Here is a 57,671-nt window from a genome sequence, read left to right as displayed (position 1 = left end):
CTCAGAAGCACGCGAAATATCAACCCCTATAAAAACACTTTGCCGAGAACAAACAACATGAGAACATCCAAAGATTGAACCGACCCTATCGGGAATAATGGTAGCTCAACATAGGTAAGCCAATGACCGAAGACAGCAAATATCTCAAGTTTGCGACGCAACGGATAGAAAGTCGCCAAATCGATGAACTTATTGGCTTGGCGCGAGGTCTAGTTGCCGACGGTGTAATAAATCAAAGAGAGGTCGAATTTCTCGAAAAATGGCTAGCCGCCAACAGCGCTTTAAGCGATCAACCAATCATCCGCCAATTATACAAGAGGGTCCGTGAAGTCCTTGTCGATGGCTTGCTCGATGAAAACGAAAAAATCGAAATACTCGAGACATTGAATAATCTATCAAATGGCGATTTTGAACTTGGCGAAACTTTAAAGGCAACCACACTACCTTTATGCATTCCCGCACCAGCGCTGCAATTTCAAGGCCATACCTATTGCTTCACCGGCACGTTCAATTTTGGCCAACGCAAAGACTGTGAAAATGCGATTCTGATTCGCGGCGGCGGTGTATGCAGAAATATTACACGTTCAACAAACGTCTTGGTCATTGGAACATACGCGACAGATTCATGGAGGCATTCATCTTTCGGAAACAAAATACTCGCTGCCTGTGAATACCGGGACAGGGGAATTCCAATCTCTATAGTGTCGGAGGACCACTGGGTTAGCCACCTCTAAAATAGAGAGTTTACGGCCCATTAGTTGATAACCGAAGAAACGATCTCCATCCACTCCTCCTCGGTCAGAATTCTGACTTTGTGCTTTTGCGCATCCTTCAATTTAGAACCTGCACCTGGTCCTGCCACTACAAAGTCAGTCTTGGCTGAAACCGAACCGGAGACTTTTGCGCCTAGCCTGTCCGCAGTAGCCTTCGCTTCACTACGCGTCATTTTTTCCAAATTGCCAGTAAAGACAAGGGTTTTCCCGGCAAAAATACCGCTTTCTTCCTGTGCTTGGGCGACAATAACTACCACCTCCGACAGGAGATCATTCAAGGCCTCACGATTATGGTCTTCACTTATGAAGTCGATTAAGGAATCAGTCGCGACTGGCCCCACATCTTTTGTTTTAGCCAACTCGATATAGAAACTGTTCGGCGCATCATTGTATGCACACTTTACAGCACTAAGGACGGAGCTGATGTCCCCAAATGCTTCGAGCATCGAGTTCTTTTGCCGCTTATTCAAATTTAGGGACGAGAACCAAGAGGTAACAGAGAGCGAGGAGCCTACCGGGGCATCAGGCCCAACCGACGCCATAAGCTTTTCAAGCGCCACCTCCCCAATTCCATCGACAGAAGCGACAAGGTTCCAAGCTTTGCCAGCTCGACCGGCTGCAGCATTTTTGACTGCATTGATCAAGCTAGCGGGATCTTTGTACTGTTTGGCCAACGTACGTGCGGTGACTTCGCCAATGTTACGTATCCCTAGAGCGAAAAGAAACCTATAAAAATCGATGTTCCGCCTCTGCTCAATTGCATAAAATAGCTTCTCAACGCCTTCAAATGAGCGTGAGTCGGCATCGGTGACTTTTTTTCTGGCTTTGCCGGTTCTTTCCTCTCTTTCTCTTTGCAGCCGCTCGCGATACTCCGCCAAAACCGCCTTTACCTCTTCGGGGCGGAGGTGAAGACGAAATATATCAGCAGGAGATTTCAACAATCCGGCATTAAAAAACAGCTCGACGTAGGTTTCACCGAACCCCTCGATGTCAAAGGCATCTCTTGAAACAAAATGACGTAACCTCTCAATTTGCTGGGCAGAACAAATCAGCCCACCAGTGCAACGTCGAACAGCCTCTCCATCTTCTCGCACCGCATGGCTGCCGCAAACCGGGCAGGTTTTCGGAAATTCGTAAGGCTTGGAATCATCCGCCCGCTTTTCCAGAACGACATCAACAATCTGCGGGATCACATCGCCTGCCCGCTGCACAATCACAGTGTCGCCGATACGGATATCGCGTCCCTCGCGGATCGGTTCACCGGAATTGCCGATCCCCTTGATATAGTCTTCATTGTGCAGCGTCGCGTTGGTCACGACAACGCCGCCAACTGTGATCGGCTCGAGCCGCGCAACCGGGGTCAGCGCGCCGGTGCGGCCCACCTGGATATCAATCCCGTGCAATATGGTGACCGCCTGTTCGGCGGGAAATTTATGTGCCGTTGCCCAGCGCGGACTGCGCGAGCGGAAGCCTAAGCGTTCCTGCAGGTCCAGCCTGTCGACCTTGTAGACGACGCCATCGATATCGTAATCGAGCTCCGCACGCTCAAGCCCGATTTGCCGATAATGCTCAATCAGTTGGTCGGCTGAATTGAATCGCTTCATGAGCGGGTTAACGGGAAAGCCCCACGTCTCCAGCCGCTTAACGGCCTCAAATTGCGTCTTTGCAATCGGCTCAGATGTTTCGCCCCAGGCATAGGCAAAGAAGCGCAGTTTGCGGCTGGCCGTCACCTTTGCATCGAGCTGCCGCAGCGAGCCCGCCGCCGTATTGCGCGGGTTCACATAGGTCTGCTTGCCCTCAGCTTCCATCTGCGCATTGAGCGCCAGAAAATCGCTCTTGGACATATAGACTTCGCCGCGCACTTCGACCACTTCCGGCGCATCGTCCGGCAGCACCTGCGGCACCTCGCCGATTGTGCGGATATTGGCCGTGACATTTTCACCAACGGCGCCATCGCCGCGGGTCGCCGCACTCACCATCTTGCCGCCTTCGTAACGGATCGACATGGAAAGCCCGTCGATTTTCGGCTCGGCGGTAAAGGCAATCGACTGATCCGGAAGCTGCCCGAGAAAGCGGTAAACGCTCGCCACAAAGTCCGTCACATCCTCATCGGAAAACACGTTGTCCAGCGACAGCATGGGACGCGCATGGGTGATTTGCGTAAAGCCTGCCGCCGGTGCCGAACCCACCTTTTTTGACGGGCTATCGTCACGCACGAGGTCGGGAAAAGCGGCCTCTATCTCTTCGTTGCGGCGCTTTAATGCATCATAGTCCGCATCGGAGATCTGCGGTGCATCCTTGCCGTGATAGAGCGCATCGTGGCGGGCAAGCTCCTTTGCGAGAAACTCGAGTTCGCCAGCGGCGCCTTCAGGCGTCATTTCTGAAACGGGCGTATTGCTAACAGGCATGGCTTAATCCGATGAGATGAGACCAGATTTTTAGACCGCAATCGCAGCCCCGGCAATGCGAGAATGCGATTTTCAACCGCCAAGCAGGCTGGCAGCCGCCGCCCTGGCCTCTTCGGTCACTTTCGCACCGGCCAGCATCCGGGCAATCTCCTCGCGGCGGTCACCATCATTCATGGTGGTCACCTGCGTGGCAATTTTGCCGTCGTCGTCGGCGCTCGGGCCCTTGGAAATCAGGAAATGGGTGGAAGCACGGGCAGCCACCTGCGGCGCATGGGTGACGGAGAGAACCTGCACAGTCTCCGAAAGGCGCTTCAAGCGCTGACCGATCGCATCGGCCACAGCCCCACCCACCCCTGTATCGATCTCGTCGAACACCAGTGTCGGTGCCGAACCGCGATCCGCCAACGCCACTTTCAGGGCCAACAGGAAGCGCGAAAGCTCACCACCGGATGCCACTTTCATGATGGAACCCGGCCGCGTTCCGGGGTTGGTCTGAACGTGAAATTCCACCGCATCCAGCCCGCTTGCCGCAGCCCCGGCCTCGTCGCTTTCAATATGGACGAAGAAGCGCGCCCGCTCGAGCTTCAGCGCCGGCAATTCCGCCATCACGGCATCCGAAAGTGCTTCCGCCGCGTTGTGCCGCTTTTCAGACAGCGCGCGCGCGGCGTCAAAATAGGTCTTCCTGGCAGCCTCGGCCTGCTTTTCCAGAAGGCCGAGTTTCTCCTCCCCGGCATCAAGGTCGGCAAGATCCGATATCATGCGCTCGGCCAGCGCCGGCAGGCCCGAAACGGGGACATTGTATTTGCGAGACGCCGCCCGCAAAGCAAAGAGCCGCTCTTCCGTCTGCTCCAGTTCGCGGGGGTCGAACTCGGTACGCCGAAGGGCAGCCTCAACCTCCATCTGGGCGTCGGAAAGCTGGTTCAAGGCACCATCAATCAGCTCGACAACCGTCTCCAGAAGACCCGGTGCCTCGGCACTCTTGCGCTCCAGCCGGCGCATCAGCGAGGCAAGCTCCGGAACCGGCGAATTCTGGCCGTTCAGATAATCGGAGGCTTCGGAAATATCACCCGCAATCCGCTCGGCCTTCTGCATCGTCACGCGCCGCTCCGCGAGTTCCTCTTCCTCGCCGTCCCTGGGAGAGAGAATTTCAAGTTCTTCCACGGACGAGCGCAGGAAATCAGCCTCGCGTGCTGCCGCTTCAACCTTTTCGCGATGCGCCTTGAGCTTTCGTTCGGCATCCTTCCAGCCGCGCCAGTCGGCGGAGACAGCCTCTGCCTCGCCCGTCAAGCCGGCAAATGCATCGAGCAGCATTCTGTGTGCATGCTGATCGACAAGCGCGCGATCATCATGCTGCCCATGAATTTCCACAAGCAGATTGCCGAGCGCGCGCATCATCTGCACGCTCACCGGCTGGTCATTCACATAAGCCTTGGTGCGCCCATCGGCAGATTGCACGCGGCGCAGAATGAGGTCGCCATCGTCGTCAATGCCGTTTTCCCGCAGCTGTTCACGCGCGGGATGGTTCATCGGCAAATCGAAAACCGCCGTCACCTGCCCCTTGTCCTGCCCATGCCGCACAAGACCGCCATCGCCGCGTCCGCCGAGCGCCAGCGACAAGCTGTCCAGCAGAATGGATTTGCCGGCACCGGTTTCACCGGTGAGCACCGCAAGGCCTGGACTGAATTCAAGGTCAAGCCGCTCGATCAGAACGATATCGCGGATCGACAACTGGGCGAGCATGAGTGTTCTACCAAGATGACGAGTTCAACAAACTGCCGCGCGAACCACCAACGCCTCCAAGCCCGGCCCGCACGCAGATGATTCCTGCTTTAACATGCCCGAAGACGGCTTACACCCGGAACTTGGAGATTCCGGGTGTATTTTCAACGGTCAAATAGTGTTCGATTTCAAAATCAGGGCGTTTTTTCGCCAAGAACCAACTGCTTGGCCACGCGTGATATCCACGAACCGCGATTTTCACGCGGCTCCAGACCGCCGCTCTGCAGAAGCTTATAAGAATCAGCATACCACTGGCTGTCGGGATAGTTGGCACCGAGAACCGCCGCAGCCGTCTGCGCCTCCGAGTTGAGGCCGAGAGCATAGTAAGATTCAACCAGCCGGGCCAAAGCCTCTTCGATCTGGTTTGTCTGCTGATAATGCTCAACCACATTGCGGTAACGGGCAATGGCAGCCAGATATTCCTTGCGCTCCTGATAATAGCGCCCGACCTGCATTTCCTTTCCGGCCAGCTGGTCACGCGCAGCACGCATCTTCTCGCGTGCATCCGGCACATACTCGGAATCGGGGTAATCCTTGATAAGCTCGGACATCGCCCGGATCGTCTCGCCTGAATAGGCCTGATCCTGCGTCACATCGGGGATTTTCTTGTAATAGGAAAGTCCCTGCAGATAGAGCGCATAGTCAGCGTCTTCAGCCTGCGGATAAAGCGACATATACCGCTTCGAAGCACTGATGGCATCGTCATAACGTCCCATCCGGTAACGAACGAACGCGCTCATCACCAGGCCCTTGCGCGAATATTCGGAAAACGGGTGGTATTTGTCGATCGCCTGAAACTTGGCGTCCGCCTCCCCGAGCTTTCCTGCATTCAAATTGGCAAGACCCTGATTATAAAGCGTGTCCGGCGGATCCGTATCCAACCCGAGCTTGGTGATATCGAGATCAGGATCAGAGTTACACGCCGCCAGCGTCAGCCCCATAAGGCCCAGTACAATCGCGACGCAGATAGACCGAACTCCGTTACCCATGACAAACATCCGCGCTGATTCCATAAACTTTTCCAGTTCTTCAGGCCCTTTGCGGCACCTGATCGGTTGGCGTTTCTATCTCTAAACCATGTCAGAGAGCAACGCCATGGAGCCGTAATGGCGCAAATTTATGGCACATAAAGAAGAATTGAGGCGGAAAAACCTCCCCGGGTTGCCGCTCAGGCCATCCAGGGAGCAAATTCGGGCGCGTTGACCGCAATGAATTCACGCGGGGCAACCTTCGGGCTGGCAGCCGGCGCTTCCACGACTTCATAGGCAGAACGGTTGTTCAAAAGCGCTTTCAGAGCCATCGCATTCATCCGATGCCCACCGCGATAGGAGCGGAAGCAACCGATAAACTGTGAGCCGGCAAGCGCCAGATCGCCAACGGCGTCGAGTGCCTTGTGGCGAACAAATTCGTCACCGGGATAACGCAGCCCTTCCACATTGATGACCTTGTGATCGACGGAAATGACCACGGAATTTTCCAGTGACGAACCGAGCGCCAGACCGGCAGCCCAGAGCCGCTCCACATCCGCCATGAAACCGAATGTACGGGCCCGCGACAGTTCACGCTTGAAAACCGAAGGGGTGAGATTGCCTTCCCAGTGCTGATGTCCAATGAGCGGGGTCTTGTAATCGACATCCACCTCAAAGCGGGTTCCATCATAGGGTAGGAATTCCGCCCAGGAATCACCTTCGGAAACACGCACGCGCTGTTTCACACGGATGTAACGGCGCTTGACGCCGAGCGAACGGATGCCAACAGCTTCGATTTCATCAATATAGACTGCCGAACTGCCGTCCAGAACCGGCACTTCCTCACCTGTTACCTCAACGAGAACATTGTCGATAGCAAGCGCATAAAGCGCAGCCATCAAATGCTCGATCATCGCAATGGAGGTGTCGGGAGAAAAGCCGAGCATCGTGCAGTGATCCGTACCACCGACTTCGGAAACAGCAGCCTTCATCTCCGTATGAGAACCGTCTTCATAAACGCGGCGAAAAACCACGCCACTGCCCGCTTCCGCCGGATAAAGGGTTACACTCACATCGCTGCCGCTATGCACACCAACACCATGCAAGGTGAAAGGTCTGGCAATCGTGTTCTGAAACCCAAGAAAATCAACAGTCATAAATCCGCCTGCAATCTCATTTAAAACGCTTTGACCCGCAACAAGCAGGCCGCACGCTGTAAACATTTCGTCAGCGTCCCCGCCAACATGTGAACCCGGCGAGCCGGGTTCTTGGAAATCATCAGCATCCGATATGATATCCGTGGCCTGTCCGCCCGATGCTGAATCGATTGATTGCAAGATATAAGCCCCGCCCCCACAATCCAAATCACTGTTTCTTACGCTTTGTAACGGAATCGCTCATCTTTATTACAAGTCACTTTATTCTTTAAAAACAAAAAGATGCCCCGGATTTCTCCGGGGCATCCTCACACGTTTTGTAACGTTGAAATTTAGCTTGTCTGGCGGCGCAGGAAGGCCGGGATTTCAAGCTCGTCTTCAACCTGTGCGGAGCGTACCGAAACCGGCTGACGGCCATGGTCGTCAAGCTGGCCGCGGCGCGGCGCATAAAGGCTTGCTTCCGGCGACAGTGCACGGCGCTGGGTGGACGGCGACTGCGGTGCGGAGCCGGTCATGTCGGAAGCGGCAGCCTCTTCTTCGTCCTTGCGGCCAAGCGAGGTGGTCAGACGCTTCAGAAGGCCCATGGGGCCACGCTCGTCATTGGCGCCATGAAGATCAGCCGCCCGGCTTTCGATTTCCGCACGAACAACCGGCGGGAAATCTTCCACACGCGGCATGCGAACGGGCTCCGGATCAAGGCTGATGGAAGCATCCATGTCTTCGCGAACCTTTGCCTGCGCCTGCGGTGCGGGTGCTTCTGCGCGCGGGGCAGCCATAGGTGCCGCCGGAGCGGCTGCAGGGCGTACCATCTTGGGTTCGGGAGCAGAAAAGATCTTGCTCTGCGGACGGAATGTCTCCGTCACGGCGTCCTCTGCAGGAGCAGCCGGTCGAGAGAGCGAGATTTCCAATTCCTTTTCCAACTCTGCCTCAGCCGTACGGATGGTTTCAGCGACCGGATCGGCAGCCTTGGCAACCGGTGCAGCAGCAGGCGCTGCGGGTGCAGCCATCTTCGGCGCGGCAACAGGTGCGGCCATCGAAGGTGCAACAGCCGGTGAAGCAGCAGGTGCTGCCGGCGCGGATGTGGAAGGCGCGCTGGTTGAGATGGAAACAGGGCGGGTCGTTACCGGTCTGCTGGGTGCTGGACTGGCAAACTCTCCATTGAGTTCCTTGTCGATGCCCGTTGCAACAACGGAGACGCGGATGATGCCTTCGAGTTCTTCGTCGAAGGTCGCGCCGAGAATGATGTTGGCATCCGGATCGACTTCTTCGCGAATACGGGTTGCCGCTTCGTCGACTTCGAACAGCGTCAGGTCGCGGCCACCGGTGATGGAGATCAACAGGCCCTGTGCGCCCTTCATGGAGGTCTCGTCGAGCAGCGGGTTGGCAATTGCAGCTTCAGCAGCAGCCATTGCACGGCCCTCGCCGGAAGCCTCGCCCGTCCCCATCATGGCACGACCCATCTCGCGCATCACGGAGCGAACGTCGGCGAAGTCGAGGTTGATCAGACCTTCCTTGACCATCAGGTCGGTGATGCAGGCAACACCGGAATAAAGAACCTGGTCAGCCATGGCAAAGGCGTCGGCGAAGGTGGTCTTGTCATTGGCGATGCGGAAGAGGTTCTGGTTGGGGATGACGATCAGCGTGTCCACGGATTTCTGCAGTTCTTCAATACCCTGCTCTGCAAGGCGCATGCGGCGCTGACCTTCGAAGTGGAACGGCTTGGTAACGACACCGACGGTCAGTATACCCTTGTTGCGAGCAGCCTGAGCAACGACGGGAGCTGCACCCGTGCCGGTGCCACCGCCCATGCCAGCCGTCACGAAGCACATATGCGTTCCGTTCAGATGATCAATAATCTCGTCAAGGCACTCTTCAGCGGCTGCACGGCCAACTTCCGGCTGCGAACCGGCGCCGAGACCTTCGGTGACCTGCACGCCCATCTGGATGATGCGCTCGGCCTTGGTCATGGTCAGCGCCTGGGCGTCTGTGTTGGCAACAACGAAATCCACACCCTGCAAGCCGGCTGTGATCATGTTGTTGACAGCGTTGCCGCCACCGCCACCGACACCGAAAACGGTGATGCGCGGCTTCAGCTCAGTAATATCCGGCTTCTGCAAGTTGATCGTCATTTTACTCGTTCCTTCCTGGTTCAGGCCGCTTCGCCACCCGGCCAATTCTGTTGTCTCTTATGAGCGCCCCAATCGTTCGTTGGCGACGCTCAAAAACTCTCTTTCAGCCATTGGCCAACACGGGCCATCCGGCTTGAATTTCCTGCAAATGCCGTCAACAGCCCGCCCTGTGAGGCATGTGTTTCCAATTCCGCCACCTGCGGATAGATCAACAATCCCACCGCTGCGGCAAATGCCGGGCTCTTGGCAGCCGCCGAAAGTCCCGACACACCCAAAGGCCGCCCTACCCGAACATTGCGGGCAAGAATGCGGCGGGCCGTTTCCTGCATGCCGGTCAACTGGCTTGCCCCACCCGTCAGCACCACTCGTTTTCCAACAACCGGCGAGAAGCCGGAGCGCTGAATGCGGTCGCGGATCATTTCCAGCGTCTCTTCGGCGCGTGCACGAACGATGCGGTTCAAAAGCGCACGCGGCACCTGTGCCGGCTGCGAATGCTCGTCCGCACCCATACCGGGCACAGAAACCATCTCACGGTCATCATCAGATACCGGCATGGCAGACCCATGCAGCGCTTTCAGCCGTTCGGCATCCTCGATGCGGGTCGAAAGTCCACGTGCCAGGTCAGTCGTGATGTGGTGTCCGCCAAGTGCGATCGAATCGGTGTGAACCAGCTTGCCTTCGGCAAAGACCGAAATAGAGGTCGTTCCACCGCCCATATCGATCGCAGCGCACCCAAGCTCTGCTTCGTCATCCACCAGAACAGCAAGACCGGACGCATAAGGCGTTGCCACCATGCCCTCGACTGAAAGATGGGCGCGGTTGATGGCAAGCTCCAGGTTCTTCAGCGCCGGGCGCTCTGCCGTGACCACATGCATGTCCACGCCCAAGATCTCGCCGAACATGGAAATCGGGTCCTGAACGCCCTTTTCGCCGTCCAGTGTGAAGCTCGTCGGCAGCGAATGCAGGATCGCGCGATCCTGCATCATGGAGCGCTCAGACGCTGCAATCAGAACCTTGTTGATATCGGCTTCAGCCACTTCCTGGCCGCCAAGATCGATCGTAGCCGTGTAAATGTCGCTGCCGATCCGCCCGCAGGAAACATTCACGATCATGCTGTCAATTGTCAGCCCGGCCATGCGCTCAGCCGTATCGACGGCCAGGCGCACCACGCTTTCGGCAGCATCCAGATCCGTGATCACGCCGCCTTTGACGCCGCGTGACCTGTGATGGCCGATACCGATGATCTCGATATTGTGCGTGCGGCCGGGGAGAATTTCGCTTTCGGCGCGCGGCGTCAAACGTCCGATCATGCACACGACCTTGGTCGAGCCGATATCGAGAATCGAAACAACCTGAGAACGTTTTGAAGAGAGAGGCTTCAGCCGCGGCAGACCGAAATGGGAGGAGCCGAAAATACTCATATGTTCCGCTCCGCATTCTTCAGCATTTTGGCCCGCTCAGCCACGGCCTTCGTGCGCCGCTCGGCAGCGTCCGGGGTCAACTCAATGGTGGTGCGATCTTCCAGGCGTAAATCAACTGCGGCAATGTCACGCTCGAGAAGCTGCTGATCGTCTTCCAGGGTCGAAAGCACATGCATGGCACGCGCCAGATTGTCTTCCGGCAGCTTGATCAGCACGCCATTGTCCAGCTTCAGGTCCCAACGACGGCTGGAAACCCGAATAAAGGCCTTCACCCGCGACTTGATCTCAGGCCAGTTGGAAATCTGCCGCTCGAATTCCGCGGCATCCGTTTCCGCATCCTGACCAACGAAGAGCGGCAAAACCGAAAACTTGCTGTCATGCAGCGGCGCAATCACGCTGCCATTTTCCTCGATCAGCGAAAGATCGCTGCCATGCTGCCAGATGGCGAATGCCGTGCGCTCATCGAGCTTCACCTCGATTGTATCGGGATAAACCTTGCGCACTTCCGCGTCGCGAACCCAGGGAAGACCGAGAAGGCGGCTACGCGCTTCACTTACACTCAAACCGAGCGTGGAAGATGAACCACTCAGGCCAAGCTGCTGCAGAATGTCAATTTCAGACGTCTGGAGATTCCCCGAAACCTTGACATTGTTCAAACCAAAGCCCGCAGCAGACGTCACCGCCTCTGCCGTGTTCGCAGTATGACCGCCAAGCACCATGCCATAGACGCCAGTCGCGGCAAAAAAAGAGACAAGTGCAACGGTGCCGCAATAGCGAGGAAGCGTGACACGTCCACTGGCAAGCGCCGCCAACGCACGGACGGCCCGACGCATCGGCCAGGGCAGCACAACGCGCCCGGCGGAGCCGGCAAAGCCGCCCTCTCCCGCACCGTTGTTACGATTGCCCTTCAACGCAAACACGAGGCATCCTCCACCATCCAGGTCACAAACTCACCAAACGTATGGCCTGCATGAGCAGCCATTTCAGGCACCAAGGAGGTTGGAGTCATTCCGGGCTGAGTGTTCACCTCGAGCCAGACAATCTCACCGTTTTCGGAAAAACGGTCGTCGTAGCGAAAGTCCGACCGACTCACGCCACGGCACCCAATCGCTTGATGCGCCTTAAGGGCCAATTGTTGTATTTTATGGTAAATATTTGGTGAAATTTCCGCTGGCAAAACGTGTTTTGAACCGCCTTCGACGTATTTTGAATCATAGTCGTAAAATACGTGACCTTGCGGGATGACCTCAGTCACACCAAGCGCGACATCGCCCATCACGGCGCAGGTCAGCTCGCGCCCGTGAATGAAGCGCTCAACCATCACCCGATCGCCGTAAACCCACTCGGACGAACCAACGATCTGCGGCGGCGCCGGCTGATCCTCCTTCACCAGAACAACGCCAAAGCTCGACCCCTCGTCCACCGGCTTGATCACATAAGGCGGCTTCATCGGATGATCGTTGCCTATGGCAAAACGGTTCATCACCTTTGCTTCAGCGACGGGAACACCCGCCGCTTTGGCAACGGCTTTCGCCTGCTGCTTGTCCATCGCAAGAGCAGAGGCCAGAACGCCGGAATGCGTGTAGGGAATCTGCAGATATTCGAGAATGCCCTGAATCTTTCCATCTTCGCCAAACGGACCATGCAAGGCGTTGAAGGCCACGTCCGGCTTCAAATCAGCCAGAACCTGCGCCACGTCACGGCCGACATCCACACGGGTCACCTGATAGCCCTCGGCTTCCAGCGCATCCGCGCATGGCTTGCCCGAGGCAAGGCTGACCGGGCGTTCGGAGGAGAACCCACCCATAAGAACAGCGACGTGTTTTGCTTTCATTGACAACTCCAAACTCTCGAAAATTCTGACACGTCGAGCTTGCCCGGAACTGATACCAGCGACCGCTCAAGCCCTCCTGTTCATGGCTTTCAGCTGCGGCTTCCGGTAGAGGCGCGTGCTTCGTACGCACACACTGAAATTGGACCGGGAATAGTTAATGAAGCGTTTACTTTTATTAACCTTTCACCCAAAATTTTATCGAATACAAAACAGACACACCGGCAGAAATCGGATTTAACGCTTTAAAATCAACGTTCTGACGCAATATTTTCGCATGGCTTGTCACTAGCAGAATTAACCATGACTGCAGAAACGGCAAAGAAACCCTGAGCCACAGCCGCCGAACAAAAAAGGCCGCCCAAACGAACGGCCTCTCAAGTCGTATGATTGCTTTGATCAGAATTCCTGCCAATCGTCTGAAGCCGCCGCCGCACTGCTGCCAAATGCGTTTGCAACCTTCGCCATCATCTTCTTTGCCGGCGACGCACGCGACACATCGGCGGAAGGCGAAGCAACCCTGACCCGCCCGGCAGAATGTGTGGCACCGGTTTTGAACCGCGAGAGAAGCTGGTTCAAGGCGGCGACCTCATCGGCCAGAGCATTGCTCGCAGCCGTTGATTGCTCAACAAGCGCCGCATTCTGTTGCGTACCCTGATCCATGCTGTTGACCGCCGCATTGACCTCACTCAAGCCAGTCGACTGCTCACGCGAAGCCTTGACGATGGCTTCCACATTGGCGCTGACCTCCTGAACCTGCTCGACGATCTCCCTGAGGGCATCACCGGTCTGGTCGACGAGCGCAACGCCGCCTTTGACCTGTTCACCGGAATGGGAAATCAGATCCTTGATTTCCTTGGCCGCATTGGCTGAGCGCTGCGCCAGTTCACGAACTTCTTGCGCCACAACCGCAAAGCCCTTACCCGCCTCTCCGGCGCGCGCGGCCTCGACACCGGCATTTAGCGCCAACAGGTTGGTCTGGAAGGCGATGTCGTCGATAACGCCGATAATATTTGAAATCTGCCTGGAGGATTCTTCAATCGCACCCATGGCCGACACGGCCTGATGGACAATCTCGCCAGAACGTTCGGCGTTCTTGCGGGTGCGCTCAACCAGGGTGCCTGCTTCTTCGGCACGGCGGGCTGAATCCTTGACCGTCGCTGTGATCTCTTCCACAGCCGCTGCCGTTTCTTCCACAGAAGCAGCCTGCTGCTCTGTCCGCTTGGACAGGTCATTGGCCCCGTTGCGAATTTCAGACGCACCGGATTCAATGGCGGCAGCATTTTCGGAAACCGAACTCAGAGCTTCACGAAGCTGCTGGATTGACAGGTTGAAGTCGCCTCGAAGCTGTTCAAGGTTTTCAGGAAAACGCTCCTTGATCTCCTGGATCAGGTTTCCGTCAGCAAGCTCCCGCAGGCCGGTCGCCAACTGCTCCACTGCCCACACGCGCTCGGTGACATCTGTGGCGAACTTGATGACCTTTGCCACCTTGCCCTTTTCATCCAGGATAGGATTGTAGGAGGCATTGAGGACGACTTTTCGGCCGCCTTTGCCGACACGCTCAAATTCGTCTGCCCGGAAGGCGCCGGAACGAAGGTCGGTCCAAAAATCTTCGTAGTCGCGGGTCTTCGCGTAAGCGGGATCGACAAACAAGCTATGATGCTTGCCGACAATCTCGTCCCGTGTATAGCCAGTTGATTTGAGGAAGTTATCATTGGCGTCGACAATCGTGCCGTCCGGCGTGAATTCGATAATCGCCTGTACACGTGAGATGGCTTCCATCTTGTGCTGATAGTCGAGGTTCAGCAGCCGTTCTTCAGCATTGGCCCATTCGACCGCAAAGCCGGTGACCTTGCCACCTTCGAAAATCGGGTTCACGATCAGGTCGAATTTGTACTTTCCAACCTGAATGGTCGCCTTGTGTTGCGTGGTAAGCTTTGCCAGCATTCCGCGCTGATAGCTTGGATTCTTGTGAAAGATATCAATATTGCTACCGATCAGCGTCTTCACATTGAAGCTCGGGAGCTCCTTCTTGAGGTCAGCCTCCGCATCTTCAAGAAGTTCACGCACTGAAGCGTTCATGTAGAGAATGTTCAATTTCGCATCAGCAATCATGACGCGAGCACTGAGCCCATCGACCGCTGACGCCTTGGCGCTTAGCGTGCTGTTCTTAATTCCAAACATGTTCCAATCACCCAATCTATTCCCTCAACCGAAGGGAAACCCGAGGTGACTATCTTGCAGTCAACGCTAATGAAACATTAATAGACTGTGCCAGATCTAGTAATGCAAATGACGAGTCTCTTATATTCGACACATATTGAATAGAAAAACACCTGTGCAAATTCAAGGCGTTATAAAATAGCGCTATTCTTCTATTCATAGCTCTTTGAACAACAGAAAACCTCAAAAAGTGTAGGTCTACAAACAAAATGGGAAAACTGTATTTCAGCGCCCGAGAAATGGGTTGATCTCCAGCCCTGGCATGAACTTGCCAATGCGCTTGATTTCCCACTCAAGCCGAACGCCTGAGTGGTCGAGCACACGCGAACGAACCATTTCACCGAGATACTCGAGATCGTGCGCGGTTGCCTGCCCTGTATTGATCATGAAATTGCAATGGAGTGGCGACATCTGCGCACCACCGTTCATCAGCCCCCGGCCGCCTGCTTCATCAATCAGCTTCCATGCCGAATGACCCTCGGGATTCTTGAAGGTCGAACCACCGGTCTTTTCCCGAATCGGTTGCACAGTCTCTCGATGCTGGCGAACGGCATCCATTTCCGCACGGATGTCCGCCTTGTCCTGAGCGAAACCTTCAAAGACGCCATGGGTAAAGATCAATCCCTCCGGGGCTTCGGAATGACGGTATCCGTATCCCATATCCGAATTGCGGAGGACGTGTTTCTCGCCCTTGCGGTCGACCGCATGGACCTCAATAAGGCGATCCTTCGTTTCGGTTCCATTAGCACCCGCATTCATGCGCATAGCACCGCCGATGGAGCCTGGAATACCGTAGAAAAACGCAAAACCGCCGATCCCATGGTCCAGCGCCATGGCCGCAACATTCTTGTCTGGGCAGACCGCACCGGCACGAATCCGGTTTTCGCCAATGAGTTCGACATCGCCAAAACCCTTGGCGGAAGGACGGATGACCACACCCGGAATACCGCCATCCCGCACAAGCAGGTTGGAACCAACACCAACGACGGTAATTGGCACCTCTGCCGGCACAAGGGCCAGAAACGTTACAAGATCATCAACGTCATGCGGCTGAAACATCAGCTCTGCAAGTCCACCTGCGCGAAACCAAGTTACCCGGTCCATCGGCGCATTGGGGGTCAACCGCCCCCGAATGTTTTCTACACCTTCACCAAGAGAGGCAAGCAGACCTTCACCATCAACCGTTTTCATTAAGCCTTATCCGAAATCTTCGCGAGCTCATCCGGCAAAGCGGCGGCCCAACTGGTAATATTACCGGCACCCAGCATGAGAATAAAGTCACCTGGGGCTGCAATTTTCACAATATTGGCAGCAATCTCATCCGGCCCCGACACCACGCGTGCATCACGGTGACCGCCTGACTTGATACGGGAAACCAGCGTTTCCGCGTTCGCATCCTCAATGGGGTCTTCACCGGCTGCATAGACCGGTGAAATCATGATCGTGTCTGCGTCGTTGAAGCAGGCGGCAAAATCACTCATGAGGCTGTGGAGACGTGTATAGCGATGCGGCTGATGAACCGCGATCACCTTGCCCGAGCAGGATTCGCGCGCCGCTTTCAAAACCGCTTTGATTTCGACCGGATGATGGCCGTAATCGTCGTAAACCGACACGCCGTTCCATTCACCGACAAAGGTAAATCGACGCTTCACGCCACCGAACGACGCCAGGCCCTTGCGGATATCATCCGTCGAGATGCCAAGGCGCTGCGCCACAGCGATAGCAGCCGTGGCGTTCGAAACGTTATGCAGACCAGGCATCGGCAGTCGCAAGTCCTTCATCGCAATGCGCTGACCGGTTCGGCGGCGGCGTATTTCAACATCAAACACCGAAACAGCCCCCTCGTGACGCACGTTCGAAAATCGAACGTCTGCCTGCGGGTTCTGGCCATAGGTGATCACCTTTCGGTCTTCGATCCTGCTGACAAGCGCCTGCACTTCAGGATGATCAAGGCACATCACGCCAAAACCATAGAAAGGCACATTATGCACGAACTGTCGGAATGCATCGCGCACAGCGTCAAAATTGCCGTAATGATCGAGATGTTCGGGGTCGATATTCGTGACGATGGCAATATCGGCGGGAAGTTTCAGGAAGGTGCCGTCGGATTCATCGGCTTCCACCACCATCCACTCGCCCTCGCCCATGCGCGCGTTGGTGCCATAGGCATTGATAATACCGCCATTGATAACAGTTGGATCAAGTCCCCCAGCTTCCAGCAAAGTACCAACCATCGAGGTGGTCGTTGTCTTGCCATGTGTGCCGCCAATCGCAATGGCGTTGCGGAAACGCATGAGTTCGGCGAGCATCTCGGCCCGACGCACGATCGGCAGGAATTTCTCACGCGCGGCAATCAGTTCGGGATTGTTCTTCTTGATGGCCGTGGAGACGACAACAACTTCAGCATCGCCCAGATTATCCGCGTTATGGCCAACAAAAACCTCAATGCCCTTTTCGCGCAGACGCTGCACATTGGCGCTGTCGGCCTGGTCGGAGCCCTGCACCTTGTAACCAAGATTGTGCAGCACTTCGGCAATGCCGCTCATGCCAATGCCGCCAATACCGATGAAGTGAACAAGACCGATGGTCTGCGGCATTTTCATGTGCGCGCACCTTTGTATGTTTGTATGGATTGACCGGAGGCAATAACCTCAACAAGGTCTGCAAGCAAGCTGGCGGCATCGGGTTTTCCCGCTGTTTTGGCCGCCGCCGCCATGGCCGCAAGCCGCTCGGGCTCATGCAGAGCAGCCCGCAGGATCTCCGCAAGCCGCTCGTTGGAAAGCGCCTTCTGCTCCACCACTTCGCCACCACCCTTGGCAACCAGCATGGCCGCATTGGCAGCCTGATCATGATCAAGCGCAAAAGGATAAGGTACGAAAAGCGCCGGTCGGCCAATCACCGAAATTTCAGAGACCGTGGACGCACCTGAGCGGCAAATGACCAGATGCGCTGCCGCGATGCGTTCGGCCATATCGGCGAAGAAAGGTGATATCTCGGCTTTCAGCCCAAGCCGCCCATAGGCCGCTTCAACATCCTCGCGATCTTCCGGTCGTGCCTGCTGGGTGACATTCAGCCGCTTGGCATCGGCATCGTCCAACAGGCAAATGGCTGATGGTATGGCAGATGCAAAGAACTGCGCGCCCTGGCTTCCACCGAAAACGACGAGATTGAAAGGTCCTTCGGCAGGAGCCGCCGCGTACGGTTGCTCCGCCGCCTTTATGACCGCCGGACGAACCGGGTTTCCGGTCGTCACGGTCTTGGCAGCAAATTCGCCTTCCCGCTCGGGCAAAAATCCACCAGCGATAGCGTCAACCCGGCCTGCGAGCATCCGGTTTGCCCGCCCCATCACAGCATTCTGCTCATGAATGGCAGTCGGGATCCCAAGATTGCTTGCGGCCATCAGCGGCGGCACAGTTGGATAACCGCCGAAACCGATCACCCCGACCGGCTTGATCCTCTTCATCAGCCGCCGGGCCGACAAAATACCACGCCCCAGCGTCCACAAGGCGCGGGCAATTTTGACCGGACTTTTCGAGCCGATGGTGGCGGAAGCAACAATATGCATTGCATCGGCGGGAAACTTGCCGGCATAGCGCTCCGCCCGTTCATCCGTCACCAGATGAACCTCGTAACCACGCGCCTTCAATGTGTGGCACAAAGCTTCTGCGGGAAAGAGATGGCCGCCGGTTCCACCCGCAGCCAACATGACAATACCTTTGCCGTTCATGACGTTACTCCGCCGGAATTCCGGCACTGAATCGGAACAGCGTTCTGTCCCGTGCGCGCTTTTCCGGTCTGTGGCGGGTGAGCGCGAGAATAAAGCCTGCCGTCACGCACATGGCAATCATCGACGATCCGCCATAGGAAATGAAGGGCAGCGTCATGCCCTTTGCCGGCAGAAGTTCGAGATTGACCCCCACATTGATGAAGGATTGCGCGCCGACCTGCAGCACCAGACCAGCGACGGCCAGACGGATGAAATCGTCACGTTCACGCCGCGCATGCATGAGACCGCGCACGACGATGAAGGCGAAGATCGCTACCAATAGCATGCAGAAGAGAATGCCGAATTCTTCCGCCGCAACCGAAAAGATAAAGTCGGTATGGCTGTCGGGAATGATGCGCTTGATCGTGCCTTCTCCGGGACCCTGACCGAACCAGCCGCCGTGGAAGATCGCTTCACGCGCCGTATCCACCTGGAAGGTGTCCCCCTCGCCGGTCAGGAACCGGTCGATACGCCCGGCCACGTGTGGCAGCGTCATGTAGGCACCGGCAAGACCGGCAACGGCAAGGCCACCCAGCACGACGATCCAGAACCATGGCATGCCGGCCATGAAGAACATGCCCGCCCACACCGCAGAGGTCAAAATGGTCTGCCCCAGGTCCGGCTGCGCCACCAGAAGGGCTGCAACAATGGCGTAAAGCAGAATGGAGAAGAAATTGCCCGGGATTTCCGGATGGCGGGCACGCTCGGCAAAAAGCCACGCACTGACCACGATGAAGGCCGGCTTCATGAACTCCGATGGCTGTATCGAAAGGCCAGCAATCGACACCCAGCGGCGCGACCCTTTGACTTCCACTCCGAAGAAAAGCGCAAACACCATCATCGCCAGTGAGGCAATGAGGATAATCAGCGAAGCGCGCCGCACCATCCGCGGCTCCATGAATGAAATGCCGATCAGAACGACCAGAGCAAGCGGAATGAACTCGGCATGCTTCTTCACAAAATGAAACGTATCAAGCCCGAGCCGTTCAGCGACAGGCGGAGAGGCTGCAAAGGAGAGCATGAAGCCAATGCCCATAAGCAGCACGAAAGCCACGAGAAAATATCGGTCTATGGTCCAGAACCAGTCTGCAACCCTGCCCCGTTCCGCGCGGCTTACCATATCATTTTTCTCCGTTCGGTGTATCAACCAGCATGGTCACGCCTTCCAGCATGGACACACGCTTCACGAATGCATCGCCCCTGACCTCAAAGTTTCTATACTGGTCGAAGCTTGCGCAAGACGGAGATAAGAGAACCACAACATGCTTAATTTCGTCTAAATTTGCATCCGCCGCCGCATGCTCGATGGCCACATCCATTGTGCCAGAAATTTCAAAGGGAACATCATTGCCAAGCGTGGCAGCAAATTGCGGTGCCGCCTCGCCGATCAGATAGGCTTTGGCAATTTTCTTGAAAAGCGGGCGCAAAGCCGTGATGCCGCCCTCCTTGGGCAGGCCACCCGCAATCCAGTAGATACGGTCATAGCTCGACAGCGCCGGCGCGGCAGCCTCCGCGTTCGTCGCCTTGGAATCATTCACAAAGGTCACATCACCACGCCGCGCCACCGGCTGCATGCGGTGCTTGAGGCCCGGAAAGCTCTTCAAACCTGCCCGGATATCTTCGACGTCGATGCCAACCGACAGGCAGGCCGCAATGGCTGCGCAGGCATTTTGTGCATTGTGGCTACCGCGCAGTGTCTCAATACCGGCCAAATCAGCAAGCTCCGAAACACTGCCGTTGTCGGCCTTCAATATCCGGCTGCCATCGGCATAAATGCCGTTTTCAAGCCGCTTGCGGCGGGAAATTGGAACAACGGTCCCGCCACCACGCGAAATGCGCTCGGCAATCTCGACGCAATAACTGTCATCAGCGCCGATGATAGCCGTGTCGGCACCACCAACCAGGCGCGCTTTCACATCGGCGTAATGCTGCATCGTTCCATGCCGGTCGAGGTGATCCGGCGTCAGGTTGAGCAAAATACCGGCGGACGGGTTGATCGATGGGGCAAGATCGATCTGATAAGAGGAGCATTCCACAACATAGAAGCGCTCTGCCTGCGGCGGATCGAGCGTCAGGACAGCCGTGCCGATATTGCCACCGAGCTGCGTGTCGCGACCTGCATTCTTCAGGATATGGGCAATCAGCGCCGTGGTCGTTGATTTGCCGTTCGTGCCGGTGATCGCGATAAAGGGGCAGTCAGGTGCCAGCGCACGGCGCTCCCGAACGAAAAGCTCCACGTCCCCGATGATTTCAACGCCGGCTTCTTGCGCCAGATCAACCGTCCAATGCGGCTTTGGATGCGTTAGCGGAACGCCGGGGGAAAGAACGAAACAATCCTGTGCCTGCCAATCGATGTCGCGCAAGTCAGCGGTATCGATACCCTCTGTCTTGGCCTTTTCAACACTTGCAGGATTATCATCCCAGGCAGTCACGATCGCACCACCAGCCACCAGCGCTTTGGCTGTCGCAAGACCGGACCCGCCGAGACCGAAAAGCGCGACGCGCTTTCCCTGAAGCGTCGAAATCGGGATCATGGTCTCACCGCAGTTTCAGCGTTGAAAGGCCAAGCAGTGCAAGGCCGACGGCAATAATCCAGAAGCGGATCACCACCTGGCTCTCGGTCCAACCCAATTTCTCGAAATGGTGGTGGATCGGCGCCATCAGGAACACACGCTTGCCGGTCAGCTTGAAATAACCAACCTGGATGATGACGGAGAGTGTCTCCATCACGAAGAGACCGCCGATAATGGCCATCACGATTTCATGCTTTGTCGCAACAGCAACCGTGCCGATCAGACCACCCAGCGCAAGCGAGCCCGTATCACCCATGAAAATGGCAGCCGGCGGTGCGTTAAACCAAAGGAAGCCAAGCCCCGCCCCGATAACCGCACCCAGCACAACAGCCAGTTCACCTGTTCCAGGCACGAAGTTGATCTGCAGATAATTGGCAAAAACCGCATTGCCGACGACATAGGAGATAAAGCCGAAGGAACCTGCGGCAATCATCACCGGCACGATGGCCAATCCATCGAGCCCGTCCGTCAAATTCACTGAATTTCCCGCACCGACAATCACGAATGCGCCGAACAGCGCGAAGAAGATGCCGAGGTCGACAAGAAAATCCTTGAAAAAGGGAAAGGCAATAGATGTTCCCGGCGCGCCTGTTGAGACGGCATGCCGCATCATGAAAAACACGGCAATCGCAGCAATCAGGAATTCAATCCCAAGGCGCGCCTTGCTGGAAAACCCCTTGTCGGATTGCTTGGTTACTTTCAGATAATCATCGTAAAAGCCGATTGCGCCGAAGCCGAGGGTGACCAACAGCGTCGCGACCACATAGACGTTGGAAAGATCGGCCCAGAGAAGGGCCGAGCCCACCATGCCGGCCAAGATCATCAACCCGCCCATTGTGGGCGTTCCCGCCTTCTTGAAATGGGTCTGCGGTCCATCGGCGCGGATTGGCTGGCCCTTGCCCTGTCGCACCCGCAGCGAGGAAATGATTGCCGGACCGAAGAGAAAAACAAACAGCGCAGATGTGAAGAGCGCAGCACCCGTTCGAAACGTGATATAGCGGAAGAGATTGAAAAACTGGAATTGGTCGGACAATTCCACAAGCCATATCAACATAAATTCAATCCCCAATCCGTTTCACTGCCTCAGGCAGCGGTGTCCGCCGGTGCGTATTTTTCAAGCAAGGCCGCGGTGATTTTGCCGAATCCGGTTCCAAGCGATGATTTGACAACCAGCACATCACCATCGCGCACATTGCTGATCGCGAACTCGGCCATTTCCTGCGCGCCCGCTCTGTATGTTACATTGGCGTCGTTGCCAAGAGCCTCGGCAAGCGCCCGCATGTCAGGCCCTGCAAGCCAGACATCGGCAATTCCGGCGTCTTTCAAAGGCCCGGCAAGGTCTGCATGCACAGCCTGCGCATGGTCACCCATTTCCAGCATGTCGCCAAGAACGGCAATCCTGCGACCTTTTCCGGCAACTGGCGATGCTGCCAATAGCGAAATGGCAGCGCGCATGGACGCCGGATTGGCATTGTAACTTTCATCGATGAGCGTAAACGACCCCTCACCTGCACCCAGCGACAAATGGTGGCGCTCGCCACGTCCCTTGCCTGCGCTGAAGCCTTCAAGCGCAGTCATGGCCGCTTTCACATCGCCACCGGCTGCCTGCACAGCAGCTATGACGGCAAGCGCATTGTCTGCAATATGCCGCCCCGGTGCACCGATGGTAAATTCGCGCATATGGCCACCGATCACAGCCCATACCGTGCAATGGTCGGGCGCAGCATCATATTCAGCCAGGCGAACATCTGCGCGCGCATCGGCTCCAAAGGTGACCACATGAGAAACCCGGTTTTCCTGCGCCGCCTTCTCCAGAATTCCATACTGAGCAATATCCCGATTGAGGATTGCCGTGCCATCCACCTCAATGCCTTCGAGGATTTCGGCTTTCGCCGCGGCGATCTCGTCCAGGCCGGAAAAATGGCCAAGATGCGCCCCTGCGACTGTGGTGATCACAGCCACATCCGGACGCACCATGGAAACGAGCGAACGGATTTCACCGGGATGATTCATGCCGATTTCGAAGATGCCGAAATCGGTATCTGCGGGCATGCGCGACAGGGTCAGCGGCACGCCCCAATGATTGTTGAACGAGGCCACGGACGCATGCACCTTGCCGGATGGTTCGAGCGCCCGGCGCATCATCTCCTTGGTGGTCGTCTTGCCAACAGACCCGGTAATGCCGATCACCTTGCCGCGAACGCGCGCCCGCGCAGCACGGCCAAGACGCTCCATAGCGGTGAGCACGTCGTCAACGACAATCAGCGGGACTGTCAGCCGGCCAAGCGCTGGCAACCTTGCCTCGCTCACGACCAGAACAGATGCGCCATTGGCTGCGGCAACGGATGCATAATCATGCCCGTCGACGCGATCACCCTTGATAGCGAAAAAAGCCTCGCCCTTGGTAATCGACCGGCTGTCGATGGAAATGCCGGTAATACCGGCAGGCGAACCACCAACTGGACGCCCCTCGACGGCTGCCAAAAATGCATCTGTCTCCCACAGATAATTCAACTCAATGCTCCCCTGCTGTTGCCAGCGCCTTCTCGATTTCCGCTTGATCGGAGAACGGCAAGACCTTGTCTCCAATCGTCTGCCCTTCCTCGTGGCCCTTGCCGGCAACAATCAGCGTGTCACCGGTTTCCAGCATCTCACAGGCCTGGCGGATGGCCTCTGCGCGGTCTCCGATTTCGAGCGCACCCGGCGCTGCAGCCATGATTTCCGCGCGGATCGTCGCCGGCACTTCCGAACGCGGATTATCGTCCGTGACAATCACGATATCGGCAAGCCGCGAGGCAATTTCACCCATGATCGGCCGTTTACCCTTGTCACGGTCGCCACCACAGCCGAAAACGACAATCACCCGTCCCGTCGTAAAGGGGCGCACGGACGTCAAAACGTTTTCCAGCGCTTCGGGCTTGTGGGCATAATCCACATAGGCGAGCGCACCATCCTGTGTGTGTCCAACCAATTGAAGTCGCCCGGATGCACCGGTGAGCTTTTCCAGGGCTGCCATCACCATGGGTGTCGTCACACCCGTGGCCTTGGCAAGGCCGGCAGCCACAAGCGCATTGGCCACCTGGAAATCGCCGGCCAGGGGAATATCGACTTCAAAAATCTCACCCTCGCAATGGATTTCCGCTGTCTGCTTGTGCCGGAAATGCTCCACGCGTTTCAGCGTGAGGAATTCGCCCTTGCGTCCCACTGTGCGAACGTCAAGGCCGGCCTCGTTTGCCGCAGCAATCACCCGCGCGGAATATTTGTCGTCGGCAAAAATGACCGCCGGTGCACCTTTCGGCAAAAGCGCCCGGAAAAGCCTGAGCTTGGCATCAAGATAATTTTCGATCGTCGGATGGTAATCCATATGATCGCGCCCGAGATTGGTAAAGGCGGCGGCCTTCAGCCTCACGCCATCCAGCCGATACTGATCAAGCCCATGGCTGGATGCCTCCATCGCGCCATGCGTGACACCCTCGCGGGCAAGCTCTGCAAGCAGCTTGTGCAGCGACACGGGATCGGGCGTTGTCAGCGAGCCATATTCGGTGCGGCTCGGTGATACCACCCCGGTGGTGCCGATCATCGCCGCGGCAAACCCCGCATGCGCCCAGATCTGACGCGTGAAGGAAGCCACGGAGGTCTTTCCCGCCGTACCCGTCACCGCAACCATCACTTCAGGCTGAAGCCCGAAGAAGCGGGCAGCGCCTTTAGAAAGAAAGAGCCTGGGGTTCTTGACCTTCAGCACAGGCACATCAGCTGAAACGTCCACGTCCTCGGAGGTGACGACAGCGCGAGCGCCCTTCGAGACGGCATCCTTGACGAAGGCCGCCCCATCCGCCTTGCTGCCATGCAGCGCAACAAAAAGCGAGCCCAATGCTGCCTGTCGGCTATCTGCCGTCAGTGACGTCACCACGATGTCTCCGGTCTCCCCGGAAAGCTGCGCGTCCAGTTCAGGAAATTCCGTCCCGGAAAGATCACTCAGTTTTATTGCCAATTCCAATAGCCCCACATTGACCGGCGAATCGATGGATGTGTCTGGATACTAAAGACATCAATACGATACGAGCAATGCTGAGCCATCGTGGCCAAATTTCGGCTGCACACCCAAAAGCGGTGCACAACGGCGGATAACCTCGCCCACCATCGGCGCAGCATTCCAGCCGGCAGTCGCACCACCGCCTTCGTCGGCCGGCTTCGGTTCGTCGATAACCACGAGCACCACATATTGCGGATCGTCGATCGGAAACGCAGACAGAAATGCATTGAAGCGCACAGAACTCGAATAGCGGCCATTGATAACCTTTTCAGCCGTTCCCGTCTTTCCGCCCACGTCATAACCAGCCACTTCCGCATGACTACCACTTCCCTCAAGCACGTTGGCACGGAAAAGCTGGCGCATTTCTTCCGACGTCTGCGGGCTTACGACCTGTTTGGCCAGAGCATCCGCATCAGCCTCGCTGCGCGGCAGGAAGGTCGGCGGTATCAGTTTTCCACCGTTCATCAACGCAGCCGCCGCCACAGCCGTCTGCAGCGGTGTCGTTGAAACCCCGTGCCCGAAAGCGATCGTCATGGAGTTGATCTTCTTCCACTCGCGCGGCTGCGTCGGCGTCGCCACTTCCGGCAACTCGGTTTGCATCCGGCTCAACAGACCAAGGCGCGTCAGAAACTCTTTGTGACCATCAATCCCGACAACATCCGCCATTTTCGCCGAACCGATATTGGAGGAATGGGTAAACACTTCAGTCACCGTCAGGATACGGCGGGTGGAGTGAAAATCGTGGATGGTAAAGCCGCCGATATAAAGCGGCTTACGAGCATCAAACGTATCGCCCATATGAACCAGACCACTGTCCAGACCCATGGCAACAGTGAAAGCCTTGAAGGTGGAACCCATTTCATAGGTGCCTGCCGTCATCCGATTCAGGCGGTCGGGCTGCAAGGCATCAACAGGATCGTTCGGGTCATAGTCGGGAACGGATGACAGCGCCAGCACCTCGCCCGTATGCACATTCAGCACGACGCCGCCGGCAGCAATTGCCTTGAACTTTTCCTTGCCGGCAACCAGCTCTTCGCGCAGGATATTCTGAACGCGCAGATCAAGCGACAGCTTCACCGGCGCCATCTTGGCATCATTGGTCATGCCGAGTGCTGCCAGATCGGCAAGCCCTTGCCCGTCGACATATTTCTCCATGCCGGCAATGCCGCGGTTATCGATATTGACCAGGCCAACCACGTGTGACGCCGTCGGGCCACCGGGATAGAAGCGGCGCTTCTCAGGCCGAAAACCGATGCCGGGAATGCCGAGCGCCAGAATTTGGCTCTGCTGCTTGGGCGTCAGTTGCCGGCGAAGCCACTGGAAACGGCTCTTTGAGGAGAGTTTACGATAAACGGATTTGGGATCGAGGTCAGGCAACACCGACACCAGCAATTCGACCGCTTCATCCGGATCAACAATCTTGTGCGGCTCGGCATAAAGCGAGACAGTGCGAATGTCGGTCGCCAGCACCTGTCCGTTGCGGTCGGTCAGGTCAGGGCGCGAGGCCAGAAGACTATCGGCAGGCCCGATGCTGGAAACGATTTCCGGCTCGGCCATGCCATATTGCACCATGCGCGCACCAACCAGGCCATAGAGTCCCACAAACCCGACCATAACGAGAGCCACACGATTGCGGGCCTGGGAACCCGTGCGTTTTCGCTGACCGTCGAACTCGGAATAGACCTTGCGTTCCCGCAGGTTCGCGTCCGGCGTTATCGAAACATCCAACCTGCTCTTCATATTCATGACATGAGAAAGAAATGACATCAGGGCTTCACCGATCCGGTTGTGGTCAGGTCCGTTTCATTTTGCGCCGTAACCGGCACTTCGGGCTCTGGCCGCATCATGGGCAATTCACTGGGCTGGATAATCTGTGTGGGGTCGGTCGGCTCCAGGCCGAGATCGCTGTTGAAGGTTTGTGTCAGGCCCGCCAGCCGGTTCGGCTGGGTCAGCAGCGCCCAATCGGCCTTCAGAAGATCGATGGTGTCCTCTTCCAGCTTGATCTGGGCATCGAGTTTGTGAACCTCGTCCAGCACATTTTCAGCACTGTGCTTGATCGAATAGGTCACAGCCGCCGCCGCGACCATGATTGTGACCATAACGATATCGGAGGTTCTCAACATGAAATCAGCCCCTGAATTTTGCCAGATCGGGAAGATCGAAAATGGATAGATCGGCATGACCCGCCGGTGCCGTCGTGCGGATGCCCGCACGCAATTTGGCAGAGCGCGCCCGCGGATTGGCCTCCGCCTCTGCTTCGCTTGCAGCAACAGCGTTCTTGCCGACAGTTTCAAATATGACCGGCTTTTCATGAGCCTGCGGCAGATGCCGCGAGCCACCGGTCTTGCCGGACCGGTCAGCGAAAAACTTCTTCACGATCCGGTCTTCCAGCGAGTGAAACGTCACCACAACGAGACGACCACCCGGCTTGAGCACCTGCTCGGCCGCAAAAAGTGCACGCGCCAATTCGCCAAGCTCATCATTGACGAAAATGCGCAAGCCCTGAAATACCCGCGTTGCCGGATGGATCTTGTCCTTGGCCTTGCGCGGCGTGACCACCTCGATCAAGCCGGCCAGATCACGCGTTGTTTCGAAGGGCTTTTCGGCGCGCCGCTTCTCGATGGCGTGCGCAATGCGGCCGGGCTGCTTCTCCTCCCCCAGAAAGGAAAAGATGCGGATCAGATCACCGACCTTCATGTGATTGACGACATCCGCCGCGGTTGGCCCATCGACCGACATGCGCATGTCGAGCGGCCCGTTTTTCTGGAAGGAAAAACCGCGCTCGGCCTCATCGATCTGCATGGAGGAAACACCGATATCGAGCACGACACCATCAAGCCCGCCCTCTGGCGCATGGTCGGCGAGATCGGAGAACCTGGAATGAATAAGGCTCAGCTTGCCACCAGATGATGCAACAAGCGCCTGACCACCGGCAATCGCGCTCGGATCGCGATCAAGCGCAATCACATCCGCACCCGCCGCCATAATCGCCGACGTGTAACCACCCGCGCCGAACGTACCGTCGAGGATCACCTGCCCCGCCTTCGGCGACAAAGCCTGCAGGACCTCAGGCAGGAGGACAGGGATATGACGGACCGGTCCGCTAACGGCTTCAGAAACACTTCCGCCATGATCCGACATGTCCCCACCTCTCTGCACCATAAAAACCATTGCGCCTAGCGCTTCCGGCTTTCCCGCGCCGCCGCCTGCATGTCCTCGTAGGCCTGCGGCTGCCACAATTGAAAAAACTCGCCCCGCCCGACAAACGCCACCTGATCGGTAATCCCGGTAAAGTCGCGAATAAAATCCGTGACCATGAGACGCCCCTCGGAATCGAGCTTCATAAAAACCCCTCCACCGTGAATGAGGAGGGACATCTGATTGGCTTCCGGAGAAAACGGATCTGCCGCATCGATCTGACGCTCGAAACGCGCAAGAAGCTGAGGCCCGCCGACGCTGATTGCCGGAAACACGAAATCCTGAAAACAGTAGAGCTCCTGCACCCCCTCTTCCGCCAGAACCGAACGAAACGCCGCAGGCACAGACACGCGCCCCTTCGCGTCGATACGGTTCACAGAATGAGACAGGAAGCGGATCATGACGCAATACAACCGTTTCCAGAACAAGAGACCGGCTCATCCAGCCCCGACCAAGCCGCCAGCCACTCACCGCACGATTGGCTGTTTGCAGGCACGAAAAACGCTCATTCAGAGCACCCTGCACCTGCAAATTCGAGGCCTTCAAATCACCTCTAACGGTCTGTCTTTGGGATATCATGGGACACTATGGGCGTCAATGGGAACTCGTGGATTTCCCCTGCATTTCGGGGTTAAAAAAGTTTATAAGCACAAGCTTAATGAAGTGTTGAGAATCGCCCGGGAGCCCTGAGAAAAACCTCAGAGTCAAGGATATTTGGGACGTTTAATTTTTCGAGAAAAAATAACCAGTTGGCCTGTAAGCCGGGTTCTGTATGGCTCCGGCGAACCGGAACGTGGCAGCCATTCATCTGGGACGGCGTTTACACGCCGCCTCAACGCAACCCACCCGGATGACTGACCCGGAAACAGGCTGGAGCGTAAAGCTCCGCGTCATCCCTATTCGGTTTTGCTCCCGGTGGGGTTTACCGTGCCGTTCTTGTTGCCAAAAACGCGGTGGGCTCTTACCCCACCCTTTCACCCTTACCTCTTGAAACAAGAGGCGGTTTGCTTTCTGTGGCACTTTCCCTGAGGTCGCCCCCGCCGGACGTTATCCGGCACCGTGTCTCCGTGGAGCCCGGACTTTCCTCACCTTACCGCCTTTCGGCATTGGTAAAGCGCGGCTGCCCGGCCAACTGGTCGGGCTCAAATAGCCGCTTTGATGGCCAAACTCAATCAGGCACGCCAGAAAGGTTTGTCAATTTCGCCGAGAGCCTCTTGTCTGCTCATCCCGAAGTCTTCCAGCACCGCTTCATTGAAGGAAGGAAGATCCCGCGCCATTTGCCGGCGTATGCGCCAGCGACGAGACCAAAGCGCCACCAGTGCAAACAGTCCGGAGCGTCGAGAACCCGCCCCAAACAGGGCAAGAAGCTCGTCATTCGAATAGCGCCTGTAAGAACCATTGATCTTGGGTGACATGATCACTCTCCTTGGGTGAGTACCCGCCTATACAGTGAAATACCGTTGGAAAAAATCGAATAAATTGAGTAAACAATGTGAGAAAAACTCACACACTTCAGGTTTACACCATGGAAAAGCTGCCGCCTCTCACCGCGCTAGCCGCCTTCGACGCCTTTCACCGCAGCGGCTCGGTCGCGGGTGCCGCCCGCCTGCTTGGCCGCACCCATGGCGCCGTCAGCAAACAGCTTCACCAGCTGCAGGACACCGCCGGCGTCACATTGTTCAGGAAAAACGGTCTCCATCTGGAGCTGACGCGCCCCGGCCTCAAATTTGCGCAATCGGTGACCCGCAACATGGACGACTTGCGGCGAGCCTATACGGAACTGCGTGGCCCCACCGACGATAAATCGGTGAAGCTTGCCATCAGCTCCACATTCGCCAAGCAATGGGCGATCCCGACAATTGCCCGCTTCAATAATGATCACCCGGAAATCGAAGTCATGATCCGTATTGTCGGGCCTCAAGGATCGCGCTCGCTCGAGGATTCCGTCGATCTGGTTCTTTCCTGGGATCGCTTGCTCAGCTCGGACATCGAACATCCCGACGCCAGATCGCTGGGCGATGTGCACATGGGGGTGGTTCTGTCAGCCGATTACCCGCATCGCGCAGAAAAGACCGAATTGCGTTTGCAAACCATCATCCACCGCCGGGGCAATGAAGCCGCTTGGCCCAAATGGTCGCATCTGACCGGCATCAGGATCGCTTACGACCGGGAGATCACCTTCGACCTCCTGCCTCTTGTTTTCGAAGCCGCAGAAAGAGGCATGGGTGCGGCGATCGCGCCAAAATTCCTCATCGAAAACGAACTGAAAACGGGCCGTTTGATCGCACCCTATAATTTTCATGTCTTCAAGGACGGACTGATCGTGCGCCCCTCAAGCGAACGCCCGAGACTGGGCGCGCATGCGAAAATATTCTTCGATTGGCTGGTGGAAAACGCACAACTCAGCGCCGACGGCTTTATTGACGCCAAAGCAGACTCGATGCCGGTGGCACCAAGCCTGCTCTGGTAACGCCGGCCACCGGCGCATCACCGGAATACAGGCGAAAGATCCACGTCATATTCACTCGAGACGATCCGGCCATCGCGAATGAGTTCAGCACCCAGCCGCCCGATTTCATCTGAACTTTTTGCTGAAGCGCCGGCACCGGCGGTCATAACCGCGATATGCGGCGACGCCGTCCAGCCAATCATCGGAAACCCATTGGCGGAAAAGGAGGTCACGCAAGGTTTTGCGAATATCGAAGCCGCACGCAAATCACGCACAAGCGCCCGCATTCGGCCAACCAGGTGATCCACGACAGCACCGCTGGGACCTGTGCGGAACCATTCCGCAACAGCCTTTCCATCGGCGAGCGGAATATCCTCCGGGTCACCGCCGATCTTGAGGTAGGTCTTGCCGTCGGGATAACGGATCGGCGGCAGCATGTAGGTGTTTTCATGCTCTTCCAACGCCTTGTTGATCATGGAGGGCATTCCCGCAAGCCGCTCAGTTTCCGCCTCGCCAAGCTCGAAGAAAACAACGGTCCTTGCATAAACCGTCATATCAAGAGGCTGCGGCAACAGACCTTTCATGATGGAAAACCCGCCGGTCGCCACCAGCACCTTGTCGGCGGTCAGCGTCTCGCCGTCCGCCAAGTCCACGACCGCCCGGCCAGCCTGTTCGCGAACAGCAACAGCAACGGCTGGTATGATGTCCGCCCCTGCCTTCTGGGCAAGCACATTTTGCGCCTTCACCAGATTGCGCGGGCTGATGTAACCCGCAGCCTTCGGCTCAAAGATCGCCGCCGTATCCTCAGGCAGCGAAAAATAGGGAAAACGGTCGGCAAGCATGTCATCGCCGCCAACGGCGACATCAAGGCCAAGTTTGCTGGCAACGGCTTCGGCATTCTCGATGTAATAGGCACCCTCGCCATGCGCCGGACCTGTCAGCAACGCGCCCTTTTCCTGGTAGAAAGAAACACCGGAGCGCGCTTCAATGTCGCGGTAACGAGCAATGGATCGCCCCGCAAGCCGCGCCCAAAGGGGGTCCGGATCAATCGACCGGGTAATGCGCCCTTCGTCATAGTGACTTGCGAACACGCCATCGTGTTTTGCCCAGTCGCCCTGTGGTTCATCAGGTCCAACCAGCGCAACGCCGTCCGTGTTCTCTGCAAGATATTTTCCGGCTGCGGACCCCATGAGCCCGCGGCCGATAACGATAAATCGGAAATGCCGCACCATGACTGAAACCTGTTTTTTCAAAATGTTTTCAGCCTATTGATACGGCCATTTGAATCGCCCTTTCAAGCCCTTGAATCTTTTTCTCAAGGGCTGAAGGAACAATTCAATCCATTATGGCTTTTACCTTCTGACAATAGGCAGCCGAGACGGGGTTCATCCGCCGTGCACCATGTCCGGCATTGTATTTCAAAATGGTATTGCAGGTCTCGCCGCCCCCGAGTTCCTGCGCCATTGCGAGGTACTTCATGCCAAACTGGATGTTGGTTTCAGGATCATAAAGACCTTTGGAAGAACCGGAATATCCGATTGCACGAGCGGTGGCCGGCTTGATCTGCATCAGACCGATTTCCCCTGCTCTGCCGCGCGCCTTCGGATTGAAGTTGCTTTCCACCTTGACGACGGCATGTGCGAGGCTCTCCGGAACGCCATATTTCTTCGCATATGTCTTGATGAGCTTGGAATAGGGGCTGGTCAGCGACTTGCCGTCTTCAGCAATATCCCCTGCACCCTTTGTGCTAAGAAGGGAAACCAATGTCACCTTCGGCTCTTCATCGTCACTTCTGCTTCCGGCAAAAGCGGTCCCGTTTGCGGCGATGTTCATAGCCATGAACACGGCAGCCGCAGCGTAAAATCTGCATTTCATATTTTGGTTCTAACTCCGTTTCAGGGACGCTGGAAAACCCTCCGCGAACACGCTTTTCAAGCGCGCCCAATGGCTCCGCGTTTGCGCCCCAGGACATAAGTTGATTGGAATGTCCGAGCCTTTGCCCAGCAGCTATCCAACCGCTCGCCCTCCCTTAAACCGGTCTAAATAGGCCTCAGTTGGGTAAAAATAAGGCACGCAGATGAAATTAAGTTAATCAATCGTTACGCTTTACGCGACGCTTACCCGATCGCGGGCAGCGCCTTCAACAGCCTGTGCAGCGTGTCGATTGTCGAAGCGTCGGCCACGCCATCCACTTTTTCGGGCCGGAAATGCCGTTGGAAGGCTTCCACCACGCCTTCGGTTCTCTCACAGAATTCACCGGATACGGGAACACCGTATCCGTAAAGCGCCAGCATGGACTGGATCGCCTCGACCGGTGGTCCTGCCTCCCCCTTCTGGAAAAAGCGTCCGCCCCCCAAAGGGGTTGGCCTGACGTAATGCCCGACGCCGTTCTCCGCGAGCAGTCCCCAAGGGAAGTTCTCGCCGGGATCAATCTTCCGGCGCGGCGCAATGTCGGAATGGCCAAGAACCCGCTCCGGCGGTATAGCCCAACGCTTGGCAATATCCTGGCAAAGCTTGATCACCGAATTGATCTGCACGTCGGGAAAAGGCGGCAAACCGCCCGGATGTCCAGGATTGACGATTTCAATCCCGATGGAGGCCGAGTTGATATCGCTATCCCCCTTCCAGAAACCGGCACCTGCGTGCCAGGCACGCCGTGCTTCCGGTACCATCTGGATCACGCGCCCGTCTTCGTAAACGAAATAATGGCTGGATACTTCGCTCACCGGGTTTCGCAGCCATTCCAGAGCGCCATGCGCATCAGGCATGCCGGTATAGTGGAGAAGAATAATGTCCGGTCGCCGCCCGCCTTTTCGCTCGCCATGATTAGGCGACGGGATCACCCGCGCTCCGGCGTAATCCGACGGTATATCACTCATGCAGCCCGCAATTCCCTCTGGATCGTGGACCAGGCATTGTTCAACATTGACATGCGTTCGTTCGCTATGCCGTGGAATTCGGCAGGCACACCACGAGCAATCAGCTTGTCGGGATGGTGTTCGGCCACCAGTTCCCGATAGCGCTTGCGAATATCGGCCAGCGGCATGCCTTCATGCACGCCGAGAACCTTGTAAGGATCCAGGCCATGCACATGCACATGACGCGCGAGAATGCGCTCGAAATGCGTTTCACTGATATGAAATATTTCGGCAATGCGGCGAAGGAAGCTCAGTTCGTTTTCATGCACCAGCCCATCGGCCTTGGCGATATGAAAGAGACCGTCGAGAATATCTTCCAGGATCGGGCAATTGTCCTTGCAGGTGCCGCAAAGCGCAGCCATCTTTTCCGCATAGGCCTCATAACCGGCCACATCCTGACGGGCTAGATTGTAGAGCCGCGCCACATTCTTGAATTCGGATTCCGGTATGTCGAAAATATCGCGGAAAGCGTTGACCTCGTTCTCCGTCACAACGCCGTCAGCCTTTGCCATCTTTGCAGAGAGCGCGATCATCGCAACAGAAAAAGCCACCTTTCGGCGCGTATCCGGATCGCCTTCAAACACGGTGCGCACGCTCTCGACCAGACCCGCAAGCGCATTCGACGCTGCGTCTGTCACCGCACCGGCAACCCTGTCGAGAAAGGCTAGCGCCTGTTCACATGCAAAATCAATAATCATACAAAAACCTTGATCACCTAATGAAATCCAATGCAAGTCAGTTTCGTTGAATGATCAGTTCAACAAAATGTGTGTAAACGCCACACGCGGCGTCATTGTGACGCGCCAAGCGCTTGAATCGATTAATATCGGGAAATCCCGCAAAAGCCCGGCATGTCAGTAAAATTTCACTTTACAAACGCGTGTTCACCCTCCAACCCTCCGGCAAAATTCTATTCCGAGTGGAGGTCTGGATGTCCAAACATAAAGTCGCAATGCTCACTGCCGGAGGTCTTGCCCCCTGCCTTTCGTCTGCCGTCGGCGGTCTGATCGAGCGTTACACCGACATTGCACCCGAATATGAGCTGATTGCTTACCGGTCTGGCTACCACGGATTGCTCCTGGGTGACATCATTCCGATCACCCAGAATATGCGCGAAAACGCCTACCTGCTGCACCATCAGGGCGGCTCGCCGATCGGCAACAGCCGCGTCAAACTGACCAATGCTGCCGACTGCGAAAAGCGCGGTCTCGTCAAGCCCGGCGTCAATCCGCTTCAGGCTGCCGCAGAACGTTTGACCAAGGATGGCGTGAAAATCCTCCACACGATTGGCGGCGACGACACCAACACCACGGCGGCCGACCTCGCAGCTTATCTCGGTGCAAACGGCTACGACCTGACCGTGGTCGGCCTTCCCAAGACCGTCGATAACGACGTTTATCCGATCCGCCAGACATTGGGCGCATGGACGGCCGCCGAAGTCGGCGCAAAATTCTTCGACCACGTTTCCAACGAGCAGAGCGCAGCACCACGCACCCTCGTCGTCCATGAGGTCATGGGCCGCTCTTGCGGCTGGCTGACGGCAGCCACGGCGCGCGCCTACATTCAGCAGACCCGTCACAATGAATATGTCGAAGGTCTGATGATGAACACGGAACTCAAGAACATCGACGGCATCTATCTGCCCGAAATCGCCTTCGATCTTGACGCTGAAGCCGCGCGCCTGAAGGCGATCATGGACAAGACCGGCTTCGTGACGATCTTCGTTTCCGAAGGCGCATGCCTCGACGCCATCGTTGCAGAACGCGAAGCCTCCGGTGAAAAGGTCGCACGCGACGCCTTCGGCCACGTGAAGATCGACTCCATCAATGTCGGCAACTGGTTCTCCAAACAGTTTGGCGCCTTGATCGGGGCCGAACGCGCCATGGTCCAGAAGTCGGGTTACTACGCTCGCTCTGCTCCTTCCAATGCCGAAGACCGCCACCTGATCCACTCCATGGTCGATTCTGCCGTGCAGAGCGCACTCGACGGTGTCTCCGGCGTTATCGGCCATGATGAAGATCAGGGCGGAAAGCTTCGAACCATCGAGTTCCCGCGTATCAAGGGCGGCAAACCCTTCAACACGAAGCAGAAATGGTTCTCCGAGGTCATGGATTTCGTCGGTCAGGACTGGAAATCCATCCATAGATAATCGGATTGACAGGATACGGGTTTCGGTGGCTTTGTAGGCTCAGTTGAAAGGATACTGCAATGTCGCTCGAAACCTGGATCGCATTCACCGGCGCAACAATGGTCATTCTGGCCATTCCGGGACCAACCATCCTGCTGGTCATCTCCTATGCACTCGGCTATGGCCGCAAAACGGCCGTGACAACGGCTGCCGGTGTTGCGATGGGCGATTTCGTGGCGATGACGGCCTCTATGCTCGGCCTTGGCGCATTGCTTGCAACCTCCGCCGACCTGTTTACCGTGCTTCGCTGGATCGGGGGCGCGTATCTCGTCTATCTCGGCATCAAGCTGTGGCGCGCACCGGTTCAGACCGGGCCGATCAGTGACAACGACAATCTGCCTGAGCGCAAGCCGCACCGCATCATGGGCCATGCCTTTATCGTAACAGCGCTGAACCCGAAAAGCATCGTCTTCTTCGTGGCCTTTGTTCCCCAGTTCATTGATCACGCCAGCCCGTTCCTTCCGCAGATGATCGTGATGGAAGCAACCTTTGTCACCCTCGCCGCGCTCAATGCCATTGGCTATGCTTTGCTTGCAGACAAGGCGCGCCGCTTCATTCGCAAGGCTTCTGTCCAGCGCACGGTCAACCGCACTGGCGGCACATTGTTGATTTCCGCAGGAGCCGTCACCGCTGCCTATAGCCGCGCCGCTTGACTTGGCTGCTTGAACCAGTATTCAAAAGGCGACCGCAAATTTGCCTCATTCTACCTTCAACGGAGTGGACCCTCTCGGGACAGAGGAATCAGGCAAATCGAAAAATAGAAGGTGTTCAACATTGTTGATGGCCCAGTTGAACAAAGTCGGCGTTGCCGCGCTCTCCATAAGCTGTGGACTTGCACTGTCCGCATGCACGTCGACTGAACTTGCATCGCTCGATAAAAACGGAACCGGCGCGGCCAAGACGGCAGAAGCTGCAGAAGTCGATCTCAGCACCGGTCAGCCGCTTCCAGCGAGCGAGCAGAAAGTCGCAGAGGCAACCGATGTTGCGGCCACCGCGCCGGCGGCGGCGACATCACCAGCGGATGTTTCGGCCTCCTCGTCCGTTACGGCATTCACCACCACAGGTGCCGTCAACCCTGCCCTCAGTGCTGCGACTGCAGCGGCAACGGATGCCTCCGCCACAACGCAGCTGACGTCGACCGCCGACCCGAATACCGTGGAAAGCACACCCCTTGCGCTTGTGGACCCGTCCAACATCAAGGACATGACGGCATTTTTCCCGCCGGCTCCCGGAAAGCGCTTTGCTGCCGTGACGATTAAGACGCGTAGCGAAACACCCCCACCTGAAATCGAAGCGCTCATCAAAAAATATTCGCGCATTTACGGCGTGCCGGAAGACCTCGTGCACCACGTCGCGCACCGCGAAAGCACGTACAATCCCGCCGCCCTCCACAAGGGCAATTACGGCCTGATGCAAATTCGCTATAACACTGCAAAGGGTCTTGGTTACCAGGGAAAACCATCCGGTCTTCTGGATGCGGAAACAAACCTCAAATACGCGGTCAAATATCTCCACAATGCGTGGATCGTGGCGGACAAGGACAAGAAAGCCGCAGACTGGCTCTATCGCACCGGCTACTATTATCAGGCCAAGAGCAAGGGCAAGCTTGGGGAACTGGAGCTGCTCAACAGCGACGGCCTGCACTGATCTGTCGTTGCAGGGTACGCATTTTGCCGGTTCTCACGGACAGGACGCAAATATGACCGGCGGCCTCAGGCCGCTGCAATATCTCCCTCACCGACAGAACGTGCAATCAGCTCGCCAACCTTGTTGGCGGAAATCGGCCTTGAAAACAGATATCCCTGCACCTCGCAGGCCCCGCGAATGCTGACGAATTCCATCTGCCGCTCGTCTTCAATACCCTCAATCGCAGTTGAGACCTTCATGGTCGCACCGAAGCGCATCATCACATCCATCAATTCGGAACTGCCCGCGTCATCAGAAAGCATGGCAGCAGCGAAGGAGCGGTCAAGCTTGAGCTGATCGAGCTGGAAGCGGCGCATGTTGTTGACGGAGGAAAATCCTGCCCCAAAATCGTCGAGCACGATCCGTACGCCGATCATACGAAGCTCTTCCAGGCACGCCTTGATCTCGTCAAGCTCCAGCGCAAACACCGATTCGGCAATTTCCAACGTCAAACGCCCCGGCGCCAGATTGTAGTATTGCAGGCATTCCTGCACCATCTCGGGGAATTGCGGGTCTTTGAACTGCACGCCCGATATGTTTACGGAAACACCCAGCGGCGATGGCCACTTCACCGCCTCGCGGCAGGCAAGCTGCAAGATGCGAAGTCCGAGCGGAATGATCAGTCCAGTGCGCTCGGCAACCTCTATGAAGTCCTTGGGCATCAAACACCCATCCGTGGGGTGCCGCCAGCGCGCCAGCGCCTCAAATGAACGCACTGCACGCGTCTCGACGCCGACAATCGGTTGAAACTCCAGATAGATCTGGTTTGTCTCAATTGCCTGTACGAGTTCGCGCTCAAGCCGCGCGCGCTTCAAGGCTTCCTCGGCCATCTCCGGTTCGTAGAACACATGCGCGCTTCCGGCGATCTCCTTGGCCTTATAGAGCGCCAGATCGGCGCTCTTCAAGACGGTGGAAAAGGATGTCTGCGGTGTTGCATAGGAGACGCCAATGCTGACACCGCTTCGCACAGGTCCCGCCTCAAGAATGAAGGGAGCAGCAAACATAGCCTTGATCTGGCTGCACAAGTCTTCAACATCATCATTGCCGGAGACACGCGAAATCAGAAACACGAACTCGTCGCCGCCAAGCCGGTAAACACGAACGCCGCGGGTTTTCAGACGCAAGAACTGGCTTGCAATCTCCACCAGCAAGGCATCGCCGACATCGTGTCCAAGCGTGTCGTTGACCAATTTGAAACGATCGAGATCAAGCAGCAGCAACGCTGGTGACGCGCCACCTTTGAGAAGCCGTTTTCCATCGTCCTCGAGCGCCGCGCGATTTCCAAGTCCCGTCAACGCATCATGCGTTGCGGCATAGCGCAAGCGCTTCTCTTCTTCCCGGCGCGCCTTTTCGGCAGCCATGCGCAGTGTACGCCCCCTGCCAAACTGCAGGGCCACCAGGCCGGACCAGACGGGCATGGCAGCAAGCGTAAATTGCGACGGAGAGGAAAGCGCCCAGCTTAGGAAATCAAGGTTTCCGCCTTTTGCCAAATCAAGCGAATAAAACGATAGTGGGAGCAAAGCTCCGGCTGCCGAACCGGCGATTGCATAGCGCCGCTTAATGTCCGACAGAAACACACTTAACATCATGTTAACGGCTCCTTGTAGATAGGCAGACTTTAGAGCCTGGACTCTTAAAATCTTGTTATCGGATATCGGGCTCAACAGCCCAGCCGTCATCAATCTGTAGCGAAACGGGACTAGAGAGCGCCAATTGATTTGCCGCATGGGTGAGTCCATCGATTGCGAAAGAAAGGCATTTTGCATGACCGGAATGGCGCCAATTACCGGGTATCTAAAGAACAATCAGCTCAAATCCGCCTTTGTCCGCCACCGCGCATTGAGCAAGGAAGGCTTTTCCGAGCGGCTATTCGGCCTGTTGTTTTCCGGTCTGGTTTATCCACAGATTTGGGAAGATCCCGACGTTGATCTCGCTGCCATGGAAATGGAACCGGGTCAGACCATAGCGACCATCGGTTCCGGCGGCTGCAACATGCTGGCCTACCTGACTGCAGAACCCAGCCAGATTGATGTTGTCGATCTCAACCATCACCATATCGCGCTCAACAGGCTGAAGCTCGCCGCTTTCAAACACCTGCCGTCGCACGCCGATGTGCTGCGCATGTTTGCACTCACCGGCGTGAAGACCAACAGCCGCAGCTTTGACACCTTCATTGCTCCCTTTCTCGACGCCGATACCCTCAAATACTGGAACGGCAGAGACGCGCGTGGCCGCCGCCGCATCACCATTTTCGATCGCGATATCTACAAAACCGGCCTGCTTGGCCGCTTCATCGGCGCCGGCCACCTTGCGGCGAAACTGAAGGGCCGAAACCTGCAGCGTTTGACCACCGCCCGCAGTCTGCACGAGCAGCGCGAGATTTTCGAAAGCGACATCGCACCGCTTTTCGACACAAAGTTCATCCGATGGGTAACCGCTCAGAAAAGTTCGCTCTTCGGGCTTGGAATTCCCCCGCAACAATATGTCGAGTTGGCCGAAGGCGCATCCGATGGCCACATCGCCTCGGTGCTGCGCGAACGCTTGAAGAAACTGGCTTGCGATTTCCCGATCTCGGAAAACTATTTCGCATGGCAGGCCTTCTCCCGTCGCTATCCCACTTTGGGCGAAGGCGCACCACCGACCTATCTCAAGGCCGAAAATTACCCGAAGATCTGTGCAAATACGGATCGCGTAAAGGTCCATCACCGCAACATGACGGAAATGCTCGGCTTGAAGGCAGCACAAAGCGTTGACCGCTTCGTTCTGCTGGACGCACAAGACTGGATGACGCCGGCGCAGGTGGATGCCTTGTGGACCGAAATCTGCCGTACGGCGCGGCCTGATGCCCGTGTGATTTTCCGCACAGCCGGTGCACGAAGCCCCTTGCCCGTCAAGCTTTCAAGTCCGTTGCTCGAGCAGTGGGACTACCTCGAGGAACGCTCCGCCGAACTGCACAAGCTGGACCGCTCTGCCATCTATGGCGGCTTTCACATTTACCGGAAACGGGCATGACATTCATCGAAAGCAGCACAAGCCATGCCAAACGCATGGACCGCATGTATCGCGTGCAGCGTCACATCTATGATCTGACGCGCAAATACTATCTGTTGGCCCGCGACAGAACGATCCGCGAAATGCACGCAAAGCCGGGCGACCGGGTGCTGGAATTGGGCTGCGGGACCGGTCGCAATCTGAAGCTGATCGCCAAGACCTATCCGCAGCTTGATCTCGCGGGTCTCGATATTTCCGAGGAAATGCTCATCTCTGCCCGCCGCACCTTGGCACGTGGCAAAATCGATGCAACGCTGGTCGCGGGCGATGCCACACGTTTCGAACCCAGCGACTTCGGAAAGGCAGACTTCGACCACATACTGCTCTCCTACGCGCTCTCCATGATCCCGCAATGGGAGCAGACAATCGTGAGCGCCACACAAGCGCTCGCACCGGGTGGCACGCTGCACATCGTCGATTTCGGCCAACAGGAAAAACTGCCGCACATCTTCTCGCGCGCACTCTTTGCCTGGTTGAGAGCTTTTCATGTGATCCCAAGAGCAACCCTCAGGGAAGCCTCGGAGCAGGCAGCGCAAACGATCGGCGGCACGTGTCGCTTCAAAGCCCTTTACGGCGGTTATGCCTGGCAGATCGAAATCAGGCGTCCCGCAGACGCCTGAGCTTCATTCGTCGGAATGTTCGGTCGTCAGCGGCTTCTCACCCATCCGATTCCACGCATCGAGACCTGCAATCTTGTAGGCTTCGGCAAGTGTGGGATAGTTGAACGTGTTCTCGACAAAATAATCGACCGTTCCCTTGAGGTTCAAGACCGCCTGCCCGATGTGGATAAGCTCCGTCGCCCCTTCGCCGATAATATGCACGCCAAGCAAACGGCGGCTTTTTGTCGAGAAGATCATTTTCAACAGCCCGGTATTGAGTCCCATAATGTGACCGCGCGACGTTTCCCGAAAGCGCCCGACCCCGCATTCGTAGGGTATACCGCGCTGATTGACCTCTTCTTCCGTGAGACCACAGGTGGATATCTCCGGCACGGCATAAATGCCGTAGGGAAAATAGTTCGGCGGTTCACTGGCCGGTGCGCCGACAGCATAGCGGGCTGCAATGCGCCCCTGTTCCATGGACGTTGAGGCAAGGCTTGGAAAGCCGACAACGTCGCCTGCGGCGTAGATATTGGGAACCTCCGTCTGGAATGTTTCGGGATCAACCTCCAGCCGTCCCCGCGAATCCGCCTTTAGGCCTGCCGCCTCGATATTCAGCGTATCGACCGCCCCGGTGCGCCCCGCAGTATAAAGCACCATCTCCGACTGGATGACGCGTCCATTGGACAGCGTCACCTGACAGCGACGCGTGGCCGGATCGCACGCAACCGCCTCCGCCTTGTGACCGAGCAGGATCTTCATGTTGCGATCACGCATTTCGTAGATAAAGTCCTCGACAATTTCCTTGTCGATGAAACCCAATATCTCGTCACGCGGCTCAACCAGCGTCACGGGAATATCGAGCGCACTGAAAATCGTCGCATACTCAACGCCGATAACCCCGGCACCGATCACGGTTAGCGAACGCGGCAGATGCTCGATTTCGAGAATATCATCGCTGTCATGCACCAGCTTGCCGTCGAAGGGAATGTGGTCGGGGCGATGCGGTCTGGTGCCGATGGCCAGCAGGATGGCCTTTCCCGTGACCAATGATTTCTCGCCATCGTCCTTCTCGATTTCCAACGTATGGGCATCGACGAAACGCGCATGCGCACGGATGTGCTGAACATGGTTTCGCGCGAACTGATGTTCGAGAACCTCGACCTCATGATCAAGCGTAATCAGAAGCCTGCGCCTCAGGTCACCGGCGGTAATGTCCTGTTTCACACGGTAGGAGCGACCATAAAAGCCGCGCTCGCGCCAGCCCGAAAGGTTCAGCGCCGTTTCACGCAATGTCTTCGAAGGGATGGTTCCGGTGTGGACAGACACGCCCCCCACCCGTTTGCCCTTTTCCACAACGAGAACGTTTTTTCCCAGTTTGGCGGCTTGAATGGCGCCGCGTCGCCCCGCCGGGCCGCTTCCCACGACGATCAGATCGTATTCGCCCAATGTAGTTCCCCCATTTCAGGCTGAAGTGGTTCAAAGGAATTGATGCACTGCAATATAGCCGTTGCGATGTCCGAATGGTCAAGCATGCAACTGCGCTTTCGATACATATTGAATCAAATTCGTAGCAAATTGTCCTAACACATTCTTAACGTTGGTATGTTGAAATGGCCGGACGACCGAATAGGCACGATTTACAAATGGCCTATTCCCGTTAAATATATGTTCTGCGTTAGGGATCCAGGTCATTATGCGCCAGCTCTTATTGGCAACGCTACCTCTTTTTGCGCTCCTCGCGGGATGCGCAGGCAATGATTACGATTTGATGGAAACAGCGTCCATCAAGTCGCGCTTTCACGACACCGACCCGATTGATTTCGGCTATGACACGCCCCACAAGCGCGAGGTCCATGGAATCGACGTTTCAAAATGGAACGGCGATATCGACTGGCGCCAGGTGAAGCGTTCGGGTGTGGCCTTTGCTTTCATCAAGGCGACGGAAGGCAAGGACGTTCTCGATCCCCGCTTCGGCGAGTATTGGCGTGGCGCACAACGGGCTGGTCTTGCGCATGCTCCCTACCATTTCTACTATTTCTGCTCGTCGCCGGACGATCAGGCAGACTGGTTCATTCGCAACGTGCCGAGAGAATCCATGACCCTGCCTCCGGTGCTTGATGTTGAGTGGAATCACGCGTCCAAGACATGCAAATTTAAGCCGTCTCCCGATCAGGCACGATCGGTGATCAAACGCTTCATGGACCGGATTGAGGCCTATTACGGCAAACGCCCGATCATCTACACCTCAGTCGATTTCCATCAGGACAATCTTGTCGGCCACTTTGAGGACTATCACTTCTGGGTTCGCTCGGTTGCCGCCCCGCCCTCAAAGACCTATGACACCCGCCGCTGGGCCTTCTGGCAATATACCAGCACCGGCCGGGTTCCCGGCATCGGCAGTGACACGGATATCAACGTTTTCGCCGGCACACGCGACAATTGGAACAACTGGGTTGCTGCGGCAAACTGAGTGCTCAACTGCGCGAACATAGCCGGACATTATCGGGGATCTTTGGGGCAGCCTTCGAATGATGGCTGCCCCTTCAATTTTAAACACCAGCCTCGTATAAAACAGTCCAGCACGAATGAATGCCGTAAATCCGCCCGAAAAAGCGGCTCGATAGCGTCAAACCAATCCCCGGGAGTGAATGTTCATGTCTTCAAGAAATCTGTCCGCCTGGCTTTTCGGCCTCGTCCTGTCCGCATCGTTTCCGGCACTGGCAGCCGCCCAGGCGCAGTGCGACGGCGATTTCGCGAGTTTTTTGAAAGGTGTTGAGCAGGAAGCCATTGCCAACGGCGTGTCGCCACAGGCTGCCGCGGGCGCGTTGAAGGGCGCATCGATCGATCGCAAGGTGCTCAGCCGTGACCGCGCACAGGGCGTGTTCAAACAGACCTTCCTCGATTTTTCCAGCCGAGTCGTCAGCCAGGCACGCCTCACCATCGGCGAACGGAAGATGAAGGAATATGCCGACACATTTGCCCGCGCCGAAGCTGAATTTGGTGTTCCGGCCCCCGTCATCACCGCTTTCTGGGCGCTGGAAACGGATTTCGGCGCAGTCCAGGGCGATTTCAACACGCGCAACGCGCTCGCAACCCTCTCCCATGACTGCCGCAGACCTGAACTTTTCCGCCCGCAGCTCCTGGCGTTCCTGAAGCTCTATGAACTCGATGATGTGGAAACCACAACGACAGGTGCCTGGGCTGGCGAAATCGGACAGGTGCAAATGCTGCCGCGCGACATCTTGACCTACGGCACCGATGGCGATGGCGACGGACGCGTTCGCCTGAAAGAATCCGCCCCCGATGTCATCATGACCGCAGCCAAGTTCATTCAGAGCCTCGGTTTCCGCCGTGGCGAACCCTGGCTGCAGGAGGTCAAAATCCCGCAGAACCTGCCGTTTGAAAAGACCGGACTTGGCGGCACATTGACAGCAGGCGATTGGTTCCAGATGGGCGTGCAGCCGCGCAACGGCGACACCAAATTTTCCAATCTTCCAGCCGCACTTGTTCTGCCTCAGGGGCGCAAGGGACCGGCATTCCTCGCCTATCCCAATTTCAACGTCTATCTGGAATGGAACAAGTCGTTCATCTACACCACCTCCGCCGCATACTTCGCAACAAGGCTTGCCGGCGCAGACCGTTATGACAGCGGCAACCCTGAACCCGGTCTCAACGACAATCAGATGAAGGAGCTGCAGACCATCCTTCAGGCGCGCGGCCATGATGTCGGCGAGATTGACGGTATTCTCGGTTCCGGCACCCGCGCCGCCCTGCAAAAGGAACAGCAGCGCCTCGGCGTTCCGGCTGACGGTTGGGCAACACCGGCTATTCTACGGGCGCTCCGCTAGGCTTCTCTTCTGTTTTTGGCGCATCATGCCTCGCCGCTTTGGCGCTTTTACCAGCGCGGCGAAGATAGGCTGCCTTGCGCACGGCACGATAGCGCACGTTCACACTGTGCTTGACCTTGAAAAGGGCCGCTCCCCCGCGCTGCATATCCTGCAGCTCTTCGGCATAGGCCTCAGACAGCGCCTCACGGTAATTTTCCAGCCCCTTCGCAGCAATGCCTTCCAGCCGGTGCATGATGCTGACCCACAAGGGCGACATCAGAAGCGAAACCGCAGTGACCGCAATCGATAGACGGTAGAGATCGCCGCCGAGCACGCCCGACGCAAAACCGGCGGATGCGAGAACGAATGAAAACTCACCGATCTGCGCCATGGAAAGCCCGGCAATCAGCGCCGTCTCAGGCTTTGCGCCCGTGCGCCTGAGCAGGAAAATGTTCAGGATAGACTTGGCCGCCACAACGATGATCGAGGCCGCCAAGACCTGCCAGATATGCGCCCAGATGAAATCCAGATCGATCAGGAGCCCGATGGAAAGGAAGAAAACCACCAGCAGAATGCTCTGGATCGGTTCGATGACGGGAATGACCCGTGAACGCAGGGTCGAATTGCCGATCACGATGCCCGCCAGAAACGCACCATAAACCGGCGAAAGCCCCATGAGACCGGAAATGGATGCGGCGGCGAAGCAGACAGCCAGCGATCCAAGGGCCAGAAGCTCGATCTTCTCGGAAATCTCATTGGCATAGGGGACACGTATCTTGCTGTGCCGGCCGAACCACCAGAGCAAACCACCCAGCAAACCGACCGCCACGGCCATGCGCAGAATGACGGCACCATAATCGGTACTGTCGCCGGACATGCTCGACACGAAAATCAGCATCGGCACAACGGCGATATCCTGCGCAATCAGAACGCCGATGGCCACCCTGCCCGGCTCTCCGCGCAGCACCTTCATATCCTCCAGCATTTTCATGGCCACGACCGTGGAGGAAAGCGCGATGATGAAGCCCATGATGACGGCTTCACTCAGGCTGGCTCCGGTGACGAGAACGATGAGAAGGCCCGCCACCATGGCAGCGCCAATCTGCCCGCCGGTCACCAGAAGCGCCTGGCGAAGCGTCAGCACAAACGCCTTGATCGACAGTTCCATGCCGATGAAAAACAGAAGAACGACGACCCCCATCTCGGCCAAAAGCGAAACATTGGAAGAATTGGCAATCAGCCCCGCTCCGGTCGGCCCCAGCGCCACACCAGCCAGAATGAAACCCACAAGCGGCGGCTGCCGCAACCGCATGAAGCCGAGACCCAGCAAAGCCGCAACGGCAATCACCGCTGCAATCGAGATCAATTCGCCGGTATGGGCCGACGCGCCTTCCACTGTGGCGCTTACCGCTGCAACGTTGCTCAGCCTTCCTCTCCTTTATTGTTTCTCTTCGGTGCGCGCTTTTGTTGTTTCTGTTCGGTGCGCGTCAGGTCCACCGTAAGCTTAACCGGCGACGCCGATCACGCAAGGTGCCGATTTTCGGTTGCGTGCGGCGCACAACGATTTTCAACCCAAAAGCGACGCAAAACCGCGTAAAGCGTATGATTTTCAAAATCTTAACACTGTTTCAAAATGGCACATTGGCCAAAATACGGCCAGGCGTTGGAAATTTTTTTCACCTCTCCGTATCACTGAGAGAAAGCGGAGAAATTTCATACCCTTGAGTCCGCGCACAATGTTCTCGGTTTGCGCTTTCTTCTGCGGCGCAGCAAAAGATTTGCTTTGAAGACGCCGATTTCCAGCATATCATCACACCTGTTAACGCGAAGGAGGTCGATATGGGACTTACGCAATCGCTCAATGTCCTTGTAATCGGTGCAGCGTTTCTATTCGTAGCAACGATGCTGTTCATCTGAGGCCCACCTCAGAAAGTGCGTGAACAATGTCCGAATTGGCTCCGGACTTGAAATAATACCAGTCACAGTTTGAAAACAGGGAACGCATGGCTTGCCGAACCATGCGTTCCCTTTTTTATCTGCCGCTATTGAAGCCTGTTCGGAATTCGCTCGGGCCGCATCAGGCCTTATGCCGCAACATCCGTGCGCCTGAAGCCGGAACGCCTCAGCACTTCCGAAACCAGCGCCGAACGGTTCATCGTGTAGAAGTGAAACTCGGTCACGCCCCGCCGGATCAAATCCTGCACCTGCTCTGCAGCCAGGGCAGCGGCGGCGACAAAGCGGCGCTCGGAATCATCATCAATCGTACCCAGCCGCGCAACCACGAAATCGGGAACGGAGGCTCCCGCCATACCCGCAAACTTGCGCACCTGCGCCAGATTGTGAACCGGAAGAATACCCGGCACGATGGGAATATCGATCCCAGCTGCCCGCACGCGCTCCAGATATCGCTCGTAGTGGTCGTTATCGAAGAAAAACTGCGTCAGCGCCCGCGTCGCGCCATTATCCACCTTGCGTTTGAGCATATCGATATCGGCGTCCACATCGGCGCTCTCGGGATGTTTTTCCGGATAGGCGGAAACGCTGATTTCATAATCACCAAGACGTTTCAGCCCGGCAACAAGCTCTGCACCGTTGGCGTAGCCGTTGGGATGCGGAACATAGGCCGTGCCGATCCCGCCGGCCGGGTCGCCTCTCAGCGCCACGAAATGTTTGACGCCCGCAGCCGCAAATTCGGCCACAACCGCATCCACCTCCTCGCACGCCGCACCAACGCATGTCAGGTGCGCCGCAGGCGTCAACGTCGTCTGGCTTGCGATGCGCGAGACAGCGCAGAGCGTCGGAGCCTTGGTGGACCCGCCGGCCCCATAGGTGACGGACACGAAGCTTGGTGCCCAGCCTGCCAGATCGTCAACCGCTTCCCAAAGCTGGCTTTCCATCTCCGGTGTCTTGGGCGGGAAAAATTCGAAGCTCAGCGTCAGACCGGATGTATCCGCATTGGCTTTGATGATGCCGCTCATAGGGATGTCCTCTCTCTTATGTTTTGGTCAGGCAATGAGAAGGCGCGGATCGCGCGCAAGCCAGATCGTCACGGTCAACGCATCCGTACGACCATCACCGGGCTCGAGGTCAACAATCTTTTCGGTCTCGAGACCCGCCTTCTTCAGCCAGCCGCTGATCACCTCATGCGAAAAACCAAGGCGCATATGTGCATGTTTTTCCTGCAGATATTCCAGCGCATGCGGCGCAAAATCGATGATCACCAGACGCCCGCCGGGCCGCAAGACGCGGGCCGCCTCTGCAATCGCCGCCTGCGGTTCATTCAGAAAGTGCAGAACCTGATGAATGGTGATGAGATCGAAATCCTGCCCGTCCAGCGGCAGGTTGAAGATATCGCCATGCCGCACGCTCGCCTTGCCGCTGCCGAGCTTGTCAAGATTGGTGCGCGCGACCGCCAACATGTCGCGGCTGGCATCAATGCCCACCGCCTTGCGGTATAGCCCGCTGAACAGCTGCAATATCCGCCCCGTTCCCGTGCCGAGATCAAGCATGGAATCAATCGGCTGCTCACCGATCAGTGTTGTCAGCGCCGCCTCGACCTTGGCCTCCGGCACATGCAAAGAGCGAATTTCGTCCCATTCTGCTGCGTTTTGCGCAAAATAGTCGCCTGCCCGCCTGGCCCGCGCCTCCTTGACAGCCTTCAGGCGCGTCTGGTCATGCGATAGCGTTGCATCATCAACAGCGACCGATTGCAAAATGGTCGATGCAAGCGCTGCCGCCTTCCCGTCTTGTCCCAGCCTGAAATAGGCCCATGCCCCTTCCTGATAACGCTCGATCAACTGCGCTTCGAGAAGCAACTTCAGATGCCGCGAAATACGGGGCTGTGATTGCCCGAGAATATCGGTAAGATCGGAAACCGTCAGATCGGCCCGCGAAAGCAGCACCAGAAGACGCAACCGCGTCGTCTCCCCCGCCGCCTTCAAAACCTCAACCAGCTCACTCAAACCCAGCATATACCGCGCCTCAAATCAAACACGAGATCAAGATATAAAGATATCTTTATGCGGTCAAGACTGTAATGCGATAGGACATAAAAAAGCCCGGACGTGCCGGGCTCTTTGTGGTTACCGTGTCAGCCGCTTATACGTCACCCGCTTCGGGTTGACCGCATCAGGCCCCAGACGTCTGATCTTGTCAGCTTCGTAGTCTTCGAAGTTGCCTTCGAACCATTCCACATGGCTATCGCCTTCGAAGGCGAGAATGTGGGTGGCTAGGCGGTCGAGGAACATCCGGTCGTGCGAGATGATAACAGCGCAACCGGCGAAGTTTTCGAGCGCGTCTTCCAGTGCCGCCAGTGTTTCGGTGTCGAGGTCGTTGGTCGGCTCGTCGAGCAGGATCACGTTGCCGCCGGCTTTCAGCATCTTGGCGAGATGCACGCGGTTGCGCTGACCGCCCGAAAGCGTTCCCACCTTCTGCTGCTGGTCGCCACCCTTGAAGTTGAAGGCGCCGCAATAGGCACGGCTGTTCACTTCATGCTTGCCGAGCTTGATGATGTCATTTCCGCCGGAGATTTCTTCCCACACGGTCTTGTTGCCGTCCAGCGCATCGCGGCTCTGGTCGACATAACCGAGGTGAACGGTCTCGCCGATGCGGATTTCGCCGCTATCGGGCTTTTCCTGCCCCGTGATCATCTTGAAGAGTGTCGATTTACCCGCACCGTTCGGACCGATAACGCCGACGATACCGCCGGGCGGCAGCTTGAAGGTCAGGTTGTCGATCAGCAGGCGATCGCCGTAACCCTTCGAGACGCCTTCGACGTCGATGACAACCTGGCCGAGCCGTTCGCCCGCCGGAATCACGATCTGTGCGTCACCCGGACGACGGTCGGCAGCAGCCTTGACCAGCTCGTCATAGGCCCGGATACGCGCTTTCGATTTGGTCTGGCGAGCCTGCGGGCTCTGGCCCATCCACTCCTTTTCACGGGCGAGCGCACGCTGGCGAGCCGCCTCTTCGCGACCCTCCTGCTGCATGCGCTTGGCCTTGGCATCGAGATAGGCGGTATAGTTGCCCTCGTAAGGAATCCCGCGGCCACGGTCGAGTTCGAGAATCCAGCCGGTTACATTGTCAAGGAAGTAACGGTCGTGGGTGATCATCAGCACGGAACCGGGATATTCGCGCAGATGCTTTTCAAGCCAGGCAATGGTTTCCGCATCCAGGTGGTTGGTCGGTTCGTCGAGCAGCAGCAGATCGGGCTGGCGCAGCAGGAGCTGGCAGAGCGCAACACGGCGCTTCTCACCACCGGAAAGATTATCAACCGCACTTTCGCCGGGCGGGCAGCGCAGCGCACCCATGGCCATTTCAACCTGGCTGTCGAGGTCCCACAGGTTCTGGCTGTCGATAATGTCCTGCAGCTTAGCACCCTCTTCCGCCGTTTCGTCGGAATAGTTCATCATCAATTCATTATAACGGTCGAGGATGGCCTTCTTGTCGGCAACCCCTTCCATGACGTTTTCGAAAACAGTCTTGGAACTGTCGAGCTGCGGCTCCTGCGGCAGATAGCCGAGGGTCGCACCTTCCGCCAGCCAGGCCTCGCCGGTAAACTCCTTGTCGAGCCCGGCCATGATGCGCAGCACGGTGGACTTACCGGCACCGTTTGGCCCGAGAATACCGATCTTCGCATCGGGATAGAATGACAGGTGGATGTTTTCGAGGATCTTCTTCGATCCGTAGGACTTGTTGAGTCCGGCCATATGGTAGATAAACTGGCGCGCCATTGAATTACTCTTCTCGTCGTGTTCGGAAATTGGCGCCTATGTAGGCGATTTATCGCAATCGGGCAATGCCACCGGCCCATCATCGCTGTTTGATTTCCGCCATGCATGGCAATTCGCCCTGGCTTCCAGGGCTTGGAGGACCGCGCGTTAAAAGCCGCGCACGATAGACGCGCGCTCACCGACAGCCCGATTGAGAACCGCGCCGAAACGGCCATAAAAGAGTGCACAGGAAATAATTGACATAATATCAGAAATGGGCATCAATCCCCCCACTTTTTGGGGGTTTTCTGATGTATATTGAAACAAATTTTCTGGAGAGCCCTACCGGCGCCAAGCTGGCTTGGCATCACGAAGCGGCACAAGGACAAGCCAGAGGCGTCATTATGCTGTCGCATGGCATGGCCGAACACTCCAAGCGCTACAAACCATTTGCCGAATTTCTGGCCGGTCGCGGCTATCACACCTATGGCTGGGACCACCGCGGACACGGCGAAACCACCGCCGCAGATGCAATCCGCGGACAATTCGCAGTCAAGAACGGCATGCAAAAGGTCATAGCCGACACAATCGCCATGCGCAATTTTGCCGCCACCAATCACCCCGGCTTGCCCATTATCCTATTCGGCCATTCCATGGGCGCTTATATCGCCTTCAACATGGCCATCGCCCACCCTGAGGATTTCGCGGGCGTTGCGGTCTGGAACAACGATTTTTCAAGCGCAAAAAACATGTTGCCGTTGAAAATCGTGCTGGCAATCACAGCGATGTTCAAAGGTTCGGACACGCCGGCAACTCTGGTCAACAAGCTGACATTCGATGCCTGGGGCGAAAAAATCCCTGGCCACAAGACACCCTTCGACTGGCTCTCCCATGACGATATGGAGGTCGCAGCCTATATCGAGGACCCACTATGCGGCTTTGCCTGTACGGTCAGCCTCTGGCGCGACCTTGCCGCGTTCATCGAAACCGGCGCGAAACCCGCCAACTGGTCACAAATCCCCAAAGATAAGCCCTTTCATCTGCTCGGCGGCGGACAGGACCCAGCCTCCAATTATGCTTTTGGCACCGACTGGCTCTGCGACAAACTGAAAGAGGCAGGGTTTACCAAGGTAACCGAAGTCATCTTCCCCGAGGCTCGGCACGAAACCCTCAATGACCTCGACCGGGACGCGGCAATGAAAGCCTTCGCCGATTGGGCCGATCAGGTAACCGCGCAGCCTTGAAGCCCTTGGCTGCATGAAGATCATGCAAAAAGATCATCGCCGCAACCACACGCAGGTGCCTTGCGCCGGTCTATGTTTGTGATACCCCTTGGTCATGCCCGATTAGACATAAGTCAAAAAGCGGCAGAAATTACCGTGCTATCTCTTCGGCAAGTGAAACCACACATTTGCCGAATGAAGGATATTGAACGTCATGACCATTGCAACAAACGGTAATTTGAAATCCGCGCCCCCGCTGAAGGGCATCCGCGTCATCGAGTTGGCACGCGTGCTTGCAGGCCCCTGGGCTGGCCAGATGCTGGCCGATATGGGAGCCGATGTCATCAAGATCGAACACCCCAACACCGGCGACGATACGCGCCAGTGGGGTCCTCCATTTGTGACCGACAAGAACGGCGAGGATCTGTCGGCTGCCTATTACCATTCGGCCAATCGCAACAAGCGCTCCATCGCCGTCGATATCAAATCCCCGCACGGACAGGAAATCATCCGTCGGCTGGTTGCCACTGCCGACGTGCTGATCGAAAATTTCAAGACCGGTGGTCTCGCCAAATATGGGCTGGATTATGAAAGCCTGCGCAAGGTCAATCCCCGCCTCGTCTATTGCTCCATCACCGGCTTCGGGCAGACCGGCCCCTATGCCGGCTTTGCCGGCTATGATTTTATCGTCCAGGGCATGTCCGGCTTCATGTCCGTTACTGGCGAACCGGGTGGCCAGCCCATGAAGGCAGGCATTGCAACAGCCGATCTTTTCACCGGCATATACGCCGTCACCGGCATTCAGGCCGCCCTCATTCACGCCATGCGCACCGGCCAGGGACAACATGTGGATCTCGCACTGTTGGACACACAGGTTGCCGTGCTGCAAAACCATCTGGCCAATTTCCTGGTCTCCGGCAAAAACCCGGTCCGCCTCGGCAATGCCAATCCCAATATCACGCCCTATGAAGTGTTCCCGGTGTCCGACGGCCACCTGATTCTGGCTGTCGGCAACGACGGGCAGTTTCACCGGCTCTGCGCCGTTCTCGGCATCCCTGAAGTGGCAGACGACCCGCGCTTCGTGCACAACGCATCGAGACTTCAAAATCGGGCGGAAATGAACGCGCTTCTGCAGGCTGAAACCTGCAAATGGAAAAAGCAGGACCTGCTGCATGCCTGCGAGGCGAACGCCGTTCCGGTGGGTCCCATCAACACGATCAGCGAAATGTTCGACGACCCGCAGGTCAAGGCCCGCGGCCTCAAAATCGAGCTTGAAGACAGCGAAGGCAACGTCATTCCCGGCGTGCGCAATCCCGTCATCCTGTCGGAGACACCGCTGCGCTATGAACGCCCAAGCCCACGCCATGGCGAACACACCGCCGAAATTCTGGCCGAGCTCGAGGCACTCGAACAACAGGACAAAAAGAAGGCATACGGAGGATAACATGCAGGCAGATCAACGTTATTTGCGGGTAAAATCGCCCGCAGACAGCCTTCGCTGAAGCAGCCAATTCATGATCGGTAAGTCCACATTCCCAGGTGCGACCATCTCCCCCATCTCGCTCGGCCTGGGGTTGATGGTGATCTCAACGTTGATTGCGCCAGGAATTGACGTCTTTTCCAAGCTGGCGACGGACACCACGTCGCCAGGCATGGTCACGCTTGCCCGCTTTCTGGTCCAGGGCGCATTCATGCTGCCCTTTTTCCTCTACAACGCGTCCTGGCGGCGTCTGTCGCTTGAGAACACGCTCTATCATGCGGTGCGCGCCGGCGTCATTGTCATTGCCATGATCTGCTTCGTCGCAACCCTTGCCGTCATGCAGATCGCAGACGCCATTGCCATTTTCTTTGTCGAGCCGATCATCCTGACGGTACTCGCGAGCATCTTCCTGAAAGAACCCATCGGCTGGCGCCGGTACACAGCCTGTGCCGTCGGTTTCATGGGTGCGATTATCGTCATCAGGCCAAGCTTCGCCGATGTGGGCTACATCGCCATCCTGCCGGTCTTCACCGCACTCGGCATCGCCATCTTCGCCCTCATCACACGCGTCATCTCCCAGCGTGAAGACCCCTGGTCCATGCAGTTTCAGATGGCGTTGTGGGGCGTTCTGTTCACCACCATCCTGCTGGCTGTCGGCAACGCCGCTGACATCGGCTTTCTGCTACCCTCAATGCCTTCTGGCAAAACACTCATCTGGCTGGCCGGCGTCGGCCTCACCTCATCGCTGTCCGGCATTTTCGCCGTCTACGCGTTCCGCGCCGCCCCTGCCTCCGTACTGGCGCCGATGCAATATATGGAAATCATTTCCGCCACGGCGCTCGGTTGGTGGGTGTTCGGCGGCTTTCCCGATGCCACCAAATGGGTCGGCATCTTCATCATCATCGGCTCGGGTCTTTACATCGTGTGGCGCGAACGCCGCGTCTCCGCCGATATCGTTTCCCAACAGGAAACGCTCAAACCGTGATGAAACAGGTTTGGCCGAAAAACGTTTACTCGAAATAGAAATCTGGAATGAAAGACATGAAAAAAACAGGCGGACAACTGATCGTTGAAGCGTTGGAAGCCAACGGTACAAAGCGCTTGAGCCTTGTTCCCGGTGAAAGCTTCCTCGCCGTTCTTGATGCACTTGCAGACAGCCCGATCGAACAGATCATCTGCCGGCAGGAAGGCGGTGCAGCCATGATGGCCGATTGCTGGGGGCGGCTGACCGGCGAGCCCGGCATCTGCTTTGTCACTCGCGGTCCTGGTGCGACCAACGCATCCGCCGGCCTGCACATCGCCATGCAGGATGCCATTCCCATGGTGCTTTTCATCGGTCAGGTGCAGCGTGATGCCCGCGAGCGCGAAGCCTTTCAGGAGATCGAATATCGCCGCGCCTTCACCGAAGTTGCCAAATGGGTGGCCGAAATCGATGACGCAAGACGCATCCCGGAAATGGTCACCCGCGCTTTTGCCGTCGCCACATCGGGACGTCCCGGCCCGGTCGTGCTTGCGCTTCCCGAAGACATGCTGCGCGATGAGGTGGAAACAGTGGAAGCCCGCCACTACACCCCTGTTCCGGCCTATCCCGGCGAAATGCAGATCAAGCACTTCGTCGCGGAACTGCAAAAGGCCGAACGCCCTCTCTTTATCCTGGGCGGCAGCCGGTGGAATGAGGCGTCCGTTCGCCAGTTTGAAACCTTTGCGGAAAAATGGGCGATCCCGGTCGGCTGCTCTTTCCGCCGGCAGATGCTGTTTGACCATCTGCACCCCTCTTATGCAGGCGATGTCGGCATCGGCATCAATCCCGCATTGGCCCAGGAGATCAAACAGGCTGACCTGATCGTGCTCTTGGGCGGGCGCTTCTCGGAAATGCCCTCCTCAAGCTATACGCTCATGGATGTGCCCTATCCGAGCCAAAAGCTCATCCACATCTATCCCGATCCAAACGAGCTTGGCCGCGTCTATCGACCCGATCTGGCGATCTGCGCAGCACCGTCGGATTTTGTTGCGGCGCTGGCCACTCATGTGCCTGATGCGCCACCTGCCTGGTCGGATCGCACCATTGCCATGCATGCGGCCTATCGCAACTGGTCGACACCACCCGCAAGCGGACCGGACGGCGTCCATATGGGCGCGATCATGGAGTGGATCGAGGCCAACCTGCCGGACGATGCGATCTACACAAACGGTGCCGGCAATTTCGCGACATGGCTGCACCGTTTCCATCGTTTCCGCAATTATGGAACGCAAGCTGCCCCCACGTCAGGCTCCATGGGCTATGGTCCGCCGGCCGCCGTCGCCGCCAAGGCACTTTATCCGGAGCGCACAGTCGTCTGCTTTGCCGGTGATGGTGATTTCATGATGCACGGGCAGGAATTTGCGACCGCCATTCGCTACAATCTTCCGATTATCATTCTCCTCATCAACAACGGCATATACGGCACGATCCGCATGCATCAGGAGCGCGAATATCCGGGCCGGGTCAACGGTACCGGCCTCACCAATCCGGATTTTGCTGACCTTGCCCGCGCCTATGGCGGCCACGGCGAGAAGGTGGAAAAAACCGAAGATTTCGAAGCCGCTTTCAAGCGCGCTCAAGAGAGTGGCAAACCAGCCATCGTCGAGATCATTCAAAACCCGGAAGCCATCACACCGATGCGCACGCTCTCGGACATAAGAGGTTCCTAAGCAGCATCGGCGAAGCGCTTTGGCTCACCTGCATTTGGGTGAGCCATTCTCTGGGAGAGAAAATCAGGCAGCGGCCATCTGATAGGTACCGGCCTCATCGAAATAGAGGCTGAAATCACCGCTCTTGACGGCGGTGGTTGAAGGAGTTTGGTCCGGCTTCTGATCGCGTTTTGCGCTTTCCTTCGCCTCCCCGGTCTCCTCAACGCTTTCGCGGTTGTCACCACCGCGCTGCTCGTCGGAGAACTCAGGTTCCTGATCCTCGCCTTCAGACTGCGCAAGCACCGCCTGGTTTGTATTGACGATCGTTCCCGCATTTGCCGGCGGCACCGGCGGAATATCTTCAAGCGGGCTGCGCGCCGGCTGCTGAGAGGCCGTATAGGTCAAATCGTCCCCATCAACCTCTTCTTCGCGTGGCTCTTCGTCAAACCGAATATCCCCGTCGCCACCAGGCAATGGAGCCTCTGCCGCTTCATTCTTCAAAAGCGACAATGCCATGGCAGCCTGATCCGAGCGCCCACCCGTGCTGGAACCGTCATTTTCCGATTCCTGCGGCGGCGGCGTAGCAGTGGATACGGATGTTGCAGGTGCTGACCCGTCAGCGCCTGTCGGAGAAACCGCACTCGTGCCGCTCGAAGCGCTGGAGGATTTGCTGGTCTGGTTTGCGAGGAAATCACCCACACGTGGCGAAAAACCTTGCGCCTGCGCGGCAGACACTTCCACCGTCGGTATATGCGACTGCTTTTTCTTGTCTTCATCCTGCTTGGCCGGACCAAGCGGCGAAGATGGCGTCTGCGAAAGCGCTGCAGACTGGGAGCTTAGTCCCGTATCAACCGACAGCATCATTGTCTCCTCATTGCCGGCATCATGCCAACAATTCAGCCCGCATCGGGCCATCATTAGGACAACACAAATTACCGACGCAAGCTACAAGGACACGAAGATACGCTTAACGAAGCCTGAAGAGGCTCAACCGCGGATATGCGCAGTTTGCTGGTAGACAGCTGTGGAACGCGCACCCGACCGGCAATAGCCGAGCATCGGGCGCGGAAATTCATCCAGCGCATCAACCATCATTTCAACGGCTGCGGCTGTCACGCCCCCACCGCCGACAGGAATATGAGCAATCGGAAGACCAAGTTCGTCAGCGCGGGCTGCTATAGCAGCAAATTCCGGCTGGTCCGGCTCTTCATGGTCAGGACGATGGCAGACAATGGACTTGAATCCCATCGCCTTGATCGTGTCCAGATCGTCAACGCTGATCTGCCCGCTGACCGAATATTCATCGTTGATCTGACGAATGTCCATAAATCGCTTCCTGCAAGTAAACTCTAATTTTATCTAATCGCACGGCACGCTTGCGTCAATCTTCCTTTGACAATGCGCCAAAACGCCTGATTCACGAAAAGCTGAACTGCAGACCGTAGCGACGCATCTCTCCCGGCTGCAACTGGCCCATGGCGCCGTCTTCAGCAAGTTCCCCCCGCGATTTCCAATCGTGCGAGACGGGCTCTATGCCCAGCACATGCGCCGGGCGCTTCTGGTTCCGCCACATCTGCAAGTACGGCAGTTCTGCCGTATCGAAACCA

General features: G+C 56.9%; 49 protein-coding genes and 1 other RNA gene (1 of these 50 cut by a window edge). 14 read left to right on the top strand and 36 right to left on the bottom strand.

All coding sequences use genetic code 11. From position 1 onward, the window contains the following. Positions 1–122: 122 nt before the first annotated feature. Entirely contained in the window at positions 123–734 is a 612-nt protein-coding gene (locus NHF56_RS05405) for a BRCT domain-containing protein (protein ID WP_252802276.1), read from the top strand. 20 nt (positions 735–754) lie between these two features. On the opposite strand, the gene ligA is transcribed toward NHF56_RS05405, so the two are convergent. The 21 genes from ligA to mraZ all read right to left on the bottom strand — a co-directional run bounded on the left by ligA (position 755) and on the right by mraZ (position 28,660). Next, on the bottom strand, positions 755–3,181 hold the full coding sequence (gene ligA, locus NHF56_RS05400; protein ID WP_252802273.1) for an NAD-dependent DNA ligase LigA: 2,427 nt from the start codon (positions 3,179–3,181) through the stop codon (positions 755–757). 72 nt (positions 3,182–3,253) lie between these two features. Then, on the bottom strand, positions 3,254–4,921 hold the full coding sequence (recN, locus tag NHF56_RS05395; protein ID WP_252802271.1) for a DNA repair protein RecN: 1,668 nt from the start codon (positions 4,919–4,921) through the stop codon (positions 3,254–3,256). Positions 4,922–5,094: 173 nt separating this feature from the next. Further along, positions 5,095–5,973 carry an outer membrane protein assembly factor BamD gene (locus NHF56_RS05390; protein WP_373456252.1) on the bottom strand — a complete coding sequence of 293 codons (879 nt, stop codon included), beginning with the start codon at positions 5,971–5,973 and terminating at the stop codon, positions 5,095–5,097. A gap of 155 nt (positions 5,974–6,128) precedes the next feature. Next, positions 6,129–7,085, bottom strand: a complete 957-nt coding sequence (lpxC, locus tag NHF56_RS05385; protein WP_252802267.1) for a UDP-3-O-acyl-N-acetylglucosamine deacetylase — start codon at positions 7,083–7,085, stop codon at positions 6,129–6,131. 332 nt (positions 7,086–7,417) lie between these two features. Next, the gene (ftsZ, locus tag NHF56_RS05380; protein WP_252802265.1) at positions 7,418–9,214 is read right to left on the bottom strand and encodes a cell division protein FtsZ; all 1,797 of its coding nucleotides are present in this window, start codon (positions 9,212–9,214) and stop codon (positions 7,418–7,420) included. A gap of 89 nt (positions 9,215–9,303) precedes the next feature. Then, the gene (gene ftsA / locus NHF56_RS05375) at positions 9,304–10,635 is read right to left on the bottom strand and encodes a cell division protein FtsA (RefSeq protein ID WP_252802263.1); all 1,332 of its coding nucleotides are present in this window, start codon (positions 10,633–10,635) and stop codon (positions 9,304–9,306) included. Next, positions 10,632–11,555, bottom strand: coding sequence for a cell division protein FtsQ/DivIB (locus tag NHF56_RS05370; protein ID WP_373456251.1), 924 nt, complete (start codon positions 11,553–11,555; stop codon positions 10,632–10,634). The genes ftsA and NHF56_RS05370 overlap by 4 nt, the downstream gene beginning before the upstream one ends. Further along, positions 11,543–12,469: a D-alanine--D-alanine ligase gene (locus NHF56_RS05365; protein WP_252802261.1), complete on the bottom strand. Its 927-nt coding sequence runs from the start codon at positions 12,467–12,469 to the stop codon at positions 11,543–11,545. The genes NHF56_RS05370 and NHF56_RS05365 overlap by 13 nt, the downstream gene beginning before the upstream one ends. Before the next feature lie 396 nt (positions 12,470–12,865). Next, on the bottom strand, positions 12,866–14,650 hold the full coding sequence (locus NHF56_RS05360) for a methyl-accepting chemotaxis protein (RefSeq protein WP_252802259.1): 1,785 nt from the start codon (positions 14,648–14,650) through the stop codon (positions 12,866–12,868). A gap of 264 nt (positions 14,651–14,914) precedes the next feature. Next, complete coding sequence (murB, locus tag NHF56_RS05355; RefSeq protein WP_252802258.1) at positions 14,915–15,880, bottom strand: UDP-N-acetylmuramate dehydrogenase; 966 nt, start codon at positions 15,878–15,880, stop codon at positions 14,915–14,917. Beyond that, positions 15,880–17,292, bottom strand: a complete 1,413-nt coding sequence (gene murC / locus NHF56_RS05350) for a UDP-N-acetylmuramate--L-alanine ligase (RefSeq protein WP_252802256.1) — start codon at positions 17,290–17,292, stop codon at positions 15,880–15,882. Before murC ends, murB begins: the two co-directional genes overlap by 1 nt. Beyond that, positions 17,289–18,416, bottom strand: a complete 1,128-nt coding sequence (murG, locus tag NHF56_RS05345) for an undecaprenyldiphospho-muramoylpentapeptide beta-N-acetylglucosaminyltransferase (RefSeq protein WP_252802254.1) — start codon at positions 18,414–18,416, stop codon at positions 17,289–17,291. Before murG ends, murC begins: the two co-directional genes overlap by 4 nt. A gap of 4 nt (positions 18,417–18,420) precedes the next feature. Continuing rightward, the gene (gene ftsW / locus NHF56_RS05340; protein ID WP_252802252.1) at positions 18,421–19,575 is read right to left on the bottom strand and encodes a putative lipid II flippase FtsW; all 1,155 of its coding nucleotides are present in this window, start codon (positions 19,573–19,575) and stop codon (positions 18,421–18,423) included. Between the two features lies 1 nt (position 19,576). Next, positions 19,577–20,989, bottom strand: coding sequence for a UDP-N-acetylmuramoyl-L-alanine--D-glutamate ligase (gene murD, locus NHF56_RS05335; RefSeq protein WP_252802250.1), 1,413 nt, complete (start codon positions 20,987–20,989; stop codon positions 19,577–19,579). A 4-nt stretch (positions 20,990–20,993) separates the two neighbouring features. After that, complete coding sequence (gene mraY, locus NHF56_RS05330; protein WP_252802249.1) at positions 20,994–22,082, bottom strand: phospho-N-acetylmuramoyl-pentapeptide-transferase; 1,089 nt, start codon at positions 22,080–22,082, stop codon at positions 20,994–20,996. 29 nt (positions 22,083–22,111) lie between these two features. Beyond that, positions 22,112–23,542 carry a UDP-N-acetylmuramoyl-tripeptide--D-alanyl-D-alanine ligase gene (gene murF / locus NHF56_RS05325; RefSeq protein WP_252802248.1) on the bottom strand — a complete coding sequence of 477 codons (1,431 nt, stop codon included), beginning with the start codon at positions 23,540–23,542 and terminating at the stop codon, positions 22,112–22,114. A gap of 1 nt (position 23,543) precedes the next feature. Further along, positions 23,544–25,013, bottom strand: a complete 1,470-nt coding sequence (locus tag NHF56_RS05320; RefSeq protein WP_252804856.1) for a UDP-N-acetylmuramoyl-L-alanyl-D-glutamate--2,6-diaminopimelate ligase — start codon at positions 25,011–25,013, stop codon at positions 23,544–23,546. A 63-nt stretch (positions 25,014–25,076) separates the two neighbouring features. Further along, a complete protein-coding gene (locus tag NHF56_RS05315; protein ID WP_252802247.1) occupies positions 25,077–26,828 on the bottom strand; it encodes a penicillin-binding protein 2 in 1,752 nt (583 codons plus the stop codon). Then, the gene (locus NHF56_RS05310; protein ID WP_252802246.1) at positions 26,828–27,184 is read right to left on the bottom strand and encodes a hypothetical protein; all 357 of its coding nucleotides are present in this window, start codon (positions 27,182–27,184) and stop codon (positions 26,828–26,830) included. Before NHF56_RS05310 ends, NHF56_RS05315 begins: the two co-directional genes overlap by 1 nt. Before the next feature lie 4 nt (positions 27,185–27,188). Then, on the bottom strand, positions 27,189–28,202 hold the full coding sequence (rsmH, locus tag NHF56_RS05305) for a 16S rRNA (cytosine(1402)-N(4))-methyltransferase RsmH (RefSeq protein ID WP_252802245.1): 1,014 nt from the start codon (positions 28,200–28,202) through the stop codon (positions 27,189–27,191). 35 nt (positions 28,203–28,237) lie between these two features. Next, entirely contained in the window at positions 28,238–28,660 is a 423-nt protein-coding gene (mraZ, locus tag NHF56_RS05300; protein WP_252802244.1) for a division/cell wall cluster transcriptional repressor MraZ, read from the bottom strand. Between mraZ and NHF56_RS05295 the strand changes: the two genes are divergently transcribed. After that, positions 28,659–28,949: a hypothetical protein gene (locus NHF56_RS05295; RefSeq protein ID WP_252802243.1), complete on the top strand. Its 291-nt coding sequence runs from the start codon at positions 28,659–28,661 to the stop codon at positions 28,947–28,949. The genes mraZ and NHF56_RS05295 overlap by 2 nt on opposite strands. Before the next feature lie 51 nt (positions 28,950–29,000). Here the strand turns inward: NHF56_RS05295 and rnpB are convergent. Together rnpB and NHF56_RS05285 are read right to left on the bottom strand one after the other, a co-directional pair. Then, positions 29,001–29,395, bottom strand: an RNA gene (gene rnpB / locus NHF56_RS05290) — RNase P RNA component class A. Between the two features lie 36 nt (positions 29,396–29,431). After that, entirely contained in the window at positions 29,432–29,674 is a 243-nt protein-coding gene (locus tag NHF56_RS05285; protein WP_252802241.1) for a DUF1127 domain-containing protein, read from the bottom strand. 77 nt (positions 29,675–29,751) lie between these two features. On the opposite strand from NHF56_RS05285, the gene NHF56_RS05280 reads away from it, so the two are divergent. Continuing rightward, positions 29,752–30,729, top strand: coding sequence for a LysR substrate-binding domain-containing protein (locus NHF56_RS05280; protein ID WP_252802239.1), 978 nt, complete (start codon positions 29,752–29,754; stop codon positions 30,727–30,729). Between the two features lie 17 nt (positions 30,730–30,746). On the opposite strand, the gene NHF56_RS05275 is transcribed toward NHF56_RS05280, so the two are convergent. The 4 genes from NHF56_RS05275 to NHF56_RS05260 all read right to left on the bottom strand — a co-directional run bounded on the left by NHF56_RS05275 (position 30,747) and on the right by NHF56_RS05260 (position 34,324). Next, positions 30,747–31,940 carry an FAD-binding oxidoreductase gene (locus NHF56_RS05275; protein WP_252804854.1) on the bottom strand — a complete coding sequence of 398 codons (1,194 nt, stop codon included), beginning with the start codon at positions 31,938–31,940 and terminating at the stop codon, positions 30,747–30,749. A 103-nt stretch (positions 31,941–32,043) separates the two neighbouring features. Then, entirely contained in the window at positions 32,044–32,583 is a 540-nt protein-coding gene (locus NHF56_RS05270) for a lytic transglycosylase domain-containing protein (RefSeq protein ID WP_252802237.1), read from the bottom strand. A gap of 242 nt (positions 32,584–32,825) precedes the next feature. Further along, on the bottom strand, positions 32,826–33,587 hold the full coding sequence (locus NHF56_RS05265) for an N-acetylmuramoyl-L-alanine amidase (RefSeq protein ID WP_252802235.1): 762 nt from the start codon (positions 33,585–33,587) through the stop codon (positions 32,826–32,828). Then, entirely contained in the window at positions 33,584–34,324 is a 741-nt protein-coding gene (locus tag NHF56_RS05260; RefSeq protein ID WP_252802234.1) for a DnaJ family molecular chaperone, read from the bottom strand. Before NHF56_RS05260 ends, NHF56_RS05265 begins: the two co-directional genes overlap by 4 nt. Positions 34,325–34,557: 233 nt before the next feature. On the opposite strand from NHF56_RS05260, the gene NHF56_RS05255 reads away from it, so the two are divergent. The 3 genes from NHF56_RS05255 (at position 34,558) to NHF56_RS05245 (ending at position 37,461) form a co-directional block, all read left to right on the top strand. Next, on the top strand, positions 34,558–35,775 hold the full coding sequence (locus tag NHF56_RS05255) for a pyrophosphate--fructose-6-phosphate 1-phosphotransferase (protein ID WP_252802232.1): 1,218 nt from the start codon (positions 34,558–34,560) through the stop codon (positions 35,773–35,775). Between the two features lie 59 nt (positions 35,776–35,834). Then, on the top strand, positions 35,835–36,467 hold the full coding sequence (locus tag NHF56_RS05250) for a LysE family translocator (protein ID WP_252802230.1): 633 nt from the start codon (positions 35,835–35,837) through the stop codon (positions 36,465–36,467). A 127-nt stretch (positions 36,468–36,594) separates the two neighbouring features. Then, the gene (locus tag NHF56_RS05245) at positions 36,595–37,461 is read left to right on the top strand and encodes a lytic transglycosylase domain-containing protein (protein WP_252802229.1); all 867 of its coding nucleotides are present in this window, start codon (positions 36,595–36,597) and stop codon (positions 37,459–37,461) included. A 65-nt stretch (positions 37,462–37,526) separates the two neighbouring features. Here NHF56_RS05245 and NHF56_RS05240 read toward each other — a convergent pair whose 3' ends face one another. Continuing rightward, positions 37,527–39,089, bottom strand: a complete 1,563-nt coding sequence (locus tag NHF56_RS05240) for a bifunctional diguanylate cyclase/phosphodiesterase (protein WP_252802227.1) — start codon at positions 39,087–39,089, stop codon at positions 37,527–37,529. Between the two features lie 175 nt (positions 39,090–39,264). Between NHF56_RS05240 and NHF56_RS05235 the strand changes: the two genes are divergently transcribed. Further along, positions 39,265–40,512 (top strand): DUF3419 family protein, encoded by a 1,248-nt coding sequence (locus NHF56_RS05235; protein ID WP_252802225.1) that lies wholly within the window; start codon positions 39,265–39,267, stop codon positions 40,510–40,512. Then, positions 40,509–41,171: a class I SAM-dependent methyltransferase gene (locus NHF56_RS05230; RefSeq protein WP_252802223.1), complete on the top strand. Its 663-nt coding sequence runs from the start codon at positions 40,509–40,511 to the stop codon at positions 41,169–41,171. The genes NHF56_RS05235 and NHF56_RS05230 overlap by 4 nt, the downstream gene beginning before the upstream one ends. A gap of 3 nt (positions 41,172–41,174) precedes the next feature. On the opposite strand, the gene sthA is transcribed toward NHF56_RS05230, so the two are convergent. Then, a complete protein-coding gene (sthA, locus tag NHF56_RS05225; protein WP_252802221.1) occupies positions 41,175–42,599 on the bottom strand; it encodes a Si-specific NAD(P)(+) transhydrogenase in 1,425 nt (474 codons plus the stop codon). 247 nt (positions 42,600–42,846) lie between these two features. Here sthA and NHF56_RS05220 point away from each other — a divergent pair, with 247 nt between their 5' ends. Further along, on the top strand, positions 42,847–43,623 hold the full coding sequence (locus NHF56_RS05220; protein ID WP_252802219.1) for a glycoside hydrolase family 25 protein: 777 nt from the start codon (positions 42,847–42,849) through the stop codon (positions 43,621–43,623). A 178-nt stretch (positions 43,624–43,801) separates the two neighbouring features. After that, on the top strand, positions 43,802–45,001 hold the full coding sequence (locus NHF56_RS05215; protein WP_252802217.1) for a lytic murein transglycosylase: 1,200 nt from the start codon (positions 43,802–43,804) through the stop codon (positions 44,999–45,001). Here the strand turns inward: NHF56_RS05215 and NHF56_RS05210 are convergent. From NHF56_RS05210 to ettA, 4 genes are all read right to left on the bottom strand, one after another. Beyond that, a complete protein-coding gene (locus NHF56_RS05210; RefSeq protein ID WP_373456250.1) occupies positions 44,979–46,376 on the bottom strand; it encodes a cation:proton antiporter in 1,398 nt (465 codons plus the stop codon). The genes NHF56_RS05215 and NHF56_RS05210 overlap by 23 nt on opposite strands. 688 nt (positions 46,377–47,064) lie before the next feature. Further along, complete coding sequence (gene metF, locus NHF56_RS05205; protein ID WP_252802215.1) at positions 47,065–47,958, bottom strand: methylenetetrahydrofolate reductase [NAD(P)H]; 894 nt, start codon at positions 47,956–47,958, stop codon at positions 47,065–47,067. A gap of 27 nt (positions 47,959–47,985) precedes the next feature. Beyond that, on the bottom strand, positions 47,986–48,951 hold the full coding sequence (locus tag NHF56_RS05200) for a metalloregulator ArsR/SmtB family transcription factor (protein ID WP_252802213.1): 966 nt from the start codon (positions 48,949–48,951) through the stop codon (positions 47,986–47,988). Positions 48,952–49,062: 111 nt separating this feature from the next. Further along, positions 49,063–50,712, bottom strand: coding sequence for an energy-dependent translational throttle protein EttA (gene ettA / locus NHF56_RS05195; RefSeq protein ID WP_252802211.1), 1,650 nt, complete (start codon positions 50,710–50,712; stop codon positions 49,063–49,065). Positions 50,713–51,002: 290 nt separating this feature from the next. On the opposite strand from ettA, the gene NHF56_RS05190 reads away from it, so the two are divergent. From NHF56_RS05190 to NHF56_RS05175, 4 genes are all read left to right on the top strand, one after another. Continuing rightward, a complete protein-coding gene (locus NHF56_RS05190) occupies positions 51,003–51,935 on the top strand; it encodes an alpha/beta fold hydrolase (RefSeq protein ID WP_252802210.1) in 933 nt (310 codons plus the stop codon). A gap of 193 nt (positions 51,936–52,128) precedes the next feature. Further along, the gene (locus tag NHF56_RS05185; protein WP_252802208.1) at positions 52,129–53,358 is read left to right on the top strand and encodes a CaiB/BaiF CoA-transferase family protein; all 1,230 of its coding nucleotides are present in this window, start codon (positions 52,129–52,131) and stop codon (positions 53,356–53,358) included. A gap of 70 nt (positions 53,359–53,428) precedes the next feature. Next, on the top strand, positions 53,429–54,379 hold the full coding sequence (locus tag NHF56_RS05180; protein ID WP_252802206.1) for a DMT family transporter: 951 nt from the start codon (positions 53,429–53,431) through the stop codon (positions 54,377–54,379). Positions 54,380–54,435: 56 nt separating this feature from the next. Beyond that, entirely contained in the window at positions 54,436–56,085 is a 1,650-nt protein-coding gene (locus NHF56_RS05175; protein WP_252802204.1) for a thiamine pyrophosphate-binding protein, read from the top strand. A 63-nt stretch (positions 56,086–56,148) separates the two neighbouring features. On the opposite strand, the gene NHF56_RS05170 is transcribed toward NHF56_RS05175, so the two are convergent. The 3 genes from NHF56_RS05170 to NHF56_RS05160 form a co-directional block, all read right to left on the bottom strand. Next, the gene (locus tag NHF56_RS05170; RefSeq protein ID WP_252802202.1) at positions 56,149–56,928 is read right to left on the bottom strand and encodes a hypothetical protein; all 780 of its coding nucleotides are present in this window, start codon (positions 56,926–56,928) and stop codon (positions 56,149–56,151) included. A gap of 123 nt (positions 56,929–57,051) precedes the next feature. Next, positions 57,052–57,390, bottom strand: a complete 339-nt coding sequence (locus NHF56_RS05165; protein WP_252802200.1) for a TIGR01244 family sulfur transferase — start codon at positions 57,388–57,390, stop codon at positions 57,052–57,054. A 91-nt stretch (positions 57,391–57,481) separates the two neighbouring features. After that, on the bottom strand, positions 57,482–57,671 hold the 3' portion of the coding sequence (locus tag NHF56_RS05160; protein WP_252802198.1) for a DUF4432 family protein. The gene runs 638 nt beyond the window's last position; only the last 190 of its 828 coding nucleotides appear in the window; its start codon lies off the right edge, out of view; its stop codon occupies positions 57,482–57,484.

This window comes from Rhizobium sp. L1K21 (genome assembly GCF_024055895.1).
Lineage (GTDB): Bacteria > Pseudomonadota > Alphaproteobacteria > Rhizobiales > Rhizobiaceae > Ensifer_A.
Note: the sequence above shows the minus strand (reverse complement) of the source record. Positions and strands in the feature narration are given on the sequence as shown.

Bases quoted from the DNA above. Each gene is read 5' to 3' on its own strand.
- NHF56_RS05405 (WP_252802276.1), top strand. From the start codon at position 123: ATGACCGAAGACAGCAAATATCTCAAGTTTGCGACGCAACGGATAGAA.
- ligA (WP_252802273.1), bottom strand. From the start codon at position 3,181: ATGCCTGTTAGCAATACGCCCGTTTCAGAAATGACGCCTGAAGGCGCC.
- recN (WP_252802271.1), bottom strand. From the start codon at position 4,921: ATGCTCGCCCAGTTGTCGATCCGCGATATCGTTCTGATCGAGCGGCTT.
- NHF56_RS05390 (WP_373456252.1), bottom strand. From the start codon at position 5,973: ATGGAATCAGCGCGGATGTTTGTCATGGGTAACGGAGTTCGGTCTATC.
- lpxC (WP_252802267.1), bottom strand. From the start codon at position 7,085: ATGACTGTTGATTTTCTTGGGTTTCAGAACACGATTGCCAGACCTTTC.
- ftsZ (WP_252802265.1), bottom strand. From the start codon at position 9,214: ATGACGATCAACTTGCAGAAGCCGGATATTACTGAGCTGAAGCCGCGC.
- ftsA (WP_252802263.1), bottom strand. From the start codon at position 10,635: ATGAGTATTTTCGGCTCCTCCCATTTCGGTCTGCCGCGGCTGAAGCCT.
- NHF56_RS05365 (WP_252802261.1), bottom strand. From the start codon at position 12,469: ATGAAAGCAAAACACGTCGCTGTTCTTATGGGTGGGTTCTCCTCCGAA.
- NHF56_RS05360 (WP_252802259.1), bottom strand. From the start codon at position 14,650: ATGTTTGGAATTAAGAACAGCACGCTAAGCGCCAAGGCGTCAGCGGTC.
- murB (WP_252802258.1), bottom strand. From the start codon at position 15,880: ATGAAAACGGTTGATGGTGAAGGTCTGCTTGCCTCTCTTGGTGAAGGT.
- murC (WP_252802256.1), bottom strand. From the start codon at position 17,292: ATGAAAATGCCGCAGACCATCGGTCTTGTTCACTTCATCGGTATTGGC.
- murG (WP_252802254.1), bottom strand. From the start codon at position 18,416: ATGAACGGCAAAGGTATTGTCATGTTGGCTGCGGGTGGAACCGGCGGC.
- ftsW (WP_252802252.1), bottom strand. From the start codon at position 19,575: ATGGTAAGCCGCGCGGAACGGGGCAGGGTTGCAGACTGGTTCTGGACC.
- murD (WP_252802250.1), bottom strand. From the start codon at position 20,989: ATGATCCCGATTTCGACGCTTCAGGGAAAGCGCGTCGCGCTTTTCGGT.
- mraY (WP_252802249.1), bottom strand. From the start codon at position 22,082: ATGTTGATATGGCTTGTGGAATTGTCCGACCAATTCCAGTTTTTCAAT.
- NHF56_RS05315 (WP_252802247.1), bottom strand. From the start codon at position 26,828: ATGTCATTTCTTTCTCATGTCATGAATATGAAGAGCAGGTTGGATGTT.
- NHF56_RS05310 (WP_252802246.1), bottom strand. From the start codon at position 27,184: ATGTTGAGAACCTCCGATATCGTTATGGTCACAATCATGGTCGCGGCG.
- rsmH (WP_252802245.1), bottom strand. From the start codon at position 28,202: ATGTCGGATCATGGCGGAAGTGTTTCTGAAGCCGTTAGCGGACCGGTC.
- NHF56_RS05295 (WP_252802243.1), top strand. From the start codon at position 28,659: ATGACGCAATACAACCGTTTCCAGAACAAGAGACCGGCTCATCCAGCC.
- mraZ (WP_252802244.1), bottom strand. From the start codon at position 28,660: ATGATCCGCTTCCTGTCTCATTCTGTGAACCGTATCGACGCGAAGGGG.
- NHF56_RS05285 (WP_252802241.1), bottom strand. From the start codon at position 29,674: ATGTCACCCAAGATCAATGGTTCTTACAGGCGCTATTCGAATGACGAG.
- NHF56_RS05275 (WP_252804854.1), bottom strand. From the start codon at position 31,940: ATGGTGCGGCATTTCCGATTTATCGTTATCGGCCGCGGGCTCATGGGG.
- NHF56_RS05270 (WP_252802237.1), bottom strand. From the start codon at position 32,583: ATGAAATGCAGATTTTACGCTGCGGCTGCCGTGTTCATGGCTATGAAC.
- NHF56_RS05265 (WP_252802235.1), bottom strand. From the start codon at position 33,587: ATGAGTGATATACCGTCGGATTACGCCGGAGCGCGGGTGATCCCGTCG.
- NHF56_RS05260 (WP_252802234.1), bottom strand. From the start codon at position 34,324: ATGATTATTGATTTTGCATGTGAACAGGCGCTAGCCTTTCTCGACAGG.
- NHF56_RS05255 (WP_252802232.1), top strand. From the start codon at position 34,558: ATGTCCAAACATAAAGTCGCAATGCTCACTGCCGGAGGTCTTGCCCCC.
- NHF56_RS05250 (WP_252802230.1), top strand. From the start codon at position 35,835: ATGTCGCTCGAAACCTGGATCGCATTCACCGGCGCAACAATGGTCATT.
- NHF56_RS05245 (WP_252802229.1), top strand. From the start codon at position 36,595: ATGGCCCAGTTGAACAAAGTCGGCGTTGCCGCGCTCTCCATAAGCTGT.
- NHF56_RS05240 (WP_252802227.1), bottom strand. From the start codon at position 39,089: ATGATGTTAAGTGTGTTTCTGTCGGACATTAAGCGGCGCTATGCAATC.
- NHF56_RS05235 (WP_252802225.1), top strand. From the start codon at position 39,265: ATGACCGGAATGGCGCCAATTACCGGGTATCTAAAGAACAATCAGCTC.
- NHF56_RS05230 (WP_252802223.1), top strand. From the start codon at position 40,509: ATGACATTCATCGAAAGCAGCACAAGCCATGCCAAACGCATGGACCGC.
- NHF56_RS05220 (WP_252802219.1), top strand. From the start codon at position 42,847: ATGCGCCAGCTCTTATTGGCAACGCTACCTCTTTTTGCGCTCCTCGCG.
- NHF56_RS05215 (WP_252802217.1), top strand. From the start codon at position 43,802: ATGTTCATGTCTTCAAGAAATCTGTCCGCCTGGCTTTTCGGCCTCGTC.
- metF (WP_252802215.1), bottom strand. From the start codon at position 47,958: ATGAGCGGCATCATCAAAGCCAATGCGGATACATCCGGTCTGACGCTG.
- NHF56_RS05200 (WP_252802213.1), bottom strand. From the start codon at position 48,951: ATGCTGGGTTTGAGTGAGCTGGTTGAGGTTTTGAAGGCGGCGGGGGAG.
- ettA (WP_252802211.1), bottom strand. From the start codon at position 50,712: ATGGCGCGCCAGTTTATCTACCATATGGCCGGACTCAACAAGTCCTAC.
- NHF56_RS05190 (WP_252802210.1), top strand. From the start codon at position 51,003: ATGTATATTGAAACAAATTTTCTGGAGAGCCCTACCGGCGCCAAGCTG.
- NHF56_RS05185 (WP_252802208.1), top strand. From the start codon at position 52,129: ATGACCATTGCAACAAACGGTAATTTGAAATCCGCGCCCCCGCTGAAG.
- NHF56_RS05180 (WP_252802206.1), top strand. From the start codon at position 53,429: ATGATCGGTAAGTCCACATTCCCAGGTGCGACCATCTCCCCCATCTCG.
- NHF56_RS05175 (WP_252802204.1), top strand. From the start codon at position 54,436: ATGAAAAAAACAGGCGGACAACTGATCGTTGAAGCGTTGGAAGCCAAC.
- NHF56_RS05170 (WP_252802202.1), bottom strand. From the start codon at position 56,928: ATGATGCTGTCGGTTGATACGGGACTAAGCTCCCAGTCTGCAGCGCTT.
- NHF56_RS05165 (WP_252802200.1), bottom strand. From the start codon at position 57,390: ATGGACATTCGTCAGATCAACGATGAATATTCGGTCAGCGGGCAGATC.